Below are 55,184 nucleotides of genomic sequence, written 5' to 3' on the forward strand. Positions count from 1 at the left end.
CGAGGTGTGGAAGGGGAACGTGATCCCGAACGTCGACTCCAGCCACGGCCCGAGCAGACCCCGACGCCCGAACGCGAGGAGCAGCGCCACACCGCCGACGGTGGGCGGCAGGACCATCGGCAGCAGCACCAGCGAGCGGACGAGCGCCTTGCCGGGGAACCGCACCCGGGCGAGCAGCCACGCCAGCGGCACCCCGAGCAGCAGCGAGAGCCCGAGCGCCCAGAACGAGACGAGCAGCGAGAGCTTCAGCGCCGTGACCGTGCCCGGTGCGCTCAGATGGCCGGCCAGCTCGCCCCACTCGGTCCGTACGAGGATCCCGAGCAGAGGAAGCGTCAGGAACGCCACGGCAAGCAGCGCGGGCACGGCCAGCGCCAGCGGTGGACGGGTACCGGACCTACGCGTGCCTGTGTGTTTCATCGAGTGACCCCGCAGAGATGACGACATGAGGACGAGGGGCTGTCCGCTCCCCCGAGCCGGACAGCCCCTCACGATCCGAACGACCCCGGATCCGTCACGGCTTCTGGAAGCCGGCGTCCTGAAGGATCTTCTGCCCCTCGGGCGAGGAAAGCCAGGCGACGAACGCGGCGGCGGCCTCGGCGTTCTTCGAGCCCTTCAGCGCGGCGGCCGGGTACTGCGCGATGGCGTTCTGCCCGTCGGGGATCTCGACGGCGTCGACCTTGTCCTTGGCGCTCTCGGCGTCCGTCTTGTACACGAGGCCGGCGTCGGCCTCGCCGAGCTCGACCTTGCTGAGCACCGCGCGCACGTTCGGCTCCTGGGAGACCGGCTTCACGGTGATCTTCTGGGCGTCGAGGATCTTCTTGCTGTACTTGCCGGCCGGCACCTCGGGCGCGGCGAGGACCACCTTGAGCTTGGTGTCCGCGAGGTCCTTGAGCTCGTCGACCTTGAAGGGGTTGCCCTTGCCGGTGGCGATGACGAGACGGTTCTTCGCGATGACCGTCGGGGTGCCGGCCTCGGCCTTCACCTTGTCCATGCTCTTGGTGTCGGCGGTGACCAGGACGTCGGCGGGGGAGCCCTGCGAGACCTGGGCGACGAGCTCCTGCGAGCCGGCGAAGGAGAAGGTGAGCTTCGTCCCCGGGTGGGACTTCTCGTAGGCGGCGCCGGCCGTCTTGAAGACATTCGTGAGGGAGGCCGCGGCGAGCACCGTGAGGTCCGCCTCGGGGGCGGAGCTCGCGGAGCCCGAGGCCGGGGAGCCGTTGGTGTCCTGCTTGCCGTCGTCGCTCGAACAGGCCGCGAGCGGGACGAGCAGGGCGGCGGTCAGGACGGCGGCGGCCGTACGGCGTCCGGCGGGGGTGAGGGTGAGGGACATGAGGGTCTGAACTCCTTGGGGACGAACGGAAAGTGCGGTGGGAGGCCGGCCGCGCCGACGGCCGCTGGTGGTGCGGTGCTGCGTGAGGGGTGGTCAGGTGCGGTCGATGTGCACGCTGGTCGATTTCACGCGGGCGGTGGCCTGCATGCCGACTTCCAGTCCCAGCTCCTCCACGGCCTCACGGGTGAGGAGGGAGACCAGGCGGTGCGGTCCGGCCTGGATGGTGACCTGGGCCGCGATGTCGCCGAGCTTGATCCCCGTGACGATGCCCGGGAAGGCGTTGCGCGCCGAGGTGTAGGACGCGTCGTCGTCGCCGCTCTGGGCGATCTCCATGGAGAACGCGGCGAGCGACTTGCCGTCGATGACGCGCCGACCGCTCTCGTCGCGGTGCGTCGCGACCCGGCCCGCGTCCGCCCAGCGCCGCGCGGTGTCGGGGCTCACGCCCAGCAACCGTGCGGCCTGACCGATCGTGTAGGACTGCATGTGCGACACCGTAGGGCGCTGCGGCTCTCATCTGCAACAAGCCTGTACGACCCTCCATCGCGAATGCGAGAGGGCCTGGAGAAAGGTACGAGGGGCGCGTGGCACCCGATTGCGGCTCCTGGCGATCCTCCACCCCCGAGAGTCCTTCCCTGGGGGAACATCCGACAGGTATTTCGCCCTATTCACTTGGCATCTACGATGATCCGACTCGCGTTCGCCTGGTGAATGTGAAGTGCGGACCCCGTCCGCGAGCACCCAAGGAGCACCGCATGCAGGTCGATCACCTTCTCCGCCTCGACCGTCTCGACCTCTCCCTGGTCTGGGGGGACGAGGCGCTCCTCGGCCAGGAGATCGGCGGCGTGACGGCGACCGACCTGGAGGATCCGGCGAGGTTTCTGCAGCCGGGCGAGATCGTCCTCAGCGGCCTCGTGTGGTGGGCCCGCGACGGTGACCCGGTCAAGACCGATCGCTTCGTCTCCGCCCTGCGCGAGGCCGGCGCGGTGGCACTGCTCGCCGGGGAGGAGACGCACGGCGAGGTGCCCGCGGAGCTGGCGGCCGCCTGCCGGAGCCACCGGATCGCCCTGCTCGCGGTGCCGGCGCACACCACCTTCCGGGCGATCACCGAGGCCGTCTACCTCCGGCAGTGGGGCGAGCTCAGCCGCCGCCCCACGGATCACCACGCACTCCCCGAGAACGTCCGCGTCGACCTCGACCGGGCGCTGGAACGAGGCGCGTCACCGGGCGAGCTCCTCGACCTCTCCTTCGCCCACCTCGGCACCCCCGCCTGCCACCTGCTCACCGGCAGCGGCCGTACGGTCGCCCGGACGGCGACGGCGCCCGCGATCCCGGCCCAGCGCGCGGCGGAGGCGCTGCGCGGCCGCGACGGCATGACCGTGCGGATCGAGGCCGACGACACCGTCTTCGACACCTGGTACCTGCACCTGCCGGAGGACGGCCACGCGCCGCCCCGGATCCTGCACGAGATCGGCGAAGTCCTCGGCCGCCACCGCCGCCTCCAGGACCGGCGGGCCGCACCCCGCAGGCAGGCCCACGAGGAACTCGTCTCCCGGGTGAGCGCGGCGTACGGGGAACCGAACGGTCCGGAGGAGGCCCTGCGCGCCTGCGGGCTCGCCGACGCCGCCGCGTACACCGTGGTCGTCGCGGCCTCGGACAACGCTGAGGACCCGGGCGACGCCGCCGCGGCCCTCGCGGAGGCGCTGCGGCACCGGGGGACGGGCGCGTTCGGCGTCGCCGGACGCCCGGAGGGCGAGGCCGTCGCCGTGCTGGCCCACGAGCGGGACCAGGAGGGCGAGGAGGTGTCGGTACGGCTCCGCGAGGTGTGGCCGCTGCTCCACGCCTGCCGTCCCGGAGCGGCCCTCCACGCCGGCGTCAGCGACCCCGTGCGCAGGCCCGCCGACCTCCGCAGCGCCCTCGCCCAGGCCCGCTACGCCCTCGGCGGCGCCCGCTCGACGGCACCGGCCGCCGCGCGCGTGGCACGGCTCGCCGACCTCGCCGACCTCAGGACACTCCTCGCCGGCATCCCCGCCGACGTGCGGGCCGTGTACCTGGAGACCGTCCTCGGCCCGCTGCTGCGCGCCGGCAAGGGCTCGCACGCGACCCTCCTGGAGACCCTGGAGGTCTTCCTGGCGCACAACTGCTCCTGGGCCAGGACCGCCGAGGCCCTGCACCTGCACGTGAACACCGTCCACTACCGCATCGACCGCATCCAGGTCCTCACCGGCCGGGACCTGTCCCGCCTCGACCACAAGCTCGACCTGAGGGCCGCCCTGCTCTGCCGCTGAGCGGGTCGCGGTCAGGGAAGGTCGATGTGCACGCTGGTCGACTTCACCCGCGCGGTCACCGTCACGCCGACCTCCAGGGCCAGCTCCTCGACGGCCTCGCGGGTCACGAGCGACACCAGGCGGTGAGGCCCGGACTGGACCTCGACCAGTGCGGCGACGTCGTCGACCCGTACCGCGGTCACGATCCCGACGAACGAGTTCCGCACGGACGTCGGCACGTCGTCCTCGGGCACGGCGTGCGGCCCCGCCCCCCGCTCCGCGGCGAAACGGGCCAGCGCCACCCCGTCGACGACACGCTTGCCGGACCGGTCGCGCTCCGCGCCCAGCTTGCCCCCGTCCGCCCACCGGCGAACGGTCTCCGAACTCACTCCGAGCAGCCGCGCGGCCTGCCCCATGCTGTACGACGGCACACCGGCACTCTAGGGCCTGTCGGACCGGGGAGCGCCCGTCGTCGCCGCCAGCTGCGCCTCCGCCCGGCCCAGGAGCGTGTCCAGGACGACGGGATAGGCGCTGTGGTTCATCCGCTCCGCGAGGAGACGCGCGGTCGTGGCGATGTGGGGATGGGTCTCGGCCGGCAGCCGGGCGTAGGTGGTGGTCCACATGTCCTCGTCCGCCTCCCGCACCTCGTCCTTGACGGCCAGCGCGCCGGCGTCCAGAGCGGCGAAGGCCAGGGCCAGGTCGATGAAGGCGTGGTACACACCGACGGCGTCCGTGTCGCGAAAGCCCGCGCCGCGCAGGATCCCGAGGATCGTCTCGTCCACCTCGATCTCCCGCGGGCGGCCGGTGACCCGGCTCGCGGTCAGCAGCGCGGCCTCGGGATGGGCGAGATAGGAGGCGTGCACGGCGAGGCCGAGCGCACGCAGGTCGGCACGCCAGTTCCCGGTGGCGGTCCAGCTGTCCAGGGCCCGCCCCATCAGCTCCTCGCCGATGGCCCGGGTCAGGCCGTCCAGGCCGGCGAAGTACCGGTACACGGTGCTCGGGTCGGCGCCCAGCGCGGCCCCGAGCCGGCGTGCGGTCAGTCCCGCGCTCCCGTGCTCGCGCAGCATCCGCAGCGCCGTCCGCACGATCAGCTTCTCCGACAGGACGGTGCCCTGCCGGGTCGGCCGCCGCCTGCGCCGTTCCGCCTCGGGAACCACCTTCTTCGGCATCGCGCCACCGCCTCGTCGCTTCTCCCCGCGTCCTTATGCCAACGCCGTAGACCTTAACCGCCGGGGTCGTGTTCCATCGGCTCGTCCCCGGGCGATCGCCGGGACGGACTCGACGAAATGGTGTGTGACATGCGTGTACTTCTCGTGGGTGCGGGCGGCGTCGGAACCGCCGTCACCCGTATCGCGGCCCGCCGTGACTTCCTGACCCACATGGTCGTCGCCGACTACGACCCCGCCCGCGCGGAGGCCGCCGTGGCCGGGCTCGGCGAGCGGGGGGAGCGGTTGAGCGCCCACCGTCTGGACGCCTCCGACGAGGCCGCGGTCCGCCGTCTCCTCGCCGAGGAGAACTGCGACGTCCTCCTGAACGCGACCGACCCCCGGTTCGTGATGCCGCTGTTCCGGGCGGCGCTCGCCGCCGGCGCGCACTACGTCGACATGGCGATGTCGCTGTCCGTGCCGCACCCGACCGCCCCGTACGAAGAGTGCGGGGTCAAGCTCGGCGACGAGCAGTTCGCCCTGGCCGGGGCCTGGGAGAAGGCCGACCGCCTCGCCCTGGTCGGCATGGGCGTGGAGCCGGGCCTGTCGGACGTGTTCGCGCGCTACGCGGCGGACGAGCTCTTCGACGAGATCGAGGAGATCGGCGTCCGCGACGGCGCGAACCTCACCGTCGAGGGCTACGACTTCGCCCCCTCCTTCAGCATCTGGACCACCATCGAGGAGTGCCTCAACCCGCCCGTGGTGTACGAGAAGGACCGCGGCTGGTTCACCACGGCACCCTTCAGCGAACCCGAGGTCTTCGACTTCCCCGAGGGCATCGGCCCGGTGGAGTGCGTGAACGTCGAGCACGAGGAGGTCCTCCTCATGCCCCGCTGGGTGGACGCGCGCCGGGTCACGTTCAAGTACGGCCTCGGCGACGACTTCATCGCCAAGCTGAAGACCCTCCACGAGCTGGGCCTCGACTCCACGGCGAAGGTCACCGTCCCCGGCGCGGACGGTCCGGTCCGGGTCTCGCCGCGCGACGTGGTCGCCGCCTGCCTGCCCGACCCGGCCACCCTGGGCGACCGCATGAAGGGCAAGACCTGCGCGGGCACCTGGGTCAAGGGAACCAAGGACGGCGCGCCACGCGAGGCGTACCTCTACCACGTCGTCGACAACGAGTGGACGATGCGCGAGTACGGCTCCCAGGCCGTGGTCTGGCAGACCGCCCTCAACCCGGTGATCGCCCTTGAACTGATCGCCGACGGCACGTGGAAGGGCAGCGGGGTCCTCGGCCCCGAGGCCCTTCCGCCGCGCCCCTTCCTCGACCTGCTGGGCGCGTACGGCGCTCCGTGGGGGCTGCGCGAGGAGCGGCAGCACTGACGCCGCGCGCCCGCCCGGGATCAGGGGCGGTGCCGCACGAAGGTGAGGTACGTGAAACCCTCGCCGTCGCGCGGCGCCCGGGTCCAGGACCGGGTGGTGAAGGTGTGAAGCCTGCCCTGGGCCAGAGCGAAGCGGGGCAGCGAGACGCCGAGCACGGTGTGCAGGGCCCCCAGGACCCGTCGTTCGTTGTCCACCGCGCTGTCCTCCGGACGGAAGAGCAGGACAGGGTCCAGCTCCGCGGGGACGGTGCCGGTGCGCTGGACGTCCGTACCCCGGACGGTGAAGGCGTAGAGCTCCCGCCCGTGTTCGGCCACCGACAGGTGGAACGCGACCGGATCGTCGGCCGAGGACGGGTGCCTGGGGTCGCACCACACGACCACCGCGCGACCGGAGGAGGAGGCCGCCGCCGCGGGGGAGCGGAACAACGGGTGCAGCCGGCGGTGGGAGTAGCCGTCGAAGGCGAAGGCCCATGCCTCGTCGGTGCGGCCGACGGCGACGACGGCCCGGTCCTCCCAGAGCTCCACGCCGTCGCGCTCGTGCGGCTTGGGCGCCCGCCAGGAAGCCCCGCGCGGATCCACCGGCGGGCTCAGTTCGGCCCCCTCCTCCCCGATCAGTGCCGGCAGACGCGCGGGGTCGGCCCCCTCGACCCACACGCAGCGGTATCCGTCGAACGGCTGCCGGTCGCCGGCGGGCTCCGTCAGCCACGCGAGGCCCGGCGGGTCGAGATCGGGCACCGGCGCGGGCGCGGGTCCCGTCTCCCCCGACCGCGGTGTCCCGAGGACCTCCCGGCCTCGCTCGGGGGTGACCAGCGACCCCAGGACCGGATCGGCGAGCAGACCGACCGGGGCGATCAGCAAGGGCCCCGGTGCCTCCCACAGCGGCAACGCCTCCCGCAGCACCCGCCAGGCCTCGTCGGTCCGCCCCCAGCGGGCCGACTCCCGCGCCTCCGCGACGGCCAGGCCCCACGACCCGGGCGGCGCGTAGCGATAGGTGCCGTCCCGCATCGTGGCGAGGACGGTCTCGGCGGTCTCCCGGTCGGTCCCGCGCGCGGTCATCATCCCGAGCCAGTGCTCGTCCCCGCCCAACCGCCACTCGTTCCCGGCGGGCGCCATGGCCTGCACCGGGAGGAGCTCGGGCAGATAGCGCGGGTCGGCCACGAGCAGGTGGCCGTAGTCCCGGGCGTTGCCCGGAGCCAGCAGATGCCGTATCTGGTCCAGCAGGACGCCGCTCCGGGGCCGGCCGAAGGACAGCGCCTCCTCGAGCAGCGGCACGGCCTCCTCGTACCGTCCGCGCAGGGCGAGCAGCCGGGCCGCGTCCACGTGGCCGTCCTGCACGCGCGTGGTCGCGTTCACGAAGTCGGGACTCCCCGCGCGATCGCCGTGGAAGCCTCGGTACATGGCCTCCATGTAGGCGCGGAACGAGGGGTAACGGGCGGGCGGTTCGCCGCTCCAGCCCTTGTGGACGTAGAGCGCCCACTCGCCGTCCCGATCGCAGTCGCCCGGGTCGAGCAGCGCGTGCGACATGTCGGAGTCCGTCTCGAGCCGCAGCGCCCGCCGCCACATCCCGGCCAGCAGGACGTCCTCCTCGCGCGGATTCCCGCCCAGGTTCTCCTCGTACAGCGGGGTCATGCCGTACGGGTCCCCGAACCAGCCGATGTCCGCGACGCCGCCGAGCTGGTAGACCCCCGCGGTCTGCTCCACATACCAGCCGTCGCTCACGGCCAGGAACTCCCGGTACGAGGGCGGCAGCCGCCGGCCCAGCCGCTCCTCGACCGCGGCGATGGCGCTCTCGTCCGCCCCGGGCACGCCCAGGGGAGCGACGGCGGCCTCCTCGTCGTCCTCGTCGGCGGACGGAACCCACTCCTCCTGCCAACGCCGCAGGAACTCATGCCAGTCGAAGGTCGCATCGCTCATGGACGGATCGTGTCATCCGGCACCGACAACGAGCCCCGGGGACCAGCCTGGCCGGAACGGGCCGTCACAGGAAGCGAGGGCCTGCCGTTCACTTCTCGCAAGCGGAACGACGGAGGAGAGGTGCTGCGCGTGCGGCGGACCCGGCGGTACGTACTGATCGCGGCCGGAGCCGGCATCGCGGCGCTCGTGATCGCGGCCGTACACCTCCTCACCTCCCTGCCGCTCCCGGTCGCCCTGTACGCCGACGCCATGTTCGGCCTGTCCTGGCTCGTCACCGCCGCCCTTCTCCTCCGGAGCGGTCGAGGACCGAAGGACGCGCCCGGATCCGCGCGCCACTCCATGGGCAGCGACCCGCTCGCCCGCTCCCACTGGAGCCGCCACGGCCACTGATCCGGCCAAACTCCCCTGACAGCACGGTCCGTCGGGCCGCGCTCTGCGACGATGACCCGCGACCACCCCTGCCGAGGAGCGGAGCACGGTGTGAGCACGCCGCATCTGAGTTCGGCCGTCATGACCCACCCCGTGCGCCTCGGTCAGGCGAAGGAGCTGGCCGCCCGACTGCGGCTCGACCACCTGGTCGTCGACCCCGATCCGCACGGCCCGCCGTCCGCCCTGCGCACCGCCCTGCTCGCATGGGCGGCGGCCGATCCGGAGGCCGGCCACCACCTCGTCGTCCAGGACGACGTCGACGCGCCCGCCGAGCTCCTGGAGATCGTCGCCCGGGCAGCGGCCCGGTTCCCCGACGAAGCGCTGGTCTTCTACACCAACTGGCACGCCCGCAACGGCGCCACCGCCCGCCTCGCCGCGCTCGCCGGCGCGACCTGGGTACGCGCCGTCCCCGACGAGTTCACGCCCTCGCTCGCCGTCTGCCTCCCGACCCCGACCGCCGCCGCCTTCCGCGCCTTCGCCCGTGACAGCGACGAACGCCACGACGACGAACTGTTCTCCGTCTTCTTCCGCGGCCGCGGACGGATGAGCCTGCTCGCCGTACCGAACATCGTCGAGCACATCGGCACCAGCAGCATCAACGGCCACGCCGCCCAGGGCATCCGCCTCGCCGTCTGTCCCACCCCGGCCACCGACGCCACACCCCTGCTCGCCCGGGGCCGCGTCCTGGAGGAGCCGGGCTGGATCCCGTACATGCGGTACGGGGAGGGCTACATCCGGCTGGTCGGACAGGAAGAGGGCCCCGACGGCGGACGAGGCCACCACCGCTGGCGCCAGGCCCTGCCGGCGACGGGTCTCACGGAGGAGGCGATCCGCGCCGCCAGGGACACGCACCTGCCGGAAGGTGTCGCGGCGGAGGTGGCCCGCACCTTCGGCAGGCCCTTCGCCGAAGAGCTGTGGACCCACTGCCTGCTGCTCGGCCACCAGGCCGCCCACGCGGCCCGCCGCCTGGCCGGAGCCGCGGACGACGTGCCCACCGACGCCCTCGACCGGATGCGGCACTCCGCCGTCGCCACCGCGGGACCCGCCGGACTCCCGCCCGAACGCCGCCCCGAGGCGGGCCCGGACGAGGTCCGGGCGATGACGGCCCTGTCCTGGAGCGCGATCCGGGCAGGCGAACGCCTCCGGCTCGGGTGACCAGGTCGTCTCTTCCGGATCTGAGAACCGAAAGCGATTGCCTAGGCCCGGTGGGTGATCCACACCCCCGGCTCCCAGTACGCGCCGCGGTCCCGCGCCCGGTCCACCTGGAGGGGCGCGAGGCCGCCGGGGAACACGTACTCCCCGTCCTCCGGGAAGGCGAGGCCCGTCCACTCCTCCCACTCGGCGACCGTCCCGGTGATCCGCGAGGAGTACGCGGACGCCGCGGCGACCGTGCCGCCCGCCCCCACCTGTGTCCGGATCCACGGGTCGAACGGGCTCCCGTCGTCCCTGGTCCACGCCGCGTACCGCTCGATCGGCACCAGCGGATACCGGTCCTTCCAGGTGGGCCGCACCGGCACCAGGACCGTCCCGAGCCCGGCGCGCCGGGCCGTGTCCGCCATCGCGTCGAGCAGCACCTTCGACAGGCCCCGGCCCTGGTGGTCCTCGGCCACCTCGATCCCGAGCGCGCACAGCGCACCGGGGGCACGTCCGGCGTCGCGGTCCGCGAAGGCCCGCGCGATCGAGTCGTCCAGGCCGGGCCCCAGGTCCTCGGCCGTGCCGTCCCAGGTGCGGGGCAGCGAGCGGCCCGCGCCGGCGATCACGTCGTGCTCGTCGTCGTACAGGACGAACTGGAACTCGGGGAAGTCCGTGAACAGCCGGTTCCAGTAGTCGCCGTTGATGTCGCCGTGCAGGTTGTACTCGGGCACCACGCCGGCGAAGCGCTCCGGGATGCGGTCCCACAGCTCGGGCCGTTCCGAGTGCCGTACCAGGACGAGGGACATCAGGCCGCCTCCCCCCGGGCGGGGACCTCGACGTCCCAGACGACCACGATCGGCAGGCCCTCCCAGGCGGCACGGGCCGCGTCACCGATGGCCTCCTCGTAGCCGCCGGGAGCCAGCCGCCCGTTGAAGAGCGGCTCGTGGCAGGCGCGGACCCGCAGCCCGGCAGCCCCGAAGGCGTCCAGGTAGTGGCTCAGCAGATGGACGTGGTTGCGGACGAAGGCGAGTTCCTCGGAGCCGTGGACGAAGAGGCACTGTCCCTGGAGGGAGATCACGAAGGGGTGCAGATCCGTCACGACGATCCGTCCGCCCGGCCGCACCACGCGCGCCAGCTCCGCGACGGCCGGGGTGACATCGGGCAGGTGCGTCATGGCGAGCGAACAGATCGCCAGGTCGACGGAGTCGTCGTCGAGCGGCAGCCGCTCCAGGTGACCGACGCGCAGATCGGCCGCGGGGGAGTGCGCCCGGGCCTTCTCCAGCATGTGCGGGGACTGGTCCACGCCGATGACCCGGTGACCGCGCCCGGTGAGCGTCCGGGTCTGCCGCCCGGTGCCGCAGGCGGCGTCGAGCGCGACCCCGGGCGCCAGGCCGTCGAGGATCTTCCCGACGACGGGTTCCTCCACCTCGATGTACGAACTGGGCAGCGAGTCGTACACCGCCGACCAGGCCGCGTATCCCTCCGCCGCGTCGAGCTCGTTGACGGTGGCGCCGCCGTCCGGCAGCTTCTCCTCGCCGGGCTCGGCGAGCACGAAGCGGCGGATGTCCTCCACCCGGTCCCTGAGGAAGGTCTCGTCCCCGTCCACGGCGTTGCGCAGCAGCGCGAGCCCCTCGATTCCCAGCACCAGTTCCCGTACGCGGAATTCACCGCTCATGCGAGCCCCTCACCGATCTGCCGAGGATCACGTCATCCCTGTCGGAATCCGCACTACCCAACCCGCCGGGCAGGAAGACGACATGAAGCGCCCGTGGCCGAAAAGCGGGTCCGAATGGCCGGTTGGAGGCGCCGTTGTCCGTCGTGCGCGCGGCTGCCTAGCATGACCGGCATGATCGAAGGATATCTGGGAAGAGAAAGCGTCACCCTCGGCGGCGAGATGATCCTGCACATCTCCACCGACGCCCCCCGATTCCGTCTCCGCTTCTACCGGCTCGGCGAGACGCTGACCTTCGTCGGGGAATCCGGGGAATTCGACGGAGGTCTGCACCCGGCCCCTTCCCATCCCGACGGATTACCCGGGCGCGCTTCGCCGGCCGACGCCTGGGAATGGCCTCCGTTCACTCTCCCCGTACCCGACGAGTGGACCCAGGGAATCCATCTCGTCGAATTCGTGGAGTCCGGTGGCCCCGACGCGGGCGGTGACCCGCCCCTCCTGGACCTGGCCCACCTCGAAGGGCACGCGCGGGAGTTCTTCGTCGTCCGCCCCCGCGTCCCCGGCAGCCGGTCCCGCATCCTCTACAAGAAGTCCACGTTCACCCGGCACGCCTACAACCGCTCCGACCGCCCCGGGCTCGAACGGGCCGTCAGCCTCTACGACCACCCCGTCCACCGCTCCGGCGGAGGCGGTGAACCCCGAGGTCACAAGGTCAGCCTCCACCGCCCCGGCGGGGTGATCGACCTCGCCTACTGGGACGCCCCCTTCATCGGGTGGCTGGAGCGCCACGGCTACGCCGTCGAGTACGCCACCGACCTCGACCTGCACGAGGACCCCGGCCTCCTCGCCTCCTACGACCTCCTCCTCAGCGTCGGGCACGACGAATACTGGAGCGAGCGGATGCGCTACCACGCGGAATCGTTCGTCCGCGACGGCGGGAACATCGCGTTCCTCAGTGCCAACACCTGCTGGTGGCGGATCCACCCGACCGACAGGAACACCGCCTTCGTCTCCGACACCGACCACCACGTCGGCGAGGAATACCCGCACCTGCCCGCCACCGACCAATGGTGGACACCCGCGCCCGACGGCGTCGGACATCCGGAGAACTCCCTCACCGGCGTGAGTTTCCGCAACGGAGGAATGTGGGCGGCCACCGAATGGCCCGGTGACCGCCCCCGCGAGGGATATACCGTGCAGCACGCCGACCACTGGATGTACGAAGGAACCGGATTACGCGACGGAAGCGACGGAGGAACTCCCGACCGGCTCGGCGCGGGGACCCCTCTGATCGGATACGAGTGCGACGGAGCGGCCTACGCCTACGACGAGGCAGGAATCGCCCGGGCCACCGGCGAGGACGGAACTCCGGAATCCTTCCTCATCCTCGGCATCCACGTCCTCGAACCGGTCCACGAGGATTTCCACCGCTTCAAGTGGGGGCACTGGAACACGGTCGTGCGCGAGCCGGCCATCACCAGCCCCCGCGCCGCCACCATGGGCCTCCACACCGCACCCGGCCCCACCGGCGGCACCGTCTTCACCGCCGGCACCACCGACTGGCCCGTCGTCTGCGGTCACGAACAGGACCCGGCCGTCGTCCGCGTCACCCGCAACCTCCTCGACCGCCTGCGCCACCGCCTCCGGTGAGTTCCCGCAGCCCGGCGATCCGCGCCGCCCCCTCCGGCAGCGGCGGCGCGATCCCGTCCACCGCCCGGTCCGGCCGCCACAGATGGACCGCCCGCATGCCCGCCGCCAGCGGACCGAGCACATCGGGCACCCACATGTCCCCGACGAACAGCACCCGCTCCGCCGGCAGAGCGCACCGTTCGAGCACCGCCCGGTAGATCAGCGGATGCGGTTTGCGGGCCCCCGTCCGCGCGGAGCCCACCACCAGGTCGACCGTGTCGCCGAGCCCCACCTCGGCGACACGGTCCTCCAGGTCCCAGTACCAGTTGGAGCACACCCCGACCAGCAGCCCGCGCCGGCGCAGCGCGGCGAGTGACTCCCGTACGTCCGCGAAGAGCGCGAGCCGGACCGCCTTCATCGCCCGGTCGAGCTCCTCGACCAGACCGTCGAGCGCCTCCTCCGGCACACCGCAGGCTCGCGCACGCCGTCGCAACCGGTCGCGCTCCCACGTCACGTACGCCGACTCGTCGGCCGAGTGCGCGGTGTGCTCCTCGCCCTCGCCGGGACCCACCGACCACTGGTCGCCCCAGAGTTCGCCCTGGGCCGCCAGACCCCGGCGCGCGAAGACACCCCGGTGGTCCGGCGGCAGCGGCTCCACCATGCGGACCAGCGTCCCGTAGAAGTCGAGGACGACCGCGCCGATCCCGGGCGGCACCAGCACGGGACTCTCCTAGAACCGGCCGTACCGGCGGGGGAAGTAGTCCTCCAGGGTGCCGTCCCGCTCGATGTCGACGGTCGCGCAGTGCAGCCCGCCGCCGAACGGACCCACCGCCCGGAACGGCACCGGCACGATCTCGAATCCGTACGAGGACAGCTGCTCCGCGAGCCGCACCTCGTTCTCCTCGACGCACAGCGTGTTCTCGTCGAGGTTCAGCATGTTCCCGGCGAGCCACGGGCTGCAGAACGACAGCTTCGGCGGATGGTCCCAGCTCGCCGGCTGCACGGCCTCCACGATCTCCCAGTCGTTCAGCTTGAAGAACTCCATCAGCTCCGCGTCCGCGAGCCGCTCCCCGCAGTGCAGCACCAGGCCCGGGCGCAGCGGCACCCAGGTGGCGTCGATGTGCAGCGGATGGGTGTTGGTCGAGGTCACGGCGTGCACCCGGTGGTCGGGGAAGTGGCGCCGCAGCCAGTCGTACCCGCTGCGGTTCGTCACGAACGACAGCTGCACGAACAGGTCCTTGCCGAACCGCGCCACGTCCGCCGCGTCGAACAGCGGCTCCGCCTCGGTGAGCACCAGGTCGTAGTCACGGACCCTGGCGAGCTGCACCTCGGTCGGAAGCTCGTTGTACGTGTCCCAGAACCCGCTCTTGTACGAGGCGTCCGTGAGCCTCGGCTTCGGCGCGGCCTCCCAGCGCATCCGGGGGTCGGCGTCGAACAGGTCCTGCAGCACGGGCCGGTAGCAGAGGTACTCGAACCAGCGGCTGCGGTACGACATGGTCGCTTCGAGGACCTCGTTGCCGACGGTGAGCAGCAGGTCCCGGGGCGGCATGCAGCCGAACATCGACTCGTGCGTCCACTCGGGCGTCGACACCTCCTTCGTGAAGTCGACCGGCGTCGGCCGGTCCACCCGGATGCCGCGCCGACGCAGCAGCTCCGCGAAGTCGTCGAGCTGCTGATCCGCCTCGGCCACCATGTCCGCCGGCATCGGGCCGTACGTCCCCAGCGGGAAGCCGTCGTCGGGGTAGTCCCGGCGCACCGCGTGCTCGGGCGCCTGCACCACCGTGCCCTCGGCCCGGCCGACGATCACATGCCGCAGCGGGTCCCAGCCGTTCCACGCGTTGACCCGCACGGGCCGCTCGGCGGCGCCGGCGGAGTCGGGAGCGGAGCTGTCCTGAGCGGGGGTCGTCCTCTGCTCGGTCACGTACAAACCCTTCGATGGGGGACGTGGAGTGCCGCAGGGGACAAACTGCGGGCAGCGGGCCGTCACCGTCAAGAGTCACTCCGCTACCCACCGTGCCGATCGCGCCAGCGTGGCCGGGGCACGGCCCCGCCGCTGCCGGACACGAGGACAACGGCCCAGCGCAGCGGGGGAACGCTCGGCTCTTCGGGGGACGCGTACCGCCGTCTTCCGGCCGAAACTCCGCACCGCGGCGAGGTCCCGTGATCGGCGGGGTAGGGAGAGACCGTCGCCGAAGCCCCGTACATCCCCCGCATCCCCGCCACGTCCCGCACGGAGGAATCCATGACACCGCGCCTGCCCCGCCGTTCCGCGATCCTGGGAGCCCTCCTGCTCACGGTGGTGGGCTGTGGATCGGGCGACGGCGGCACGACGGGCGAACAGGCGGACGGCGGCAGGCTGACGGTGTGGCTCACGGTGGACGCCCGCGAGAGCTGGCCGGAGATGGTCGCCTCCGCGAACAAGCGGTTCGCCGAGGCGCACCCCGGGGTGAAGGTCGACGTCCAGTACCAGCAGTGGACGACGAAGAACCAGAAGCTCGACGCGGTCCTCGCCGGCCGGAACGTGCCCGACGTCGTCGAGATGGGCAACAGCGAGACCACCAACTACATCGTCAACGACGCCTTCGCACCCCTGGACCCCAAGACCTTCGACCGGTCCGCGCAGTGGCTGCCCGCCCTCGCCGACGCCTGTCGCCTCGACGGCCGCACGTACTGCGTGCCGTACTACGCGGGAGCCCGCGTCGGCGTCTACCGCACCGACTACTTCAAGAACACCGGCATCACCCGGGCCCCCCGCACCTACCCCGAGCTGATCTCCGCCCTCGACCGGCTCAAGTCCCGCTACGGCGGCGCCAAGGACCCGGGCTTCTCCGCCCTCTACCTGCCCGGCCGCTACTGGTCCGCCGCCATGGGCTTCGTCAAGGACGCCGGCGGCGAGATGGCCGTCGAGAACGACGGCCGGTGGCAGGGCGCCCTCTCCTCGCCGAAGTCCGTCGCCGGGCTCACCGCCTGGAAGAAGCTCATGGACGACTACTACGTCGGCGACCGGGCGAAGGACAACGGCGACCAGCCGGCCGTCATAGGGCAGGGCAAGGTCGGCGTCTTCTACGGCAACACCTGGGAAGCGGAGGCCGCGGCCGACGACCGGTCCGGCGGCGATCCGCGCCTCAAGGGCAAGTTCGCCACCTTCCCCTTCCCCGGACCGTCCGGCGAGCTGCTCCCGCCGTTCCTCGGCGGCTCCACCCTGGCCGTGCCCGCCAAGTCACGCAACCAGGACCTCGCGGCCGACTGGATCCGGATCTTCACCGACCAGGAGTCGCAGCGGCAGCTGATCGCCGCCAACACCCTGCCCAACAACACCGTCCAGCTCGCCGACGTCGCCGCCGGAGGCATCAACGGACCCGCCGCACAGGCCGCCGCCCGCGGCTGGGTCACCCCCCTCGCCCCGGGCTGGACCTCGGTGGAAAAATCCAACATCCTGCCGGAGATGCTGGAGCGCATCGCCACGGGCAAGGCCTCCGTCGAGGACGCCACGCGCGAGGCGGACCGCAGGATCGACGCGGTGATCAATGAGCGCTGAACCGGCCGGGCGCCGGCCGCGCCCCCTCCTGCCCTATCTGCTCCTCGCCCCGTCGCTCCTCGCCCTCCTGGTCGTCCTCGGCTATCCGCTGGTCGACATGGTGACCCTGTCGTTCCAGGACATGACCCGCAAGGAGCTGTTCAGCGGCGCGGCACCCCCCTGGGCGGGGCTCGGGCAGTTCCGGACGATCCTCGGCGACGGATTCTTCTGGACGGTCGTGGCCCGCACGGCGCTGTTCACGGGCGTCTGCGTCACCCTCACCATGGCCTCCGGACTCCTCGTCGCGCTGCTGATGCGCCGCACCTCGCCCTGGGTCAGGGCGACCATCGGCGGGGTGCTCGTCGCCGTCTGGGCCATGCCGGTCATGGTCGCGGCCGCCGTCTTCCGCTGGCTCTTCGACGCCGACTACGGCCTCGTCAACTGGCTGCTCTCCACGCTGCCCGGCGTCGACCTCGCCCGGCACAACTGGTTCACCGACCCCTGGCAGGGCTTCGCCGTCATCACCGCGGTCGTCGTCTGGGGCGCCCTGCCGTTCGCCGCGATCAGCCTCCACGCGGCGCTCGCCCAGATCCCGCCCGAACTGGAGGAGGCCGCCCTCATCGACGGCGCCCGTCCCTCGCAGGTCTTCCGGTACGTCACCTTCCCCGCCGTGAAACCCGTCTTCGTGATGGTCACCACCCTGATGGCGATCTGGGACTTCGGCGTCTTCAATCAGATCTGGCTGATGCGGGGAGGCCAGCCCGAGCGCGAGTACTACCTGCTCGGCGTGTACTCGTTCATCGAGTCCTTCGCCGTCAACCGCTACAGCACCGGAGCCGCGATCGCGCTGGTCACCGTGGTCCTGCTGCTCGCCGGCTCTGTGCTGTACCTGCGTCAGACGCTGAGGCTGGGGGAGGCCGAATGAGCGCGGGCAGGGCCCGGCGGCGCGGTCAGCGGCGCCGCTACGACGTCCTCGGACTGCTCGTGGCCGCCGTCATCGGCTTCCCCGTCTACTGGATGGTCCTCACCGCGTTCCGCCCGGCGACCGAGATCCTCAGGCTGCCGCCCGAGTTCTGGCCGAGCAGCCCCACCCTCGCCAACTTCTCCCGCGCCATGGGCACCGAGACCTTCTGGGCCAACGTCCGCTCCAGCGCCGTCATCGGCCTCGGCACGGTCGTCGTCTCCCTCCTCGTCGGGACGCTGGCCGCGTTCGCCCTCGCCCGCTTCCGCTTCGCCGGGCGCAAGGCCTTCGTCGTCGTGATCCTCACCGTCCAGATGATCCCCCTCGCCGCCCTCGTCATCCCGGTGTACCTGCTCCTCAACGACGCCGGGCTCACCGACAGCCTCGTCGGCGTGATCGCCGTCTACCTCGTCTTCACGCTGCCGTTCACCGTGTGGATGCTGCACGGCTTCATCGCGGCGATCCCCGTCGAGCTCGAAGAGGCGGCGATGGTCGACGGCTGCGGCCGGCTCGGCGCCTTCGTCCGCGTCGTGCTGCCCCTGCTCGCCCCGGGGCTCGTCGCCACCTCCGTCTTCGCGATGGTGCAGGCGTGGAACGAGTACGTCCTCGTCTACGTCCTGCTCTCCACCCCGGAGAAGCAGACCCTCAGCATCTGGCTGGTCTCCTTCCAGACCAGCTTCGGCACCGACTACGGCGGCCTGATGGCGGGAGCCACCCTCACCGCCCTGCCCGTCGTCGTGTTCTTCCTGGCCGTCCACCGCAAGATCGCCGCGGGGCTCGCCACCGGAGCGGTCAAGGGCTGAAGGACGCCCGTCCGGCACCGGCACGACCCGTCGACGCCCACCCTTCACCCCACAGAGGAGAGCCCTGTGACGCACGACCGCCTCGACCTCGTCTCCAAGCTCTACCAGCCGTCGGGCTGGCCCCGGATCCTGGAGGCCGCATCCGGCTCGCCCACCGGCGCCCCGCTCGTCGTGGACCTCGACCCCACCACCTTCTGCGACCTGGCCTGCCCCGAGTGCATCAGCGGAAAGCTCCTCAACCAGGGCCGCTTCACCCCGGAACGGCTCGCCGCCCTCGCCGAGGAACTCGTCGCCCTGTCCGTGCGGGCCGTGGTCCTCATCGGCGGCGGGGAACCCCTCGCCCATCGCGGCACACGCCAAGTCTTACGCATCCTCGGCGAGGCGGGCCTGGCCATCGGAGTCGTCACCAACGGCACGATGATCAGGCAGAACCTCGCCGAGCTCGCCCAGTACGCCTCCTGGGTCCGCGTCTCCGTCGACGCCGGCACCGAGGAGACGTACGGCAGGTTCCGCCCCGACCGCAAGGGCCGCAGCGTCTTCGACAAGGTGATCGGGAACATGCGGCTGCTCGCCGCGGAGAAGAAGGGAGCCCTCGGCTACTCCTTCCTCGTGATGTCCCGTCAGGAAGCCGACGGCACCACCGTCACCAACCACCACGAAGTCCTGCGCGCCGCCGAACTCGCCCACGACATCGGCTGCGACTACTTCGAGACCAAGGCGATGTTCGACGACGACCACCACATCGTCCAGGTGCCCCGTGAACTGCTCGACTCCGTCGACCGGCAGCTCGCCGAGGCCTCCCGCCTGGAGAGCGACCGCTTCCAGCTGGTCAACTCCTCCACCCTCACCGCACTGCGCCGCCACGTCGGACCCGTCCAGCCCAAGGAGTACGACCGCTGCCGGGTCGCCGAACTCCGCACCCTCATCACCCCCTCCGGGGTGTACGTGTGCGCCTACCACCGGGGCAACCCGCTCGCCCGCATCGGCGACGCCGTCACCGACGACCTCGCCACCATCTGGCAGAAGTCCGACCGGGGGATCGTCGACCCCAGCCGGGACTGCCGGTTCCACTGCGCGCGCCACCGCTCCAACCTCGAACTGGAGCGCATCGACGCCGGAACCGGCGAGCCCCCGCTGACCGAGGACTACGACCCCTTCCTCTGACCTCCCGCCACCGGCACCGGCGCGGGATCCCGCCGGACACCCGGGGCCGCCCACGTGGGAATCACCCCGGCCGCCGGATGGGAGACCCGCAGAGCCCGCGCCAGCCGCGCAGCGGTCTCCGCCACCTCCTCCGCCGGGCACACGCCGACCAGCGCACCGCCTCCGCCGGCCCCGCTGAGCTTCAGCGGCAGACCGGCGGAGCGCAGCGCCACCACCCGCAGCTCCTCCAGGAGCGGCGTCGACATCCGCTGGTGGTCCCGCATCGCCGCGTGGGCGTCGGACATCGCCGCCCCGAGCGCCGCCAGGTCCCGGCCGCGCAGCGCCTCCCACACCCGCCCCGACGCCTCGTCGGCCGCGGACCGGTAGGCGGCCAGCGCCGGGTCCCCGGCCGCGAGCTGCGCCCGCACGTCCCGGATGTGGTGCCCGGTGTCCTTGCGGGTCCCGGAGTCCACGACGAGCACCCGCCACTCGTCGGGGAACTCCCGCCTGTCCCGTACGACGGGAAGCCCCTCCTCGCGCCCTTCGAGGAGGAGCGCCCCTCCTTCCACGACTGCCACGTGGTCCATGCCGCCGCCACGGAACACGGCGAACTCGAACTCGTACGCCCACCGCGTCAGCGTCGCGTCCGGGACGCTCCGGCCCCGGACCGAGGCGTCCGCGAACGCCCGGAACAGCGCCACGATCCGCGCCGTCGACGACGACAGACCGCTCGCCGCGGGCGCCTCGCTCCGCACCGTGACGGCCGGCGGCCGCGCGGCGAGACCGGGCAGCCGCGCCCGCAGGAACGCCCACACCTCCCCGTCCCAGCCTCCCCCGTCCGCCCCTTCGGCAGCGGGCCCCGCACCGACCTCCACGGTCGTCATCAGGCCGAGTGCGAGACTCACCGAGCGGCCCCCGCCCAGCCAGTCCAGGTCCTCGCCGGACAGACAGGCCCGGCAGGGCACCACCGCGCGTATCGGATCCATTGCGTTCACCTTGCCTGGAACCTTCCCTCCGTGCGGAACCTCTCGAACAGGGACAGCACCACCGCCGTCGGCGGGTGCAGCGGCCGCGGCGGCTCGTCCAGCGGCAGGAACCCCGCCTGCCGCACCTCCTCGGCACCCGGGGCGAGCGTCCCGGACCAGCGCCGGGAGACGAAGCACAGCGCGAAGCAGTGCGTCACGTCCCCGTTCGGATACGTCAGGGTGTGCAGCCCCGGATCGGACAGCGACGCGAACGCCTCCAGGTCCTCCCGCGCCACCCGCAGCCCCGTCTCCTCGAACAGCTCCCGTACGGCGGCATCCGCGAAGTCGCCGTCCTCCTCGCAGGACCCGGCCGGAAGCTCCCAGACGCCGGTGTCCGCCCGCTGCTGGAACAGACCGCGGCCCTCCCCGTCGAGCAGCAGCACCTGCGCCCCCGGCACCAGGAGCTTCCGCGTGCCGACCCGCTGCCGCAGCGACCAGATGTAGGAACCGGCGTAACCCATCGCGTACCTGCCACCCTCGTCGCCGTGTCTCGCCCCCGCGGGGCCCGTCGGTGCGCAGCGTGTCACGCCCCGTCGGTCTCCTCCGCGAGCCAGCGCGGCGTGGCGTCCGGCGTGGCGAGCAGCCAGCGCACATACCGGTCGACGCCCTCCTCGACCGGGATGCGGGCCTGCCAGCGCAGCAGGTCGCGGGAGCGCTCCGTGGAGGCGTACCCGCCGAGCGGGTCGCCCTCGGGGCGCGGGGTCACGATCCGCCGAGCGCCGGGGAAGTACGGGGCGATCAGATCGGCCACCTCGCGCACCGACGTGGGCCGCCCGGTGCCGATGTTGACGGTCTGCTCGGCCATCTGCTCCTCGATCAGCGCGAGCGCGGTGGCCTCGGCGATGTCGTCCACGTGGACGAGGTCGCGGACCTGGACCCCACCGCCGTTGAGCCGCATCGGCCGGCCGAGCCGTGCCTGGAGCGAGAGCCACGGCACCATCCACGAGTGGCTGCCCGGCTTGGGGATCTGCGGCTCTCCATACACGGAGAAGTAGCGCACCACCGCGTACTCCGTCCCGCTGGACGCGCCCAGCATCAGCCGGGTCTGGTGCTCCGCCCACAGCTTGGAGTTGGCGTACACGGACATCGGGAAGAGCGGCTGGTCCTCGTGGAACACCTGCGGCCCCTCGACGTCGGGGACCCCGTCCCCGTACACCGAGGCGGAGGAGACGAGGACCAGCCGCCGCACCGGGAACCGGGCCGCCTGCTCCAGAACGACCTGCGTGCCCTCGACGTTGGCACGGAACGCGATGTCCGGGCGACGGGTGCAGGCGGCGACGTCCGCGTACGCGGCGGCGTGCACCACGAAGTCCGCGTCGCGGAGCAGCGCGCCGACGGTGTCCCCGTCGCGCACGTCACCGACGACCAGCCGGGCGCCGCTCCGCGCCGTCCCGAAGGTCTCGTGACCGGACTCCGGATAGGCGTCCATCCGGTCCAGGACCGTGACGACCGCACCCGCCTCCCGCAGCAGCGCGACCAGCCTGCTGCCGACGAGACCGCCGCCACCGGTCACGACGACGCGCGCGTCGCGGAGCTTGTCCAGCCGGGAGCGGACGGTCTCCCCGGTGGCCGTGGCAGCGGTGGCGGGTGCGGTCGACTGGGGTAACACGGGCATGGAAGCCTCTTTCCACTGTCGGGGGAGAGGCACGCGGATCACGGGCCCAGGCGTGCCGGGCCCCAGCATCCACGGGCCCCTCACCGGACTGCCAGAGGGCCATTTCGGCACTCTTGCGGGCCCCCGGCACCGCCCGTACTGTCCGGAACCGGCTGGCGGACACGGGTTTGGTACGGATGCCCGGCGCGGTCCGGGCCGATCCCGAGCGAGGAGGTCGTATGGCGCGTCAACGGCTCAGCGCGGTGGTCATGACCCATCCCAGACGCCGGGAGGCGGCCGAGAAGCTGGCCCTGAGCGCGCCCTGCGGCCTTCTGCGCGTCGTCATGGACCCCGATCCCACCGGCACCCCGTCGGTCCTGCGCACCGCGCTCGCCGCGTGGTCGGCCGTCGAGGACGGGGCCACACATCAACTGGTGATCCAGGACGACATGGTGTTGTCCGAATCCTTCTACGACCGCGTCCGGACCGCGATCGAGGCGCAACCCGACGCGGCACTCGCCCTGTTCGCCCTCTGGGACTCCCGGAACGGAGCCGCCGTGCGGATGGGCGCCATGGCGGGCGCCCGCTGGGTCGGCGCCGTCAACGAGTACTTCCCCTGCGTGGCCATCGTGCTGCCGCGGCGGCACGCCGAGGGCTTCGCGGCCTACGGCAGGCAGCGGCTCGGCGGCTGGCCCGACGACATCCTGATGCACCGCTACCTGCGCGACCAGGGCGTGCCCCGCTACGTCGCCGTCCCCAACCTCACCGAGCACGAGGACCGCGGCTCGATCTCCGGCAACGCCTTCCGCGGCCCGCGCCGCTCGGTCTGCTTCCTGCCGAAGGACCCGGCGGCCCAGGAGGAGAGCCGCACCCTCACCGGCCTGACCGTGCTGCCGTTCTTCAAGCACGGGGTCGCACAGTGCGCCGTCCGCGTCCCGGGACCCGGCCCGGAGCGCTGGCTGCACCTGGACACGGAGCAGTACCTCGAAGGCGCGGGCCTTCCCGACTCGTTACGCCGACCGCCCGGCGCGGGCGCCCTCACCGAGGCGGACGTACGGGGGACCTGGCTGACGGCCGTGGCCATGGGCTACGAGGCGGCCCGCGCCGGCCTCGCAGGGACGACCCGGGAACCGGAGGCGTACGAGGAGGCCCTGGCGACGATCGGCCCGGGCGGCATCAGCAACACCCACACCGAGGAGCACCTCGCGCGGCGCCGCGGACCCCTCGCCGAAGTGGCCCGGCGGGCACTCGAAGCCGGACGTGAGGCCGCCGCCGGGCAACGCCCACGCCCGCGAAGGCGCGGCGGTCCGGTGTGGCGCGGCGCGGACGACCCGCTCGGTGAGCATCTCGCCCGCAGGCTGGCCGACCGGCACGAGCGGACGGACGCCGTGATCGACCTGACCCGCCTCCGGTCCGCCGCACCGGAGGTGACGGTCCATCCGCACGGCGCCCCGCACCCGTACACCCTGAGCGTCGGCGAGGTCTACGGTCCCGGCTGCTCGCGCCGCACGCCGATCGGCCGCATGGTGTGGGACGCGCTGCGCAGCCACCCCGTCACCGTCGAAGGCGACCCGGACGCCGAGGTGCACGCCGTGTACGTGCACGACCTCGCCGACGCGATCGCGGCGGTCCTGCGGACCCGCCCGGACGAGCGCGCGTTCACGGTAGCGGCGGAACCGTGCACCGCGGCCGAACTCGCCCGGGCGGTGCACGAGGCCGTACGGCCCGTACCGATCCGGTCGGCGCCGGCCGACGATCCCGGCCGGCCCACCCCGCCCGACCACGCACGGCCCCCCGGCTGGACACCCGCGACGAGCCGGGCGCGCGGACTGCACGCCTTCGCCCAGTGGCTGGCCTACGAGGGAATCCTGCTCGACGCGAACCGGCCCTGAGACAGGCCGCCCCGGCCCGTCTGTAGAACGCCAGGAGCACCTCGTGATGGTGGAGGTACTCCTGGCGGAACAGCGCATCGTGCTCGCCGTAGCGGCCTCAGTAGCGGAGCAGCCCCGCGTCGATCCGCTCCCACGCGGCCCGCAGTTCGCCGAGGCGGGCCTGTTCGAACGGCGCCCGGTCCGCCTGCTCGCGGGAGTCCTCGGACAGGTGGAAGAGCTGGTCGCGGCCGGACTTGCCCCGGTAGTACTTCCAGTCGCCGCGGCGCAGCGCCCGCTCGCCCCGCACCCGCCAGAAGAGGTCCCGCTCGGGCACCTCGGCTCCGCGCAGCAGATGCCCGGCGAGGCTGGTGCCGTCGAGCGGGTGGGCGGGGTGGGGCCGGGCGCCGGCCAGTTCGAGCAGCGTGGCCGTCCAGTCGGGCGTGAACACCGGCAGGTCGCTGACCTGACCGCCGTCGATCCGGGCGGGCCAGCGCAGGATCGAGGGGACGCGGATGCCGCCCTCCTGGAGCGAGCCCTTGTTCCCGGCGAGCGGCCAGTTGTAGGAGAAGCGCTCGCCGCCGTTGTCGCTGGCGAAGAAGACGAGGGTGTCCTGCTCCTGGCCGGAGCGGCGCAGCGCCTTGAGGACCTGCCCGATCGAGCGGTCGAGGTCCTCGACCATCTCCTTGTACTTCTCGACGGAGCCGCCGTCCTGGTGCCAGAGGGCGGAACGGTCGCCGGCCTTGATGCGGCGGACGATCTCGTCGCTCGCCTCCGTGTCGCCGTCGGCGATCCAGGGCCAGTGCGGCGTGGTGAAGTTCAGGTTGAGCAGCCAGGGCTTCTCGTGGTCGCGGCCGACGTACTCGCTCGCCCGCTCGGTGAGGATGCGGGTGTAGTAGCGCAGGTCCTTGTACTCGGCGTCGCCCTCGTAGAGGTCGTACTCGCCGCCGAGGCCGAGCTTCGAGTAGTACTCGAGGGCCCCGCCGAAGTTGCCGAAGAACTCGTCCCAGCCGGACTTGGTGGGGGAGTAGTCGGGCAGATAGCCGCAGTGCCACTTGCCGATGAGGGCGGTGGCGTAGCCGGAGTCCCGGAGCAGCGAGGCGAGCGTCGGGTGGGTGGGCTCCAGACCGACGGACTTGTCGGCGATCGGCTCGGCGAGCCCGCCCTTCGTACGGCCCGGGTAGCGCCCTGTGTAGAGGCTGAAGCGGGTGGGCGAGCAGGTCGCGGAGCCGGAGTAGGCGTCGGTGAAGCGGACCCCCTCGCGGGCGAGGCGGTCCAGGTGCGGGGTGCGGATGTGCGGGGAGCCGTAGGAGGAGAGGTCGGCCCAGCCGAGGTCGTCGCCCAGGATGAAGAGGATGTTGGGCCGCCGGGAGTGGCGGCGTGGCTGCGCGGCGCGGAACGGTCGCTCCTGCGCGTCGGTGGCGGGGGTCGCCTGCGCGGCGGGCGCGGCGGCGCCGAGGGCGGCCGCGGCGGCGGCACCGGCGGCGACCCCGCCGAGGGCACGGCGGGACAGGGGCGTGGACATACGGGTCTCCAGAAGAGCGTGCGGGCGTACGGGCATGCCTCCGGGACGGACGGAGGAGCTTGTGGGCGCGGCGGGGCGAGCGGGGCCGGCCGTCAGACGCAGCGACAGACAGCGCTCGCGACACGGGCGAGGTCCACGTGCCGGCGCTGGACGAGGGTGACCGAGCGGTCACGCGAGGGCTGCATGAGGCAGGAGTCAAGCCGGGACGGAAGGGGGCGTCAATGGCGTACGGCCTGGTTGACGCGCGTAGTTCGCGTGATCGAAATGCGGTGGCAACACCCGGCGCGGCCGATCGAGATGTTGTGTTCCTGCATCCAGATGTAGTACTTCTTATACATGAGCGAGCAGGTGCACAACAGGCTGGCCGTTGTCAGGGCAGAGCGGAAAGTGTCGCGCCAGGCACTGGCCGAGGCAGTGGGCGTCCACTACCAGACCATCGGCTACATCGAACGCGGCCAGTACAACCCCAGCCTCGACCTGGCCCTGAAAGTGGCCCGGTTCTTCGGGCTTCCGGTGGAGGCGCTGTTCTCCCTGGAGCCCTTCCAGCCGCTCACCGACGAGGTCTACGGGAGGAAACAGTGATGACCGCGACGCGCTACGACCGACGGATGTACGCCGTGATGAACGACCGGCGGGCGGCCGCGGTCTATGCCACCGTGCCCCGGCGCCGACTCCTGGTGGGGGCGCACTTCGCCCTCACCGTCACGGGAGTGGGCGCCTGGATCGCCACGGTCTTCGCGCCCGGATACGCACCGGTCGTCGTGGTCGCCGTGGTGTTGCTGCCCTGGATCCTGCTCACCGGCATGCTCAACGGCTCCACGCGCGGCCTCCTTGAGCTGCGCGGCCGGATGCTCGACGAGCGCCAGCTGATCGAACGCGACCGGGTGCGGGCCCTGGCGCACCGCATCACCCTGTGGCTGCTGGTGGCCACGGCGCTCGGCACCGGCGCCTACGGCGCCCTGACGGACGCCTCCCTGCGGGCGGCCGTGACCCCGCTGCTCGTCGGCGTGCTCGCCGCGCACTGGATGATGCCGCTGTGGGTGGCGGGGCTGAGGGTCCAGGACGACCTGGTCGACGACGCCGACGCGTCCTGAACCCTGCCGCGGCCTACCTGGTCACCGCTTGCTTGGCGACGGCGACGAAGGTACGGATCAGGTCGTGGTCCTTGACGCCGGGGGCGGACTCGACGCCGCTGGAGACGTCGACGCCCCAGGGCCGGGCACGGTCGATCGCCTCACCGACGTTGCGCGGGTTCAGCCCACCGGCGAGCAGCCACGCGCCCTCGGGGCGGGCCGCCTCCAGCAGCGACAGGTCCCACGTTTCGCCGGAACCGGCGCGGGGGGAGTCGAGGAGGAGGACCTCCTCGCCGTAGGCGCCGACTCGGGTGTCGGGCCGGTCGTTCAGCGAGGTGGCCCGCCACAGCCGGGGAAAGATCGCGGCCGCGGCCGCGAAGTCCTGTTCCTGATACGCGGGGCCGTGCAGCTGCAGGGCGCCGACGCCGAGCTCACCGGCCAAGCGGGCGGCCTCGGCCGCGGGCGTGTCGTTGACGACGAGAACGGACAGGACACCCGGCGGCACATGGGCGGCGAGCCGCACCGCCCGCTCGCGGTCGAGCCCGCGCACACTGGTCCCGCTGATCACCAGGCCGACGGCGTCAGCCCCGGCAGCGACCGCCACATCGATGTCGGCGGCCGTCCCGAGCCCGCACACCTTCACGAACACGTCTCTCTCCTCTGCTGACACCGACGCGGCAGGCCGAGCCTACCCCCGCTCCGGTGGAGGGAGATGCGGTCACCGTGCCCTCGGCCGGGAACCCTGGTGCCGACCTCTGAGCGGGTGTGCTTCGATCTGGACCTGTGACGACGGAGGTGCCGCGCATGGGGCATGCGAAGGGGCGGAAGACATCGGCCTTTTGGGCCGTGGTCCTGCTCCGCGGCGAAGGTCATCGACCGCGAGCACCTCGACCACGAGGGCAGCCACATCCTGAACGACACCTCCCAGGCGGTCTCGCACCACGACCGGGACGCGGAGAAGCGGGTGTCGGCGTACTGCAGTGCGGTGGGCTTCGAGACGCTGATGAAGTACGGCTGAGGCCGGAAGGGAGGAGAGGGCCCTTCAGCACGAGCTCGCGGGAGTGGTGGTGACAGGGCGCGGCACCTGATTTCCGGGGTGGGCCGGGCGGGGGCGAGCTACTCGTGGACCTGGGCCTTCAGCGGGTCGTGCCTGTGGACCTGGGCCTTAAGTGGGTCGTGCGCGGCATCGGTGTCCGCGCCCAGGCCGGTCAGGAGGCGCAGGCCGTCCTCGGCGGGGCTGCCGGGGGTCGCGGACAGCACGATCAGTTCCAGGCCGGATTCCTCGGGCAGCGCGAAGTTCTCCTGGTGCAGTTCCAGAACTCCGACCAGCGGATGCCGGTACGCCTTGCGTCCATGCGTACGCGCGCGTACGTCCGCGCGGGCCCACAGGCGGCGGAAGCGTTCGCTGCCCATCGCCAGCTCGCCGATCAACGAGGCCAGGCGGGGGTCGTCGGGGTGCTTCCCGGCGGCCAGGCGCAGATGCCCGACGACGTCGAGCGTGCACGCGTCCCAGTCCGCGTAGAGACCCTGCTCGGCCTCGTCGAGGAAGATGTGCCGTGCGATGTTCAGGCCGGGTATCGGCCGGCCGTAGAGAAGTCCGGCGAGGCGGTTCCCTGCGAGCACGTCCAGACGGTGGTTCATGATCAGCGCGGGCGCGTCGGCGACGAGGTCCAGGACACGGAGCAGCTCCGGCCGGAGGCGCCCGCCCGGCGCCTTCGCGGGCCGGCGGCGCTGCCGCGCGAGCCGGTAGAGGTGTCCGCGTTCCGTCTCGTCGAGGCCGAGGACGCGGGCGAGCGCGTCGAGGACCTGCTCGGACGGCTGCGTCGCGCGGCCCTGCTCCAGGCGTACGTAGTAGTCGACGCTCACTCCGGACAGATGCGCGACCTCTTCGCGCCGCAGCCCTTCGACCCGGCGGCGACTGTCGGTGGGAATGCCGACGGCCGCCGGATCCACCCGGGAACGCCGGGTCCGCAGGAAACCCGCAAGATCGTCCATGCCTCCCAGTATGGCCTCGGCGACGCCCGCGAAGGTGGCCCTGCCAGTACCAGGAACCCCGGTCCGACGGAAGACGCGCCCCTGAACGGCGGCCGCCCCGGCGTCCAGGATCGAAGGCATCCGATCCGAAGGAGTCCCCATGAAGACGCTGATCGTCCACGCCCACCCGGAGCCGAACTCGCTCAACAGCTCGCTGAAGGACCTCGCCGTCACCACGCTGGAGGCCGCCGGGCACGACGTACGGGTGAGCGATCTGTACGCGATGAACTGGAAGGCCGTCGTGGACGCCGCCGACTACGGGCCCGCCGCGTCCAGCCCCCTGAAGGTGGCACTGGACTCGGGCCGGGCCTTCGACACCGGGACGCTCACCCCGGACGTCCTGGCCGAGCAGGAGAAGCTGCTGTGGGCCGACACGATCATCTTCCAGTTCCCGCTGTGGTGGTACACGATGCCCGCGATCCTCAAGGGCTGGGTCGACCGCGTCTTCACCTACCGCTTCGCGTACGGCGTCGGCGAGCACAGCGACACCAAGTACGGCGAGCGCTTCGGCGAAGGCACCCTCGCGGGCCGCAGGGCCCTGCTGTCGGTGACCGCCGGCGGCCCGGAATCGCACTACGCGGCCCGCGGGATCAACGGCCCCATCGACGACCTGCTGTTCCCGATCCACCACGGCATCCTCTACTACCCCGGCATCGAGGTCCTGCCGCCGTTCGTGCTGTACGGCACCGACCGGATGACCGACGAGGAGTTCGGCGACGTCGCCAAGGCCTGGGAACAGCGCCTGCTCACGCTGGAGTCGACGGAGCCGATCGCGTTCCGGCGGCAGAACTTCGGCGACTACGAGATCCCCTCGCTGCACCTGAAGGAGGGCCTGGAGCCGACGGGCCGCACGGGCTTCGGACTGCACGTCCGCGCCTGACCGCGAGCGCGTTTCCCGGCGCCTGTCACATTCCCGTCCGCCGCTCCGTCAGTGCTGTGCAGACGCCGGCGAGCGCGCCGGTGAGACCGACGAACCGGAATACGGAGAACCCCGCCATGTCGAACAACGCTTCTGCTTCGATCTCCCGCATGCCGAACCCGGGCGAGTTCGTGCCCGAGCTGGCCGATGTCAGCGCCGCCTTGTTCCGGGCCACGGGAAACCGGTCCGTTCCGCGTACGACGATCAGCCTGGTGCATCTGCGCGCGGGGCAGATCGTGCACAACACCTACCTGACGGTCCTGAACACGAGCTTCCTGCGGAAGGCGGGGGAGTCGGAGGAGCGGATCACCGCGGTCGCCTCCTGGCAGGACGCTCCGTACTTCACTCCCGCCGAGCGGGCGGCGCTCGCGCTGGTGGAGGCGACCCTGCGGCCCGCGCCGCACGGTCGTGAGCGCGTCACCGACGAGGTGTACGCGGAGGCGGCGCGGCATTACGACGAGAAGGCGCTGGCCACGCTGACCATCGCGATCGGCCAGATCAACTTCTTCATCGCCCTCGCCGTGATCGGCAAGCCCCAGCCGGTCGAGTCCCTCGCCGACCAGCAGTGGGACTGACGACCGGAGAGCGTCGCCCACCCACACCGGAGCCACCCCCGCCGACCTTCGGCGGGGGTGGCTCCGTGTGCCGCACCCGGACCGAACGCGCTTGACCCTCACGTGACGTCATGCCGCATCGTCAGGGGCGTGGAAGAACACCTGACCGTGGGACGCGTCGCCGAGCTGGCCGACGTGAGTGTCCGCACCCTGCATCACTACGACGAGATCGGCCTCGTGCAGCCGTCCGCGCGGACCTCGGCCGGATACCGGGCCTACGCGGCGGCCGACGTCGAGCGCCTGCGGGAGGTGCTCGGCTACAGACGGCTGGGTTTCGGGCTGCGCGAGATCGCGGATCTCGTCGACGACCCGACCACCGACGCCGTCGCGCACCTGCACCGGCTGCGCGGCCTGCTGGTCGACCAGCGCGACCGTGCCGCCGCCATGGTGAACGCCATAGACAGGGAACTGGAGGCACGCGCCATGGGGATCACGACGAAACCGGAGGAGCAATTGAAGGTGTTCGGAGCGCAGTTGTACGAGGCCATCGGCTCCGCGTACCCGGCGACGCGACGTACCGAGCCACGGATCGCCGCGAAGGTCTGGGAGGCGCTCGGGGACGCGCGGACGGTACTGAACGTGGGCGCGGGCACCGGCTCCTATGAACCCCCGGACCGCGACGTGACCGCGGTGGAGCCGTCGGCGGTCATGCGGGCGCAGCGACCGGCGGGCGCGGCGCCGTGCGTGGCGGCCACGGCGGAGAGCCTGCCGTTCGACGACCAGTCCTTCGACGCGGCGATGGCGTTCAGCACGGTGCATCACTGGCAGGACCCGATCGCCGGACTGCGCGAGTTGCGGCGAGTCGCCCGGCGGGTGGTGGTGTTCACGCACGACGCCAGTGAGCCCGGCTGGCGGGACCGGTTCTGGCTGACCCGCGACTACCTGCCGGAGGTCGCGGGCCTGGTCGCCGGCCGGCCCTCGGTGGACCGGTTGGCCGACGCGATCGGGGCCCGCATGGAGCCGGTGCTCATCCCCTGGGACTGCGCGGACGGCTTCTTCGAGGCGTACTGGCGGCGGCCCGAGGCGTACCTGGAGGAGCATGTGCGCCGCGCGGTGTCCGTATGGACCAGAGTCGGGCCGCAGGCCGAGCGGCGGGCGGTGAACAGGCTCCGCGAGGACCCGTCCTCAGGCCGCTGGGCCGAGCGCAACCCCGACCTCGTCGGCCTCGACGCGGCCGAACTCGGCCTCCGCCTCCTCGTCGCCTGACCCCCGACGGCTCCCGACCGGACCCTTGGCAGCGGCTCAGCGGCTCAGCGGCTCAGCGGTCCAGGGCCCGGTCCAGGGTCATCGCGGCGGTGATGAGCGCGAGGTGCGTGAAGGCCTGGGGGAAGTTGCCCAGTTGCTCGCCCGTCGGACCGATCTCCTCGGCGAAGAGCCCGACGTGGTTGGCGTACGTGAGCATCTTGTCGAAGGCGTAACGGGCCTGCTCGACGCGGCCCGCGCGCGCGAGCGCGTCCACGTACAGGAAGCTGCACAGCGAGAAGGTGCCCTCGGAGCCGCGCAGTCCGTCGGGGGAGGCGGCCGGGTCGTACCGGTAGACCAGGCTGTCGGAGACCAGTTCGCGGTCCATCGCGTCCAGCGTGGACAGCCAGCGCGGGTCGCGCGGTGCGATGAAGCCGGTGACCGGCATCAGCAGCAGCGAGGCGTCCAGTACCTCGCTGCCGTAGTGCTGGACGAAGGCCTGCCGCTCGGTGGACCACCCTCGCTCCATGACCTGGTGCAGCACCGCGTCCCGCGCGGCCGTCCAGCGCCGCAGGTCGGCGGGCCGGCTGAGTTCGACGGCCATCCGTACGGCACGGTCGAAGGCCACCCAGCACATCAGCCGGCTGTAGGTGAAGTCCTGGCGGCCGCCTCGGGTCTCCCAGATCCCCTCGTCCGGGCGGTCCCAGTGCTCGCACAGCCAGTCCACGGTGGCGGCGAAGCGCAGCCAGCCGTCGTAACCGGCGAGCTGGGCCAGGTCGCGCGCCTGCGCGAACGCGAAGACGGCCTCGCCGTAGATGTCGAGCTGGAGCTGGTCGGCGGCGCCGTTGCCGGCGCGGACCGGGGCGGAGCCGCGCCAGCCCTCCAGATGGCCGAGCACCTCCTCGCTCAGATGCGGATCCCCGTCCACCCGGTACATGATCTGCAACGGCTCGCCGCTGACCGTGCCACCGTCCCGGACCCGGGCGCCGAGCCACCGGCGGAAGGCGTCGGCTTCCTCGGTGAAGCCCAGGTCGACCATGGCGCGCACCGACAGGGAGGCGTCCCGGATCCAGGTGTAGCGGTAGTCCCAGTTCCGTTCGCCGCCGACCTGCTCCGGCAGGCCCATGGTGGCGGCGGCCACCGGAGCGCCGGACGGGGCGTAGGTGAGCAGCTTCAGCGTGATCGCCGAGCGGTTGACCTGCTGCTGCCAGCGGCCTCGGTAGCTGCAGCGGCTGATCCATTCGTGCCAGAACGCTCGGACCGCGTCGAAGGCGGCCCGCAGACCCACCTCGTCCGCCGGCTCGGGCGGCGCGGCTCCGGGGCCGTCCAGGGTGAGCACGGCGGCGGCGCGTTGACCGGCGGCCAGCTCCACCTCGGCCAGGACGTCCTCGCCGTCGCGCCGCAGGGCGACGGGCCCGAGGAGCTGGAGGTGCACGCCGGCCGTGGCGCCGGAGAAGCGCGCGGTGGCGCCGTCGACGACCAGTTCGTGCGCTTCCCGGCCGTAGTCGAACCGCGGCCGGCACTCCAGCGCGAAGCGCACCGTGCCGCGCACCACCCGCAGCACCCGGACCAGGGTGTGCCGGTCGGTCGGTACGGTCGGGTCGGCGGCCAGCGGCATGAAGTCGGCCACCTCGCCGACCCCGTCAGGGGTGAGGAAGCGGGTGAGCAGAACCGCGCTGTCGGCCAGGTAGAGCTGGCGCACCGTCGTCCCCGGCGTGTCGACGGTGATCGAGAAGTGGCCGCCGCGCTCGTGGTCGAGCAGGCGGCCGAAGATGCTCGGCGAGTCGAAGCGCGGCGAACAGAACCAGTCCACCACGCCCTCGGCGGAGACCAGCGCGCACGTCTGCAGGTCTCCGATGAGCCCGTGGTCGGCGATCGGCGGGTAGCGGTGCATCGGCGGCGTCCTCAGGGGGCTCGGGCGGGCGCGGGGACGGGGCGGCGGGCGGTCCTCAGAACCACCCTCCGGCGGGACGGCCCCGGGGGCGACCGGGGCTGCGCCGAACAGGTCGCCGCCGGTACCCGGGCGTGGTGGTGCTTCAGCGGCGAGCAGGTGGCCACGTGGGGGGCTCGACGAGTTCTGGGGCCTGCCGACGTGTGCGAACCCGCCACCGGCGCGCCGGACGCCCCCTACCGGCACTGGGGCCTGACGCACTTCCTCCTCGACGGCCACCACAAGCGGGAGGCCGCGGCCACGGCCGGCCGGCCGGTGCAGCTCCTTTCGCTGCCGGCGCTGGGCGAGGGCCTGGCGCGACCTGAGGACCGGGCCCGGCTGCCCGCCCTGCGCGCGCAAGGCAGATCGACTAGACCCCGGACGCAGTGACGCCCGGCATGCCTCACGGCGACCGGACGTGATCCTCCTCGGCGGGCGGAGACACCGGATAGGGGCGCAGGACCATGAGGGAGTCTTCCGAGGCCGCCACCATGGCGAAGGGGAACCGGTCGAGCTCAAGACAGAGGGCGACGTCATCGGAGTGCACTCCCCGACGCACGCCCTGCGCCAACTCGGCGGCGGCGCGCGACTCGGCAGCGCGGCGGAGGAAGGGGGCAGCATCCGTCCCGGCCCCGGAAGCCCTCCCGGCGATGTACTGCGCGCAGGCCAGATCCTCATCGGCCTTGCCGTCCTCGCCGGTGACGACGAAGGTGACACGGTCACTCTCACGTGCCCGCAGGAGCCGGGCCGTCGCCTCCGCCACCACGAAGCCGGCGCACAGCACCAGCTCCGCGTCCTTGACCGCGAGGGCACCGACCGTGCCTGCCGTGGTCTTCTGCACCACCGTCCGCCCGGCAAGGTCGACCGACCGCAGCATGCCCGGCGAGTTGACCATGTCGAACCCGGCCGCGGGCGGACCGTCCTTGAGCGCCACCCACTCCGGATGGCGAGCCTTGAGCGCCAGAGCACCGTCCAGCGACTCGGCGAGAACGATCTTCTCCGCGCCCCGGGCGAAGGCCCAGGCAGCGACGGTGTAGGCACGCATGACGTCGACGACGACCGCCACGGACGGGGTTTCGGTCAGATCGGCGATACCGAGGAAGCGCGCGTCCATGCCGGCCCTCACGCGTCCGGCACGGGCGTGGCCTGGTGGTAGAACATCCGCCATCCGGTCTCGTCGTCCAGCTTCCGCCAGATCGAACTCCTCCGGTCCCGCCGGCCGTCGAGCAGGGTCTCGAAGGTCAGGTGCACGATCCCCGGCGCCAGCACGGTGCCGGTCATCTCCGAAGGTACGTACCGCGGGCCGTCGTCGGCCGCGCCCTCCATGACCGGCAGGGCCGAGAGCATCGACTGGCGATCCCAGCTCCGCCCTGACGCACCCACCTCCGTGAACTCCGGATCGAGGAGTTGCTCCGCCAAGGCCCTGGACGACCGCCCGGCCGGACTCAACAACTGCAACTCACGCTCGACGACCTCGGCCACGCTGCTGTCCCCGTCTCCGCTCATGGGAGCATCCTGCCCCACCTGACCTGGGTGTTCGCAAGCGAATTGAAGCGCCGCCCGCGCCCTGGCGAAAGCGGCCAGGGCCGGAGTCACTTCCCCCGGCGCGGTGCTCCGTGCACGGCGTCCAGCACCAGATCGAGCAGGAGCTCGGGCTGCCCGCTCCGCTCGCTGCGGGCCGTGGACAGCGCGATCCCGACGACGAGTTGGAGGAGGTCGTCGGCGGTCAGGTCGACGCGAGCCGTTCCGTGCTGTTGGGCCCGGGAGAGCAGGCCGGCCGCCATGTCCTGGATGCGTCGGTGGCAGTCGAACCCCAGCTGACCGGCTGACTCCATCAGCAGGGCGCTGCCCATGCCCTGGTTCACGCGGGCATGGGTGAGGAAGGCCCGTAGCCATTCGGCCAGGGCGTCGTCGGCGTTCTCCGAAGCGAGCAGCCGTTCCGCGTGCGCGCCCAGTGTCTCGATCCGGTCTCCGAGTACCGCGGTCAGCAGGGCCGAGCGGTGCGGGAAGTGGCGGTACAAGGTGCCGGGCCCCACCCCCGCCCGGCGGGCGATCTCGTTGAGGGACGCGCCGGGCCCGGCCTCGGCGAACACCTCTCGCGCCGCCGCCACCAGACGTTCCCGATTGAGGCGGGCGTCCGTGCGTCGCGGGGCCTCGGCCGGGGTGCGCCCCTGCCTGTTCGTCATCGTCCCGCCCTTCGGTCGGCTCCCGGGATGGAAAACCGGAGAGGTTCTCCGTATTCTAGCCGACGCAAAACCGGAGACCGTCTCCGGATAGCTTCTGAGGAGTACGGATGACTGACGACGCACGGACCGGGCTCGGCCGTGTCGGGATCTGGACCTTCGCCTATGAGGGACAACCCGCCGGCCGCGTACGTGAATCGGCCGCGGAGCTGGAGGAGTTGGGCTACGGGGCGATCTGGTACGGGGAGGCCTTCGGTCGTGACACGGTGGGCCAGGCGTGGTTACTGCTGTCGGCGACCCGTCGGATCACCGTCGCGTCCGGCATCGCCAACATCGCCTTCCGGGACCCGATCGCCACGGCCAACGCGACCCGCACGCTCGGTGAGGCCTTCCCCGGACGCTACCTGCTCGGCCTGGGCGGGCACCGCGTCGACGACACCGTGCACCTGGTGGACGGCTACCCCGTCCCGGCCCGGGGCAGGGCGGTCGCCACGATGCGCGCCTACCTCGACGCCATGGACGCCACCCCCGCCCACGGCCCCGTACCGGAACCCGCCCCCCGCCGCGTACTGGCCGCCCTCGGCCCGAAGATGCTCCACCTGGCCGCCGAACGCACCTGGGGCGCGCACCCCTACTTCGTGCCCGTCGAGCACACCTCGCAAGCCCGGACGATCATGGGACCGGACGCCTTCCTCGGGGTCGAGCAGGCCGTCGTCCTGGACACCGACCTCGGCCGGGCCCGGGAAGTGGCCACGGAACACGTCGCCGGATACGTCGCCATGGCGCCGCACCAGCAGGCGAACGTCCGAAGGCTCGGCTTCGGTGACGAGGACATCACGGGCGGCCCGAGCCGCCGGCTGGTGGATGCGATCGTCGCGTACGGCGACACGGAGGCGATCCGCCGCCGGGTGCAGGAGCACCTCGACGCGGGAGCCGACCACGTCTGCGTGCAGGTACTGACCGCCGATCCGACGGCGCTGCCGGAACGAGAGTGGCGCGAACTCGCCGCCGCTCTTGTCGTGCCTTCGCCGTCGCGGAATTCCCATGAGCCAGCCCGCGGTTGACGCCGTCCGCGCGTCGGGGGGCTCGGCGGCCTCGGTAAGATCACGGGGTTTCGGCACGTCAGAGGGGGCAGCACATGACAGCGCAGGGGACCATCGCCATGGAGCGGATGGACGGATCGACCGCGGTGCATGCCCTGGAGGCGTTCAAGCTGATCTATGCCGAAGTGTTCGCCGAGCCTCCCTACGAGGAGACCGAGGACGGCGTCGCAGCGGCCTTCCGCCGATTCCCCGCCCAGGCCGGCAGGCGCGCCTTCCGTGCCGCCCTGGCCCGTACGCAGGACGGCGAACCGGTGGGCATGGCGTACGGCCACCCGCTCGCCCCCGACACCCGGTGGTGGGACGAACTGGCCGAGCCGGTGCCCGACGACATGCGACGGGAGGACGGGCACCGCACCTTCGGGCTGATGGAACTCGCCGTGCGCGAACCGTGGCGGGGGTCCGGCATCGCACGGCGCCTGCACGAGACGCTCCTCGACGGCGTCGTGGCCGAGCGGGTGCTGTTGAACGTCCACCCGGGCGGCGAAGCGGCCTGTGCCGCCTACCGGTCCTGGGGCTACCGCAAGATCGGCGAGACGAAGCCCTGGGGGACGGGCGCGGACCGCTATGACGTGATGCTGCTCGACCTGCGCTGACGGCGGCCGATGGGCGCGGTGGACCCCGGCGGTGGAATCGATCGGCGCGCGGACCGGCCGAGAGCACTCTCGGCCGCCGCGGCTTGGCTTCGAGCCCGCTCCACGTCCTGGCGTCCCGGTCACACCGAACTCGTATGATCTGTCGCCGGCGAACCAGCCGACTCGCGGCGTGACGGCGCTGCCCGTGGGGAGCCGTGGTCCCCGCGCGGCGGGCCCGTCACCTCCGGTACCGCTGCGCCACTGCCGTGAAGGCGGCCTTGGGTTCCCAGTCCATGTCGGGGTAGGTCTGCCCCCGGCGCCCTTCGAGGAGTTTGACGATGCCCAGGCCGGCCCGGTCCAAGTCGTCCCTGGGGTCGCCGTCCGGGCGGTGAGGGTAGCCGGGCAGGGCGAACAGGAACACGAACGCGCTGTCCACGCCCTCGGTCTCGAAGATCTCCAGCAGTTCGCTCAGATAGGCGGCCTGGCCGGCCTCGTCGCGCTCGTACATGCCGTTCAGCCGTACCGGGGCCTTGGTCTCCGGGTCGTGCTCGACCACTTCCAGCACCCGTCCGCCGCGGTCGCCCGCACCGCGGTAGGCCGCGGTGCCGAACCCGGTGACGGCGAGCGGCTTCGGGCCTTGAGCGAGGGTGCGTACGGCGTCCCGGAACCGGTCGGCGACCTCGGCGGAGCGGATCAGCTCGAACGTCACCACGTCGAAGGGAGTCCAGTCGACCTGCTCGAACTGGATGGCTGCGTAGGTGAGTCTGCCCTGGAATCGCTCGCGGATCGTGGCTGCGGCGTCGCGGAGGAATGCGTTGATGCGCACGCCGAGCTCGCGCATCGCTTCGGGCCGCCGCTCGGGCCGGCCCATCAGTTGCTCGACCCGTTCCTCGGGGCTCTCTCCGCGCAGGAACCCGCGGTTCATCACGCTCAGCTCGACTCCTGCGACGAACACGACCGTGGCTCCCTGCTGCCGGAGTCGTTCCGCTCGCTCGGCGCAGTCGCGGAAGAGCGTGAGGATCTGCTCCGGATCCAGCTCCAGCGGGTAGGGCGAGAACCAGACCTCCAGGCCGAGCTCGGCGGCGGCACCGGCGGCCAGCTCCAATCGGTCCGGGTCGCCGCCGATGATCTGGACCGCGTTGCAGTGAAGGTCGTCGCGGATGATGGCGAGTTCGCGCCGGACCACCCGGGGGTCGAAGTGTTCGCGGGACAGGTGGCCGTTCACGACGAATCCGGTGTCGTAGGTCATTCCTCTTGCTCGCATGGTGACGTCCTCTCTGCCGGTCTCAGGTGATCGAGACTGACAGGAAAACTGCGTGCACGCAAATTTGCGTGCACGCAGTTTTGCGTGGGCGCAGTCCTGTGTGGAACGCTGGCGTCGTGACGACACCACGACCAGGGCTGCGGGAGCGGAAGAAACAGGCCACACGCGAGGCGCTTCGCGAGGCGGCCCTGCGCCTGGCTGTGGAGCGCGGACCGGACCAGGTGCGGGTCGAGGAAATCGCCGAAGCCGCCGGGGTCTCGCCCCGTACCTACAACAACTACTTCGCCAGTCGCGAGCAGGCGATCGTCTCCGCTGTCACCGCGGACCGGGACGCGCGTATCGCGGCGGCGGTCGCCGCCCGGCCCGCAGGAGTACGCCTGGCCGACGCCGTCACCCAAGCGGTGGTCGAGCAGTACACGAACACCGGCGAGCGCGAACAGCAGGCGCTGCTGCTCATCACCAGCCGGACCGCGCTGTGCGACGCGTTCCTCGACGCCACCGGCGACATCGAGCCCCCGCTCACGGCGGTGATCGCCGAACGAGTGGGTGACACCGGAGGGCACACGGCCCGCGTTCTGGCGGCAAGCGTGGCCGCGGCGGTTCGCATCGCTCTGGAGGGCTGGCTCCGGCCGGCCGGCGACGAAGAGGCCGCCGAGAGTTTCGGCGCCGGAGGACTCGTCGTGCCCTCCGGCTCACTGCCCGACCAGCTCCGCGCGGCACTGGCCCCGCTCGCGCCCGCGTTCGACGCCGCCGAGCGACGCACCCAGCCGTAAAAGCCGACCTGACGGGGGCACCCGCTGGACTGGGCTTCCCGAATACGATCAGAAGGTGACCACGTTGTTCCTGACGATCGGTCTGCCCGGGGCCGGCAAGACCACAAAAGCTCGGCAACTCGCCGAGGAGCACAGCGCCCTGCGGCTGACGCCGGACGAGTGGATGATTCCGCTGTTCGGCGAACCGGAGGCGGAGGGGAAGCGCGACGTGCTGGAGGGCCGGCTGCTCTGGGTCGGTCTGGAGGCGCTCAGGCTCGGAACCGACGTGGTCCTGGACTTCGGATGCTGGTCCCGTGACGAGAGGTCCGCGATCCGCTGGTTGGTGGAGTCCGTGGGGGCCTCCTGCCGCTTTGTGTACATGCCGGTGGACCACGAGACCCAGCGTGCCCGAATCGCCCATCGCCGGTCGGCCACCCCGGATCAGACCTTCCCGATCAGCGAAGCGGATCTCGTGCACTGGAGGACGCTCTTCGAGGAGCCCGACGCCGCCGAACTCGGTGGGCATCGGAGGGGAGGTCCGCCTGCTGGTTGGCCGGGATGGCCGGAGTGGGCTGCCGATCGGTGGCCGTCGCTCGCGTGAACCCAGCCTTGGCGCGGCTCAGTGCCGGGGCGGCAGCCGTGGGCGGCGCACTCAATCGCCCGGCACGACGTCGTGCCGGGCGGGCCGAACCGAAGGATCCCCGAACAGCCTCTGACGGCGTGGCGGGATTACGCCTATCGCGTGGACGTTGTGCGCGGCGGGGGAGCGGTACGGGCGGGGCGCCGGCAGGGCTCGTAATCTCGGGCCGTCCTGAGGCTCGCCGGCCATGGGCTGGGGCCGCCGGGCAGGGGACGCCCCCGCCGACGCACACACACGAGGACCCGTCATGACCGCACAGGACACCGCTCCGACCCTGCTCACACGCGACCGGCTCGACGAGGTCGAGGGATGGTTCTTCGACGCCGACCGGTTCCTCTTCGACTGGCTCCTGACACACCAGACCGCCCACGGCATGCAGGGTGACCTGCTGGAACTCGGCGTCTACAAGGGCAAGAGCGCCATCGTCATCGGCTACCACGCCGCAGACGGCGAGCGGTTCACCGTGTGCGACCTGTTCGACGCGGGCGAGGCGCCCGACGACTCCACGGCCACCGAGATGCGGGTGTACTACCCGACCCTGACCCGCCAGGTGTTCGAAGCCAACTACCTGCGCTTCCACCGTCGGCTGCCGACCGTGATCCAGGGGCCCTCCTCCGAGGTCACCGGCCATGTGCCCGCCCGCAGTTGCCGCTTCATGCACATCGACGCCTCGCACCTGTACCACCACGTCCGCGACGACATCACCGCTGCCCGCGAGCTGCTGACCGAGGACGGGGTGGTCGCGCTCGACGACTTCCGCAGCCCCCACACCCCCGGAGTCGCGGCGGCCACGTGGGAGGCGGTCCTCACCGCCGGCCTCAAGCCGGTGGTGCTCACGGAGAGCAAGCTGTACGGAACCTGGGGCGCCGCCGAGGTCCTGCGCGACACCCTCGCCGCACGCCTGACCACCCACCCCACCCTCTGGGGCGTGACCGAGGACGTCGCCGGCCACACCCTGCTGCGGGTCCACTCCCGCTGACCGCCCCACCCCCCACCGCCGGGCCGAGTGGCGGATCCGTTCCCGGCCGAAGCCGCCCCGGATGCGTCAGCGGCCCGTCCGGTACTACGCCGCCTCGCCCCGGCTCCCCTCGCGGATGACCCGCAGGACCCGCAGGTAGAAGGCCGCGTAGCTGGTGTCGGAGTGGACGGCCAGTTCCCTGGCGACCGGGTGGCGTGCCGGGAGGCGGTTGATCGGGACCGTCATCGCGGCATGGTGCTCCACGTGGAAGTTGTTGCCGTTCGTGAACCAGCGGCTGAACCAGCTTCCACTGATCGTACGGGTGTTGCGCAGCACGTCCGTACTGTCGCTGTCGCACAGCACGTGCTCCGGCAGCTCCAGCAGGAAGTGCACGGGGAGGGACAGCAGAAGCGGGGCGACCCACAGGAGCAGGACCGTCGTGCCGTGCCCCCAGCACGCCAGGACCAGCGCGGCCGCGACGAACACGGCGAAGGCACGGTACTCCGCGATGACGTGGCGTCGGGCCCGCTCGCCGATCTGCCCGGTCGTGTACGTCCAGGTTCCCCGGCAGCCGGCGGCCATGTCCCGCCCGACCCCGATGAGCCGTCCGGGACTGCAGGCGGCCCGCAGCAGACTGCCCCAGGTCAGAGGTGCACGCGTGTCGAAGCCGAAGAACTCCGAGTCGTCGGGCGTGCCCAGGTACTTGTGGTGCTGGAGGTGCTGCACCCGGTAGTGGCTGTACGCGGACAGCAGCGGGAGTCCGAGGAGGAATCCCACCGGCCGGTGGGGCGCGCTGCGTGAGAACGCGGAGTGGTGCAGGCACTGGTGCTGGAGCTCCACCATGTGCGTGTACATCGCGGTCAGCAGCAGGACACCGATCGAAGCACTCCACCAGGTGCCGGTCAGGGCGAGGAAGCCGCCGAGTCCGGTGACGAGGAGTGCCAGAGCGACCTTCAGCAGAAAGACGCGTTCGTCGCTCGGTGTGACCCGCGACCGTTCGAAGAGTGCTTCGGCGGTGATGTCGCCGGTGTTCATGATCCCCCTCATTCGTCCACGGCGGTCGTGTCGGCCGCCGGGTCTACTTCCAGGTCACCGCGGTGGCGCCGTGTTCGACCCGGTACGCCTCGCGTCCGGTGACGGAGTTGATGATGCGAGCGCTGCGCCACGCCGCGAGGCTCAGCAGGCTGTCGTTGAGGCCGTGGCTGCGCTCCGCGAAGCTCTGGGCGTACACGCTCAGATGAGGCGGCCCGTCGAAGGCCACGGAGTAGTCGGGCCGGACGTCGAGCCGGCCGTCCGTGAGGGACAGCCGGTCCTGGAGCGGCTTGAGGTACTCGGGGATCCGGCTGTCGTACCCGGTGCAGAAGATCACCAGGTCGACGGGGAGGCGCTCGACGGTCTCCCGGTCGGCGTCGTGCAGGTCGACCACGAGCCGGGAGCCGTCCCGTTCCATGCCGACGGCTCGTCGGCTGGTGAGGAGACGGTGGCGCAGGGGCGATGCCAGGACGTGGTCCAGGTGGTAGAGGCGCTGGTAGAGCGTGGCCATCAGGGTGTCGGTGATGCCGTCGCCGCCGGCGTTCCGCTGCTCCGCGAGCAGTGCTTCGCGGCGCGTGGCCGGCAGGTGGCTGAAGTACTCGACGTAGTTCGAGGAGAACCATTCGTTCGTGAACGGCGAGTCGTCCAGCGGCTGGAACCCGGCCCTGCTGGAGATCCACGTCAGCTCCGCGGGCAGGCCGTGCTCGTCGCGCAGCAGGTGGTTGACGACCTCGGCACCGCTCTGGCCGGCTCCGACGACGAGGACGCGCCGACCCTTCCACTCCGGAGTCAGCCTGGCCAGGTCGGAGCTGTGGATGACCTGGTGTCCCTTGTGGGTCCGCGCGAAGGCGGGCAGACGGGGCTCCGACCCCGATCCGAGGACGAGGCTCCGTGCCGTGTAGCCGGCCCCGCCCGCCCATGTGACCCGGAACCCGTCGTCCGACGCGGTCACGGACTCCACCCGCCGGCCCCACTCGACCGAGGGGAGCTGGGCCGCGGCCCACTGGTAGTACTGCTCGAACTCGCGTCGGGAGCAGCTGATCCCGTTGGCCTCCAGGAAGCGGAAGATCCTTCCCTCCTGGACGAGGAAGTTCAGGAAGGAGAATCTGCTCTTCGGGTCCACGAGGGTGACGAGATCCCTGAAGACGGTGACCGTCAACTGGGAGTCGGGCAGCATCAGCCCCGGGTGCCAGCGGAACTCCGGTTTGGCGTCCAGGAATCGGGTGCGCAGCTCGGGCAGAGGATCGGCGAGCGCCGCCAGGCTCAGGTTCGCCGGGCCGACGCCGATACCGATCACGTCGAAGTCAGACATGCGGCCTCTCTCTGTTGCAGGGGGACGGGTGGGAAGGCCGTCGTGTGTCTCTCATGGGGGCGTCCCTCACCCTTGGTACGCGTGCTGGATGCGGGCGACGAGCCCGTGGAAGGTCTCCTCGTCGGAGGCCTTGACGACATAGGAGTCGAGGAAGTCCGTCGAGTTCCGGACACCGCCGCGGCCGTCTCCGGCGTGCCCGTGGTGGACGTGCTCCACGATGCCGAGCTCGTCGAAGCGCCCGGAGTCGATCGGGCGCGCCGCGGCGGACCCGGGGTAGAAGGAGACGAAGCCGTGTGTCCCGCTGTTCTCCGTCCCCGCGGGGAGCGAGGTGCCGGGGGAGAGGCCGAGGCCGGCGTCGAGTCGGATGTGGGTCTCGACGATGTCGAATCCGTACTGGGCCTGGAGGACCTGGGGCACGAGCGCGCCCGGGGGGCGCGCCGCGACCTCGCAGAACACGAGCCGGTCGTCGGGGGTGTGGAACAGCTCCAGGTGCGTCGTGCCGTTCTCGAACCCCAGCGCGGCGAGGACGGTGGCGTTCAGCTCGCTGATGCGACCCACCAGCGCGCCCTGGGTGACGAGGACGGTGCCGAGGACGCCGCCGGGGGCGTATCCCGCGGGGTTGGCGAGGTACCGTCCGACGCTGCGGAACTCCACGCGACCGTCGCGGACGACGGAGTCGCAGTGGTAGATCCGTCCCGCCACGAAGTCCTCGATCTCGTAGCGGTCGCCCGAGAGGTCGAGTCCGGAGGTGATCCGGCGCGCCTCTTCCAGGGTGCCGGCGAAGTGGACGTCCTTGGCACCCAGTTCCCGGCGCGCCTTGATGACCTTGCGGCCGGTGCTCCAGTCCACGCGGTCGAGGTCCGCCGCCGTGCCGAGCGGCCGGAAGTCCGGGACCTCGACCGTCCCCGCCGCGCGCACCGCCTCCTTCATCAGGACCTTGTCGCGGAAGCGCAGCGCGGTCTCGTATCCGGTGCCCGGCAGGCCGAACTCGGTCCGCAGCTCGGCCGCGAGCAGCACCGCCCGCTCGTGGACGGCGGCGACCGCGGTCACCGGATGGGTGCGCAGGATCCAGCGGCTCACCGCCCGCCACTGCTCCTGCGGCAGCGGCGGACAGACCGTCACGTGCGGCAGGGGGTGTCCGGCAAGACCGGTCACGCCGCCGTGGACGCGGCTGCGGGTGAGCAGATGGATGTCGGCCTCGTCGACGGGCAGGCGGGACCGGCCGTCTCGCAGGAGGAAGGAGTAGGGGTGGTGGTTGATGAGGAGCACCGAAGGCTTCGCGGGCTCCGAGGGGCGGTCAGCGGATGTCAACGGTCATCTCCTCGACGGCCAGCTGCGCCCGGGACAGTGCCGTGTGGGCATCGGGGCCGGTGGCCGCCACGGTGCCCACCCGGTCGCCGGAGCCGCCGGTCGCGCCGACGGCATCGCCCGGTACGACGTCGAGTCGGGCGAAGAGCACGCCCGGCCGGGCCGAAAGGTCCAGGGGCAGGCGGGCGTCGGTGACCGTGCCGGGCGGCGCGGAGAGGAAGGCCACGGCCGCGGCGGCGGCCTCCGGGTCCACGCGGCAGTCGTCGCGGGTGAGGCCGAGGGCCCAGCCGAGGCTCCACTTCTTCAGGTTGATCCCGGTGACGAGCCGTACCAGGTTGGCGATGCCGTCCCCGCCGACCCGGTTGTGCGACTCGATGACCCGGACGTGGCCGTCGACGTACTTGAACTCGGTGTGGGCGGGCCCGTCGCTCAGCCCCACGGCGTCGAGGAACGCGCCCACCTCCTCTGCCACGACGGCGACGTCCTGCGGGCCGAGGCCTCGTGGGGGCACGACGTGGGCCAGCTCGACGAAGGACGGCGACGTGTGCTTCTCGGTGACGGCGACGAGCTGGTGCGCACCGCCGACGGAGAACGTCTCGGCGCTGAACTCCGGGCCGTCGATGAACTCCTCCATCAGATACCCCGGCAGCGGGCCCACGGCGGCGAGCTCGGCGGGATCGGTGAACCGGAGCACGCCCAGGCTCCCCGTTCCCCGGCGCGGTTTGAGCACGACTCCTGACCGGGAGTCCCAGCGGCGCATGGTCTCCGCCGCCGGCCGCCCGTCCTCGACCTCCGTGAAGCGGACGGTGGGGTGCCCGGCCGCGTGCAGCCGCTCGCGCGTGGCCGCCTTGTCCGAGAGGAGCTCCACCACGCGGGCGGGCGTGCCTCGCAGTCCGAGGCGTTCATTGACGAAGGCGGCCGGGCGCAGTCCGTACTCGGTGACGGACACCACGGCATCCGGGCGAAGCGGCCGCAGGACCGTGTCGACGAAGTCGGGGAAGGCCGGGCCGGTGAAATCGACGCTGTAGTGGTGGGCGTGGTCGTCGACGATCCGCTCGACGGGCGAGCCGGGCTGCTGGACGAAGACGACGCGGCAGCCGAGCGAGGTGGCGGTGCGGGCGATGTCCGGGCTGGCGCCCAGGACGACGAGACACCGGTCCGGTGGGACGGCGGGAGGTAATGCTGACGACATGGCGTGGCCTTGGGCTGGGGTACGGATGTCTCCGGGGCTCGGAAGTGGCCGCCGGCCGAGATGCGTGGTTGCTCTCCGGGTCACGCCACCGGTTCTTGTACGGCGTCCTTCAGGAAGGACAGCTTGGAATAGAAGCCGCGCCTGGTCGCGAGGCCGTGACGGGCCAGTGTCTGCTCCACCAGTGAGGAGAGGAGCTCCGTTTCCGACTCGACCGACGAGGCGTCGAGACCGTGCACCAGATGCGATTCCAGATATTCGATCTCGACCTGGCGCAGGGTTTTTCCGGGGATGTCGGTGAGGACGACCTCGTCGGTCTCGATCCCGTACGAATGCCCGGTCTCCAGCGAGTACACATTGACGTCGAACCGCGTGCGCTCGAAGTCGGGAAGCCGTCGGAACCGGAGCTCCGGATGTGTCCGGTGAAGGTAGTCGGCCAGGCCGTCGGACGCGAGGTCCAGGCCGCGCTCATGGTGCTCGGCCCTCCGCAGGCGGTCCTCGGAGAAGAGCTTGCGCTTCAGCACGAACGATCCGTCGGGAGCCCGGCCGAAGGAGAAATGGCCGGCCGTGTCGCCGTCGGGGGAAACGCCTTCGAAGTTCCACTGGTAGAAGTACCACCGGGTCAGCTCGTATCCGGGGTCGGTGATGAAGCCTGGCAGTTCTCCCCGCTCCACGGCGCTCCAGAGCAGCCGTGTCACCCCCCAGGGGCTGACGTCGTCGAGCAGGTCGATCTTCTGCTCGATCTCGATCCCCTTCTCCAGCTGGGTCCGCACCGTGCGCTCGCCCCGGGTGCCGCGCAGGAGACCGGGATCGCCCGCCAGTCCCGTACGGACGAGCGTCGCCAGGTCCGCGTCCTCCGTGTGGCGGTGGGCGCCCGTGCGCATGAAGAGGGCCCCGATGGTGCGCGTACGGGCGCAGGTCAGGAACTCGGTCAGGAAGCCGTCGTCCTGCTGGACGACGCGGAGCAGCAGGAGCGGCGCCAGCGTCGCGGAGGCACCGGAGCGCAGAGCCGCATCGAAGCGGGGATCGGGGCCGGTGCCCTGCCAGGCCTCCAGGCCGGCAAGTCCCTCCGGTCCCGCGGAAAGGCGGCCGTCGGGGTCCAGCAGCGAGACGTCGGCGGCCGCCGTGTCGGAGGGGCGGAGGAAGGCCAGTGCCTGTCTGCCGCCGCTCGATTCCCGCGCGAGCTCCACCACGACGAGCGGTGTCCCCCGCGTGGGGGCGATGGGGTATTGAACGGCCGCGTCCCCGAGTACGAGGAATCGCCGTACCTGCCGTGTCCCCTTGCGCGATGACACTATTCTGCCCTCCCCGAAAATCGCAATCAATTGAGCCGTCGAGGATCTAAACAGCGGTTCTCGCCGACTGTCAACAGCTGGAAACACTGCGTTCATGAAACGCTTCCCGAAACATTGCGTTCATGAAATCCGGGGCATGGGTGCCAAATCGCCCTGCGGCTGTCTCAATTAACAAGATGCTCTTGATCAACGGGGTTCGTTCGCCTAACGTCCCGGCGTGGTCATTTTCTGCGCTTCGACAGGAACGGAGGGACGATGGCTTCTCCTCAGGAACACGCGATTCAGCTGGACCAATTGACCCGCGCCTTCCGCGTGCCCGGCGGCCATGTGAAACGCTCCGTGGACCGCCTGGATCTGTGCGTGGCGCGCGGCGAGTTATTCGGGCTCCTCGGACCCAATGGCGCCGGCAAGACCACCACGGCCAAGATGCTGATGACGACCCTGCTGCCGACCTCCGGGACCGCGAGGGTCCTCGGCCACGACGTCGTCAAGGACACCGCGCTCGTACGCCGGCGCATCGGGGTCATCCTGGGCGGGGACCTGGGCCTCTACCCCCGGCTGTCCGGCCGGGACAACCTGCTGCTCTTCGCCGACCTCTACGGCATCCCGTACCGCGAGCAGAAGAGACGGGTGCCGGAACTGCTCGACATGGTCGGCCTGGCCGGCAGCGAACGCAAACGGGTGGAGACGTACTCACGCGGGATGCGACAGCGACTGCACATCGCCCGCGGGCTGATCCACGACCCCGACGTCGTCATCCTCGACGAGCCGAGCAACGGCATCGACCCGGTCGGTGCCCGCGAACTGCGCACCCTGGTCCGCGAGCGGGTCCGCGACGGCAGAACGGTCATGCTCACGACGCACTACATGTTCGAGGCGGAGGAACTCTGCGACCGGGTCGCGGTGTTGCGCTCCGGCCGCAAGATCGCCGAGGGCAGGCCGACGGACATCAAACGGCGGACGGACTGCCATGTGGTGCTCTCGGTGGAGGTACGGGGCGCCGGCGACGACCACCTCGGCCGGCTCCGCGGACTGCCCGGCGTCCGGTCGGTGAGCCTCTCCGAACAGGACGGCACGCAGACCGTCGACGTCCACAGCAGCCAGGACGCCGAACTCACGCCGGCGGTGCTCGACGCCCTGGACGGTGTGTCCGTCCTGCGGGTGTCCAAGCGCGAGCCGACCCTCGAAGACGCCTATGTCAGCCTCGTCTCCGGCCAGGACCAGTGAGCCCGCGCCGGCCGCCGAGCGCCCGAGAGCCGGTGCGCCCGCGCCGGCCGACGAGCGGCCGACGAGCGGTGGTCCCCGGACGGCCGGTGGCCCCCCGACGGTCCGTGAGTGCCCTGGCCGACGCCCGCTACCTGGCGCGCGCCTGGCGGCTCGAACTGCGTCAGCTCTCCCGCAACAGGCTGTACTGGCTGGTCGCGACGGTCCTCCCGATCGTCTTCGCCTCCACCGCCCACTTCATGTTCCAGGGCTCCCACCGCCAGATGCCGGAGATCGCCCTCGCGTTGACCGCCGGTCTCATGGGGATGTGGTCCACCACCCTCCTGGGGTCCGGCGGAGCGATCAACCGACTGCGTCAGCTCCAGGTCCTCGAACCGCTCATCGCCACCCCGCGCACGTCGTTCCTGTTCATCCTGCCCTTCGCGCTCGCCACCGCGTCCCTGGGCGTGTACTCGATCGCGGCCACGGTCGTGTGGAGCGCCCTGCTGTTCGGGGCGCCCCTGACCCTGGCCCATCCGGTGCTCTTCCTCGTCGCGGTGCCGGTCACCGTGCTCGCGCTCGGCATGCTGGGCCTGCTGCTCGCCTCGGGTTTCATCCTGTACCCGACCGCCCAGTCGCTGGCCAACCTCCTCGAGTACCCCGTGTGGATACTCAGCGGCCTCTTCGTCCCGGTGACGCTGCTGCCCGCCGTACCGCGTGCCGTCTCCGCGCTGCTCGCCCCCACCTGGGGCGTCAAGGCCGTCGTCGGCGCCGCGGTCGGTGACGGCGACGGCGTCCTGCGGGCGGTCGGCATGTGCCTTCTGCTCTCCGCCTGTTACGCGGGCATCGCCCTGATCCTGTTGAGGAGGTTCGAATGGCTGGCCAGGTCGCGCGGCAGTCTGTCCCTGCAGTGAGCCTCCGCCTCTTCTTCGTCGCTGGCTGGCGCTCGCACCTGGCGCTGTTCCGATGGGTGCGGCCTTCGGCCTTCATCCCCACGGTCCTGTGCGTCCCGGTGGTCCAGCTGCTGTGGTTCGTCCACCTCGGCAGATATCTGGGCACGCACCCCGTCGCGTACTACGCCGTGGGCAATGCCGTGCACGGTTGTGCGATGGCCGGACTGTTCGCGCCGGCCATGTCCGTTCAAGGCGAGCGCACCGGAGGAACCCTCTCCGCCGTCCTGGCCACACCGGCCAGCAACGCGGTGATGTTCGCGGGGCGGATCGTGCCGGCCGTGGCCACGGGCTTCCTGACCTCCACCGTACTGTTCGTGGTGAGCACGGCCGCCGGCGCTGTCCGGATGCCCGCCGGAGCCGTGCCGCCGCTGATCGCCGCGGTCCTCCTGTCGGCCGTGTCGACGAGCTGTTGCGGCCTGCTCGTGGGGGCGTTCGGGCTCATCGCCCGGGAGGCCACCCTGCTCGCCAACCTGGTGCTGTACTCGATGCTGCTGCTGTGCGGCGTGAACGTCCCCGTGGACCGACTGCCGGGCTGGCTCCAGCCGGTCAGCGCCGTGATGCCCATGACCCACGGGCTGGAGGCGGCCCGCCGCGCACTGTCGGGGGCACCCGATGTGACCACCCTGCTCTGCTGGGAACTGGGCAAGGCCGCGGTGCTGCTGTGTCTGGCCCTGATCGCACTCCGCTGCCTGGAGTTCGCGGGTCGCAGAGGGGCCGTTCTGGACACGGCCTGAGCGCCGCGCCCGGCACTCCCACCCATGGAAGACGTCCCGCACTCCTGCCGAGGGAAGCGCCCCGTATTCCCGCCCCGATAACGCCCGCGTTCCCGCCCCGAGAACACCTGCATTCCCGCCCCGGGGAATTCGTCGACCCCAGCCGAATTCCCCGCGACCCGGAACCCGCCCCTGACCGAATGGCCCATTCCTCCGCCGACAAGGAGACCCCGTGCTCGCTCCCGGCCACTATCTCTCGACCTATCTCGCCCCGGTAGGACAGGCCGCGCTTCCGCAGCACCTCCACGACCACTGTGCGGCACTGTGGGTGAAGACGGAACACGACATCAAGCTCGTCCGCTACTGGGAACTGGAACGCGTCAGCGGAGTCAAACACCACAACCTTCCGCTCTACACCACAGAGGCCACCCAGGATCTGCTGCGGCAGCTGGTGGAGGGCGAAGGGGTGTCCTACGACGACCTCCTAGGCGTCTGGGGCACTCCTGGAGTGGGCCGGACGGACGCGCTCCAGGCGTTCGCCGACGAGCACGACCTCCCGCTGCACAGCCTGGCCCACCTGTTCACCGCCCTCGTGGGCGAGCCGGCGGCCGGCGGCCGGACCGTTCTCGGCTTCGCCGTGGACGGCGGGCCGGACATGGCGACCGAGACGCGGTCCAAGCACCACTGGTACGCGGGCGGCACCCTGGCGGCCGACGGCTCCCTGCGGCTCTTCCCCGTGGAGTCCCCCGGGGCGCTCTACTCGGCCGCGAAGGCGCTGTACGGACTGGAACAAGGGTCCTTGATGGCGCTCGCGTCCGCGTCGGAGAGCCGGATCGAGGCGGACCCCGACGACGTCCTCGGCACCTCGACGTTCTGGGGACCGGAGGCCCGCCGCAACGCCGACCGTGTGCTCGCCGACCTCGACGCGCTCGCCCGCGACCGGGCGGCATCCGGCGAGGGATGGCACGACGACCCCCGGTTCGACGCGGTGGACAACCGGATCAGCGCGGTGATGAAGGTGGTGCAGCACGCCTCGGAATCGGTCATGCTCCGCAACGTCGAACGGGCCGTCAAGGAACACGCGCTCGACCCGGCCGACACCGTCCTCGCCCTCGCCGGCGGCTACGCGCTCAACTGCCCCACCAACACCCTGCTGATGAACCGCTTCGGATTCGCGGCCCTGTCCGCGCCCCCGTGCGTCAACGACAGCGGCCAGGCACTCGGCCTGGGACTGCTCGGATTCCACCTGGAAGACCCGCCGTCCCGCGGCTCGTTCTCCCTCGGTACGGCCTTCCACGGCAACGACCGCCTACGGCTCCCCGAGGCCCTGCGCCGCTGGTCCGACCACATCGTCGACACGAGCGACTTCGACGAGGAGCGGTTCCTCGCCGACCTCGCCGACGGCCCGGTCGCCTGGGTGCACGGGCCGGCGGAGATCGGCCCGCGAGCGCTCGGAGCACGCAGCCTGCTGGGCGACCCGCGCACCCTGGCCACCCGCGACCGCCTCAACGAGATCAAGAGGCGGCAGTGGTGGCGGCCGGTGGCGCCCATCGTGCTGAGCGGACACGTCCAGGACTGGTTCGAGGAGGGCCGCGACTCCCCGTACATGCTGGAGGCCTTCCACGTACGGCACGACCGGCGCGAGCACATCCCCGCCGCACTCCACCTGGACGGGTCCGCGCGGGTCCAGACCCTCCGGCCGCAGGACAATCCCGCCCTGCACACGGCCGTCAGCGCCTTCCACCGGGCGACCGGGATCCCCGTTCTCTGCAACACCTCCCTCAACGACAAGGGCGAGCCGATCGTCGACGACGCCGTCCACGCCCTCAACTTCTGCCTGCGCCGGGGCGTGGACATCGCGTACATCGACGGCACCCGGGTGCGGCTGGCGCCCCGCCCGGAGGCACTCCCGGAGGGCAGGGAGCGGCGCCACGAGCAGCTCTTCCTGGACCACGACGACGAGCGGGCACGACTGTGGGAGACGTGGACGGCGGCCGGGCACGAGCCGGCCGCGGTCTTCCTCCTCGCCAGGAGCCCCGAGCTGCGCGCCGTGGCCGAGCAGCCGAACGGACCGGCCGTGCTGCGCCGGATGCTGGCCCTGGCCGCCCGGCGTTCCCCGCACTTCGACCGCATCGTCACCGACTTCCTGAAGCGCTGCGGCCCCGGCGCCTCCCGCGCCGGCCTCACCGACTCCGCGGTGGACTTCGACGCCCTCGACGAGCTCTAGAGCCCATCCGCCCCGACACGGCGGACAAGGCCCCGGCCCCGCGCACCGGCCGCCACACCCACCAGCCGACAGAAAACGAGGTCACGCATGCCCCACCGCATCACCTTCGAACCCCGCACCGACACCGGCCGCCTCATCGTGCTCTGTGGCACCGACGGCGTCGGCAAGACATCGCTCATGTCCGCCCTCCACACCGAGGGAAACGCCCGCGGCTGGCGGGTGAACCAGCTCAAACAGCCGACGCCCGAACTGCGGCAGGACGCCTACTTCCGCCGGATGAGCAGCACCATGGAGACCGATCCCACCGCGGCGCGGGCCGCCGTGATGATGGCGATGGCGGACCGCCTGGTCTCCTGCCGGGAGACGGTCGTGCCCCTCCTGGAGGCCGGCGAGACGGTGATCATCGACCGCTACGTCTTCTCCGGGCTCGCCCGCCTCGGACTGTGGGACCCCGCCGACGACCACTCCTGGTTCGTCGAGGCGTGCCGCGGACTGCCGCGCCCCGACCTCACCGTGCTGCTCGTCGCGGACGAGGACGTCATCGGGCGCCGCCTCGCCGAGCGCGACTACGAGACCACCTCCGAGGCCGCCTTCCGGACGGTGCTGGCCGTCCAGCGGGCGCTGCTCGGGCTCGCGGAGGACAACGACATGACCGTGGTGGACACCTCCGCCACCACCGTGGCGGCCAGCACCGCCAGGGTGATCGACCACTTCGACCTGCACGAGATCCGTGCCTGAGAGGCAGACCGATGAGCACCGTGAACCAGAAGCCCGACGAGACGGCCGTACGGACCGCCCTGGCCGAGATCGGACTCGTGCCGGACGCCGCCGGACTCGCGCCCGACGACGACCTCTTCGCCCTGGGCCTGACGTCCCTCCAGGTCGTACAGCTGGTGGTCGTCCTGGAGGAGGTCCTCGGAACGGAGATCCCCGACGACCGCATCAGTGTCCAGGACTTCCGCAGCGTCAACCAGATCCTCGCGATGCTGGCCGAGCGCGACGGATGACACCGCCCGTGACACCGCCCGACACCCTCGCCGCCGTGTCCGTCGCCGGTCCGCCCGTGGCCGCGGCCTCCGGACGACGGCACGTCCGCGACGCACTGCCGTACTGCGTCGCGGGCGGCACGGTCGACCGGATCGAGTTCGGTACGGACCGGACCCGGGTGACGCTGTCCGTACCGCGGCGGCACTCCGCCCAGGTGGAGCAGGACGTGGAGCTCCTGGTCCGGACCGCCGGGAAGTTCCGCGACCCGCGCGACGAGGGACGCGAGGTGGGCCCGGACGCGCCGCACGTCCCGCACGCCGTCGACGGCCTGTACCGCTTCACCGGCCCCGGCAGCCTCCTCGGCACGGCACCGTACGCCCGCGCGGTGCACCGCCTCGACGCCTACTTCGCCCGCCTGGCCGCCGAGTCGGACGCCGAGGAGGCGGTGGCCCCCGGCACGGTCACCATGGACACCCTGGCCCGCGCCGGCTATCTGGCCTCCTTCCCGCAGCACGTCATGCGGGTGTCGGTCGTGCGTCACGATCTCCGCGCGCTCGCCGAGGCGGCCGCCGCCGGGGAAGCGGACGAAGGAGGCGCATCGGCCTTCGAGCCGACCGCGCTGGCGCTGCCGCCCGCCGCCTGCCTCCACCTCTTCGCCGGCCTGCTCGGCCGACGGCTGGACGCTCCGCTCCACACGAGCACCCTCCTCGGCCAGTGCGGACGGCACGAGGCGGGGCAGCACGAGAACCCCGAACGGCTCTGGACCTACCGGCTGCGGGAGATCGTCACCGTCGGCGAACCGGAGCCCGTGGCGGAGTCGGTCGGACGGTTCCTCGCCCTGTTGGAGCGCGCGGCGGTCGAACTGGCGGTCCCCTGCACGCTCGAAGAGGCGACCGATCCCTTCTTCGGTGACTCCGCCGCCGATCTCACCTCCTTCCAGGTGCGCATCCGCCCCAAGACGGAGCTGCGCCCCCGACACCCGCTCCCGACGCGCGGCGCCCTGGCCTCGGTCAACGCCCACGGCGCCCACTTCGGCCAGGCCTTCCGGATCGGGACGGCGGCCGGAACCCCGGCCTTCTCCGCGTGCGTGGGGTTCGGTCTGGAGCGCTGGGCGACGGCCCTGCTCGCCCTCCACGGCCCGGCGCCGGAGAACTGGCCGGCCGTTCTCGACGACGGGAGGAAGGTGTCCCATGAGTGAACGAGCAGCGGAAGCGAGTGCCGGGCCGGGAGCGCCCGCGGATCGCGACGACGAGCTGTCCCGGCGCATCGCGTCCGCGCGTACGGTCGCGCGGAACACGGCCCTGGACGTCGACAGCAAGGCGCGCTTCCCCTCGGAGGCGGTCGACGCCCTGCGCCGGCACGGCCTGCTCGATCCCCACCTCGGCCTCGGCCCCGAACACCCGGGCAGGTACGCCGCGCTCACCCGTACGGTGAAGGCGATCGGGGCGGAGTGCGGTTCCACCGGACTCGTCCTGGCCATGCACCACTCGCTCGTCGAGACACTGGCGGCGGGCTGCGCCGACCAGGACCGGCTTCACGAGCTCCTGGGCGGCCAGGGCGCGCTCGTCGCCGGAGTGACCTCCGAACGGGGGACGGCCACGATCCGCGAGAGCATCACCCACTGCACCCCCGCACCCGGCGGGCGGACCACGCTCACCAAACGCACCCCGGCCGCCTCGTACGCCGAACACGCCGACGTCGTCCTGCTGACCGCCCGCCGTTCGCACGACGCGGCCGCCTCCGACCAGGTGCTCGTCTGCGGCCGTCGTGACCAGGTGTCCGTCCGCCCGACCGGGCCCTGGGACACCCTGGGCATGCGCGGAACCCGCAGCGGGCCGGCCGACATCGAGTGCGACGTGCCGACGGAGCAGGTCCTCGCCCGGCCCTTCGGCGAACTCGCCTCCGAGGCCCTGCTTCCGACGTCCCACCTCCTCTGGGCCTCGTGCTGGTACGGCATCGCCGCGGACGCGCTGCGCCGTACCCGTGACAGCCTGCGCCGCCGCCCGGAGGCCCGGTCCGCGCCCGGCACCCACCCGCGCGTCCTCGCACTCGGCGAGCTGTACCGCGGGCTCGGAGACCTGGACGCGAGGATCGAGCAGTTCGCGCGCCGGCTCGACGCCGACCGGGGCCCGCAGTCCCTGCGCGCCCAGCAGTCCCGCGCCCTGGCGGCGAACCAGCTGCGCCTCTCCGCGGCCGAGACGTCCGTACGCGTCGCGGTGGGTGCCATGAGCTGCATGGGGCTCGCCTCGTACCACTCGGCGGAGGTCTCGTCCCTGTCGTTGAGCCGGCACGTCCGCGACCTGCTCTCCGCCCCGCTGATGGTCAACGCGGACACCGTCCGCTCCGCGAGCGCCCAGCTCGCCCTGGCCACGAGGGACGGCGATGGACCTGCGTAGCCTGCTGCTTCCG

58 protein-coding genes (2 of these 58 running past the window's edge) are annotated in these 55,184 nt (G+C 71.8%); 30 read left to right on the forward strand and 28 right to left on the reverse strand.

Translation table 11 applies throughout. From position 1 onward, the window contains the following. From AB5J54_RS39855 to AB5J54_RS39865, 3 genes are all read right to left on the reverse strand, one after another. Positions 1-417 carry the 5' end (the start) of an ABC transporter permease gene (locus AB5J54_RS39855; protein WP_369148891.1) on the reverse strand. It extends 1,518 nt beyond the left edge of the window, so the window shows 417 of its 1,935 coding nt (coding positions 1-417); it begins with the start codon at positions 415-417; the stop codon falls past the left edge of the window. Between the two features lie 94 nt (positions 418-511). Further along, positions 512-1,327, reverse strand: coding sequence for a molybdate ABC transporter substrate-binding protein (gene modA, locus AB5J54_RS39860; RefSeq protein ID WP_369148892.1), 816 nt, complete (start codon positions 1,325-1,327; stop codon positions 512-514). A 93-nt stretch (positions 1,328-1,420) separates the two neighbouring features. Beyond that, positions 1,421-1,810, reverse strand: coding sequence for a molybdopterin-binding protein (locus AB5J54_RS39865; protein ID WP_369148893.1), 390 nt, complete (start codon positions 1,808-1,810; stop codon positions 1,421-1,423). A gap of 269 nt (positions 1,811-2,079) precedes the next feature. Between AB5J54_RS39865 and AB5J54_RS39870 the strand changes: the two genes are divergently transcribed. After that, positions 2,080-3,612 carry a PucR family transcriptional regulator gene (locus AB5J54_RS39870; protein ID WP_369148894.1) on the forward strand — a complete coding sequence of 511 codons (1,533 nt, stop codon included), beginning with the start codon at positions 2,080-2,082 and terminating at the stop codon, positions 3,610-3,612. Between the two features lie 11 nt (positions 3,613-3,623). Here the strand turns inward: AB5J54_RS39870 and AB5J54_RS39875 are convergent, their stop codons facing one another. After that, positions 3,624-4,022: a molybdopterin-binding protein gene (locus tag AB5J54_RS39875; protein ID WP_369148896.1), complete on the reverse strand. Its 399-nt coding sequence runs from the start codon at positions 4,020-4,022 to the stop codon at positions 3,624-3,626. Positions 4,023-4,031: 9 nt separating this feature from the next. After that, complete coding sequence (locus AB5J54_RS39880) at positions 4,032-4,760, reverse strand: TetR/AcrR family transcriptional regulator (protein ID WP_369148897.1); 729 nt, start codon at positions 4,758-4,760, stop codon at positions 4,032-4,034. A 129-nt stretch (positions 4,761-4,889) separates the two neighbouring features. On the opposite strand from AB5J54_RS39880, the gene AB5J54_RS39885 reads away from it, so the two are divergent. Continuing rightward, positions 4,890-6,119, forward strand: a complete 1,230-nt coding sequence (locus tag AB5J54_RS39885; protein ID WP_369148898.1) for a saccharopine dehydrogenase family protein — start codon at positions 4,890-4,892, stop codon at positions 6,117-6,119. A 20-nt stretch (positions 6,120-6,139) separates the two neighbouring features. Here the strand turns inward: AB5J54_RS39885 and AB5J54_RS39890 are convergent, their stop codons facing one another. Next, on the reverse strand, positions 6,140-8,032 hold the full coding sequence (locus AB5J54_RS39890; protein ID WP_369148899.1) for an SMI1/KNR4 family protein: 1,893 nt from the start codon (positions 8,030-8,032) through the stop codon (positions 6,140-6,142). A gap of 129 nt (positions 8,033-8,161) precedes the next feature. On the opposite strand from AB5J54_RS39890, the gene AB5J54_RS39895 reads away from it, so the two are divergent. Both AB5J54_RS39895 and AB5J54_RS39900 read left to right on the forward strand, forming a co-directional pair. Then, positions 8,162-8,422 (forward strand): hypothetical protein, encoded by a 261-nt coding sequence (locus AB5J54_RS39895; protein WP_369148900.1) that lies wholly within the window; start codon positions 8,162-8,164, stop codon positions 8,420-8,422. 90 nt (positions 8,423-8,512) lie between these two features. Next, entirely contained in the window at positions 8,513-9,616 is a 1,104-nt protein-coding gene (locus AB5J54_RS39900) for a hypothetical protein (protein ID WP_369148901.1), read from the forward strand. Positions 9,617-9,657: 41 nt separating this feature from the next. On the opposite strand, the gene AB5J54_RS39905 is transcribed toward AB5J54_RS39900, so the two are convergent. Further along, positions 9,658-10,401, reverse strand: a complete 744-nt coding sequence (locus AB5J54_RS39905; RefSeq protein ID WP_369148902.1) for a GNAT family N-acetyltransferase — start codon at positions 10,399-10,401, stop codon at positions 9,658-9,660. After that, on the reverse strand, positions 10,401-11,270 hold the full coding sequence (locus AB5J54_RS39910; protein WP_369148903.1) for a class I SAM-dependent methyltransferase: 870 nt from the start codon (positions 11,268-11,270) through the stop codon (positions 10,401-10,403). The genes AB5J54_RS39905 and AB5J54_RS39910 overlap by 1 nt, the downstream gene beginning before the upstream one ends. Before the next feature lie 171 nt (positions 11,271-11,441). Between AB5J54_RS39910 and AB5J54_RS39915 the strand changes: the two genes are divergently transcribed. Beyond that, positions 11,442-12,917, forward strand: coding sequence for a N,N-dimethylformamidase beta subunit family domain-containing protein (locus AB5J54_RS39915; RefSeq protein WP_369148904.1), 1,476 nt, complete (start codon positions 11,442-11,444; stop codon positions 12,915-12,917). On the opposite strand, the gene AB5J54_RS39920 is transcribed toward AB5J54_RS39915, so the two are convergent. Further along, a complete protein-coding gene (locus AB5J54_RS39920; protein WP_369148905.1) occupies positions 12,874-13,617 on the reverse strand; it encodes an HAD family hydrolase in 744 nt (247 codons plus the stop codon). The genes AB5J54_RS39915 and AB5J54_RS39920 overlap by 44 nt on opposite strands. Before the next feature lie 9 nt (positions 13,618-13,626). Then, positions 13,627-14,817: a serine/threonine protein kinase gene (locus AB5J54_RS39925; RefSeq protein WP_369148906.1), complete on the reverse strand. Its 1,191-nt coding sequence runs from the start codon at positions 14,815-14,817 to the stop codon at positions 13,627-13,629. A gap of 321 nt (positions 14,818-15,138) precedes the next feature. On the opposite strand from AB5J54_RS39925, the gene AB5J54_RS39930 reads away from it, so the two are divergent. The 4 genes from AB5J54_RS39930 to AB5J54_RS39945 all read left to right on the forward strand — a co-directional run bounded on the left by AB5J54_RS39930 (position 15,139) and on the right by AB5J54_RS39945 (position 19,341). Next, positions 15,139-16,434: an extracellular solute-binding protein gene (locus AB5J54_RS39930; protein WP_369148908.1), complete on the forward strand. Its 1,296-nt coding sequence runs from the start codon at positions 15,139-15,141 to the stop codon at positions 16,432-16,434. Continuing rightward, entirely contained in the window at positions 16,424-17,338 is a 915-nt protein-coding gene (locus tag AB5J54_RS39935) for a carbohydrate ABC transporter permease (protein WP_369148910.1), read from the forward strand. The genes AB5J54_RS39930 and AB5J54_RS39935 overlap by 11 nt, the downstream gene beginning before the upstream one ends. Next, positions 17,335-18,177 carry a carbohydrate ABC transporter permease gene (locus tag AB5J54_RS39940; RefSeq protein WP_369148911.1) on the forward strand — a complete coding sequence of 281 codons (843 nt, stop codon included), beginning with the start codon at positions 17,335-17,337 and terminating at the stop codon, positions 18,175-18,177. Before AB5J54_RS39935 ends, AB5J54_RS39940 begins: the two co-directional genes overlap by 4 nt. Before the next feature lie 66 nt (positions 18,178-18,243). Beyond that, complete coding sequence (locus tag AB5J54_RS39945; RefSeq protein ID WP_369148912.1) at positions 18,244-19,341, forward strand: radical SAM protein; 1,098 nt, start codon at positions 18,244-18,246, stop codon at positions 19,339-19,341. Here AB5J54_RS39945 and AB5J54_RS39950 read toward each other — a convergent pair. The 3 genes from AB5J54_RS39950 to AB5J54_RS39960 all read right to left on the reverse strand — a co-directional run bounded on the left by AB5J54_RS39950 (position 19,323) and on the right by AB5J54_RS39960 (position 21,960). Then, entirely contained in the window at positions 19,323-20,306 is a 984-nt protein-coding gene (locus AB5J54_RS39950; protein WP_369148913.1) for a mevalonate kinase, read from the reverse strand. The two genes, AB5J54_RS39945 and AB5J54_RS39950, sit on opposite strands and share 19 nt — an antisense overlap. A 5-nt stretch (positions 20,307-20,311) precedes the next feature. Continuing rightward, complete coding sequence (locus AB5J54_RS39955; protein WP_369148914.1) at positions 20,312-20,806, reverse strand: NUDIX domain-containing protein; 495 nt, start codon at positions 20,804-20,806, stop codon at positions 20,312-20,314. 62 nt (positions 20,807-20,868) lie between these two features. Continuing rightward, positions 20,869-21,960: an NAD-dependent epimerase/dehydratase family protein gene (locus AB5J54_RS39960; protein ID WP_369148915.1), complete on the reverse strand. Its 1,092-nt coding sequence runs from the start codon at positions 21,958-21,960 to the stop codon at positions 20,869-20,871. Between the two features lie 218 nt (positions 21,961-22,178). On the opposite strand from AB5J54_RS39960, the gene AB5J54_RS39965 reads away from it, so the two are divergent. Then, on the forward strand, positions 22,179-23,831 hold the full coding sequence (locus AB5J54_RS39965) for a hypothetical protein (RefSeq protein WP_369148916.1): 1,653 nt from the start codon (positions 22,179-22,181) through the stop codon (positions 23,829-23,831). Positions 23,832-23,928: 97 nt separating this feature from the next. Here the strand turns inward: AB5J54_RS39965 and AB5J54_RS39970 are convergent, their stop codons facing one another. Beyond that, positions 23,929-25,332, reverse strand: a complete 1,404-nt coding sequence (locus AB5J54_RS39970; protein ID WP_369148917.1) for a sulfatase — start codon at positions 25,330-25,332, stop codon at positions 23,929-23,931. 92 nt (positions 25,333-25,424) lie between these two features. Beyond that, on the reverse strand, positions 25,425-25,517 hold the full coding sequence (locus AB5J54_RS39975) for a putative leader peptide (RefSeq protein ID WP_369148918.1): 93 nt from the start codon (positions 25,515-25,517) through the stop codon (positions 25,425-25,427). Positions 25,518-25,668: 151 nt separating this feature from the next. Between AB5J54_RS39975 and AB5J54_RS39980 the strand changes: the two genes are divergently transcribed. After that, a complete protein-coding gene (locus AB5J54_RS39980; RefSeq protein ID WP_055639523.1) occupies positions 25,669-25,914 on the forward strand; it encodes a helix-turn-helix transcriptional regulator in 246 nt (81 codons plus the stop codon). Continuing rightward, the gene (locus AB5J54_RS39985; protein WP_369148919.1) at positions 25,914-26,426 is read left to right on the forward strand and encodes a hypothetical protein; all 513 of its coding nucleotides are present in this window, start codon (positions 25,914-25,916) and stop codon (positions 26,424-26,426) included. Before AB5J54_RS39980 ends, AB5J54_RS39985 begins: the two co-directional genes overlap by 1 nt. 13 nt (positions 26,427-26,439) lie before the next feature. On the opposite strand, the gene AB5J54_RS39990 is transcribed toward AB5J54_RS39985, so the two are convergent. Further along, positions 26,440-27,054, reverse strand: a complete 615-nt coding sequence (locus AB5J54_RS39990) for a phosphoribosylanthranilate isomerase (RefSeq protein ID WP_369148920.1) — start codon at positions 27,052-27,054, stop codon at positions 26,440-26,442. A gap of 162 nt (positions 27,055-27,216) precedes the next feature. On the opposite strand from AB5J54_RS39990, the gene AB5J54_RS39995 reads away from it, so the two are divergent. Further along, positions 27,217-27,423, forward strand: coding sequence for a hypothetical protein (locus AB5J54_RS39995; protein WP_369148921.1), 207 nt, complete (start codon positions 27,217-27,219; stop codon positions 27,421-27,423). A gap of 98 nt (positions 27,424-27,521) precedes the next feature. Here AB5J54_RS39995 and AB5J54_RS40000 read toward each other — a convergent pair whose 3' ends face one another. Continuing rightward, positions 27,522-28,400, reverse strand: a complete 879-nt coding sequence (locus AB5J54_RS40000) for a helix-turn-helix transcriptional regulator (RefSeq protein ID WP_369148922.1) — start codon at positions 28,398-28,400, stop codon at positions 27,522-27,524. Between the two features lie 139 nt (positions 28,401-28,539). Here AB5J54_RS40000 and AB5J54_RS40005 point away from each other — a divergent pair, with 139 nt between their 5' ends. Then, the gene (locus tag AB5J54_RS40005; RefSeq protein WP_369148923.1) at positions 28,540-29,319 is read left to right on the forward strand and encodes an NAD(P)H-dependent oxidoreductase; all 780 of its coding nucleotides are present in this window, start codon (positions 28,540-28,542) and stop codon (positions 29,317-29,319) included. Between the two features lie 25 nt (positions 29,320-29,344). On the opposite strand, the gene AB5J54_RS40010 is transcribed toward AB5J54_RS40005, so the two are convergent. Continuing rightward, positions 29,345-29,470 carry a hypothetical protein gene (locus AB5J54_RS40010; RefSeq protein WP_369148924.1) on the reverse strand — a complete coding sequence of 42 codons (126 nt, stop codon included), beginning with the start codon at positions 29,468-29,470 and terminating at the stop codon, positions 29,345-29,347. Between AB5J54_RS40010 and AB5J54_RS40015 the strand changes: the two genes are divergently transcribed. Further along, the gene (locus tag AB5J54_RS40015) at positions 29,469-29,933 is read left to right on the forward strand and encodes a carboxymuconolactone decarboxylase family protein (protein WP_369148925.1); all 465 of its coding nucleotides are present in this window, start codon (positions 29,469-29,471) and stop codon (positions 29,931-29,933) included. The genes AB5J54_RS40010 and AB5J54_RS40015 overlap by 2 nt on opposite strands. Before the next feature lie 129 nt (positions 29,934-30,062). Further along, positions 30,063-31,178, forward strand: coding sequence for a MerR family DNA-binding transcriptional regulator (locus AB5J54_RS40020; protein ID WP_369148926.1), 1,116 nt, complete (start codon positions 30,063-30,065; stop codon positions 31,176-31,178). A 52-nt stretch (positions 31,179-31,230) separates the two neighbouring features. Here AB5J54_RS40020 and AB5J54_RS40025 read toward each other — a convergent pair whose 3' ends face one another. The 4 genes from AB5J54_RS40025 to AB5J54_RS40040 all read right to left on the reverse strand — a co-directional run bounded on the left by AB5J54_RS40025 (position 31,231) and on the right by AB5J54_RS40040 (position 35,270). Continuing rightward, a complete protein-coding gene (locus AB5J54_RS40025; protein WP_369148927.1) occupies positions 31,231-33,048 on the reverse strand; it encodes a glycoside hydrolase family 15 protein in 1,818 nt (605 codons plus the stop codon). Between the two features lie 439 nt (positions 33,049-33,487). Beyond that, entirely contained in the window at positions 33,488-34,198 is a 711-nt protein-coding gene (locus AB5J54_RS40030; protein WP_369148928.1) for a 2-phosphosulfolactate phosphatase, read from the reverse strand. A gap of 8 nt (positions 34,199-34,206) precedes the next feature. Continuing rightward, positions 34,207-34,590: a DUF4440 domain-containing protein gene (locus AB5J54_RS40035; protein WP_369148929.1), complete on the reverse strand. Its 384-nt coding sequence runs from the start codon at positions 34,588-34,590 to the stop codon at positions 34,207-34,209. 86 nt (positions 34,591-34,676) lie between these two features. After that, a complete protein-coding gene (locus tag AB5J54_RS40040; RefSeq protein WP_369148930.1) occupies positions 34,677-35,270 on the reverse strand; it encodes a TetR/AcrR family transcriptional regulator in 594 nt (197 codons plus the stop codon). A gap of 107 nt (positions 35,271-35,377) precedes the next feature. Between AB5J54_RS40040 and AB5J54_RS40045 the strand changes: the two genes are divergently transcribed. Together AB5J54_RS40045 and AB5J54_RS40050 are read left to right on the forward strand one after the other, a co-directional pair. Next, entirely contained in the window at positions 35,378-36,331 is a 954-nt protein-coding gene (locus tag AB5J54_RS40045; protein ID WP_369148931.1) for a TIGR03620 family F420-dependent LLM class oxidoreductase, read from the forward strand. Positions 36,332-36,405: 74 nt separating this feature from the next. Beyond that, the gene (locus AB5J54_RS40050; protein WP_369148932.1) at positions 36,406-36,963 is read left to right on the forward strand and encodes a GNAT family N-acetyltransferase; all 558 of its coding nucleotides are present in this window, start codon (positions 36,406-36,408) and stop codon (positions 36,961-36,963) included. A gap of 217 nt (positions 36,964-37,180) precedes the next feature. Here AB5J54_RS40050 and AB5J54_RS40055 read toward each other — a convergent pair whose 3' ends face one another. After that, on the reverse strand, positions 37,181-38,191 hold the full coding sequence (locus tag AB5J54_RS40055; protein WP_369149612.1) for a hypothetical protein: 1,011 nt from the start codon (positions 38,189-38,191) through the stop codon (positions 37,181-37,183). A 131-nt stretch (positions 38,192-38,322) separates the two neighbouring features. Here AB5J54_RS40055 and AB5J54_RS40060 point away from each other — a divergent pair, with 131 nt between their 5' ends. The 3 genes from AB5J54_RS40060 to AB5J54_RS40070 all read left to right on the forward strand — a co-directional run bounded on the left by AB5J54_RS40060 (position 38,323) and on the right by AB5J54_RS40070 (position 40,577). Continuing rightward, entirely contained in the window at positions 38,323-38,979 is a 657-nt protein-coding gene (locus AB5J54_RS40060) for a TetR/AcrR family transcriptional regulator (RefSeq protein ID WP_369148933.1), read from the forward strand. Positions 38,980-39,034: 55 nt separating this feature from the next. Next, positions 39,035-39,559: an AAA family ATPase gene (locus tag AB5J54_RS40065; protein ID WP_369148934.1), complete on the forward strand. Its 525-nt coding sequence runs from the start codon at positions 39,035-39,037 to the stop codon at positions 39,557-39,559. A 286-nt stretch (positions 39,560-39,845) separates the two neighbouring features. Next, positions 39,846-40,577: a class I SAM-dependent methyltransferase gene (locus AB5J54_RS40070; protein WP_369148935.1), complete on the forward strand. Its 732-nt coding sequence runs from the start codon at positions 39,846-39,848 to the stop codon at positions 40,575-40,577. 84 nt (positions 40,578-40,661) lie between these two features. Here the strand turns inward: AB5J54_RS40070 and AB5J54_RS40075 are convergent, their stop codons facing one another. The 5 genes from AB5J54_RS40075 to AB5J54_RS40095 all read right to left on the reverse strand — a co-directional run bounded on the left by AB5J54_RS40075 (position 40,662) and on the right by AB5J54_RS40095 (position 46,590). Further along, positions 40,662-41,591, reverse strand: a complete 930-nt coding sequence (locus AB5J54_RS40075; protein ID WP_369148936.1) for a fatty acid desaturase — start codon at positions 41,589-41,591, stop codon at positions 40,662-40,664. A gap of 43 nt (positions 41,592-41,634) precedes the next feature. Continuing rightward, a complete protein-coding gene (locus AB5J54_RS40080) occupies positions 41,635-42,900 on the reverse strand; it encodes a lysine N(6)-hydroxylase/L-ornithine N(5)-oxygenase family protein (protein WP_369148937.1) in 1,266 nt (421 codons plus the stop codon). 66 nt (positions 42,901-42,966) lie between these two features. After that, positions 42,967-44,211, reverse strand: a complete 1,245-nt coding sequence (locus tag AB5J54_RS40085; RefSeq protein WP_369148938.1) for an acetyl-CoA carboxylase biotin carboxylase subunit family protein — start codon at positions 44,209-44,211, stop codon at positions 42,967-42,969. After that, positions 44,198-45,400: an ATP-grasp domain-containing protein gene (locus AB5J54_RS40090; protein ID WP_369148939.1), complete on the reverse strand. Its 1,203-nt coding sequence runs from the start codon at positions 45,398-45,400 to the stop codon at positions 44,198-44,200. The genes AB5J54_RS40085 and AB5J54_RS40090 overlap by 14 nt, the downstream gene beginning before the upstream one ends. A gap of 80 nt (positions 45,401-45,480) precedes the next feature. Beyond that, a complete protein-coding gene (locus AB5J54_RS40095; protein WP_369148940.1) occupies positions 45,481-46,590 on the reverse strand; it encodes a hypothetical protein in 1,110 nt (369 codons plus the stop codon). Between the two features lie 357 nt (positions 46,591-46,947). Between AB5J54_RS40095 and AB5J54_RS40100 the strand changes: the two genes are divergently transcribed. The 9 genes from AB5J54_RS40100 to AB5J54_RS40140 all read left to right on the forward strand — a co-directional run. Next, positions 46,948-47,919, forward strand: a complete 972-nt coding sequence (locus AB5J54_RS40100; protein ID WP_369148941.1) for an ATP-binding cassette domain-containing protein — start codon at positions 46,948-46,950, stop codon at positions 47,917-47,919. 104 nt (positions 47,920-48,023) lie between these two features. Then, the gene (locus tag AB5J54_RS40105; RefSeq protein ID WP_369148942.1) at positions 48,024-48,809 is read left to right on the forward strand and encodes an ABC transporter permease; all 786 of its coding nucleotides are present in this window, start codon (positions 48,024-48,026) and stop codon (positions 48,807-48,809) included. Next, a complete protein-coding gene (locus AB5J54_RS40110; protein WP_369148943.1) occupies positions 48,806-49,582 on the forward strand; it encodes an ABC transporter permease in 777 nt (258 codons plus the stop codon). The genes AB5J54_RS40105 and AB5J54_RS40110 overlap by 4 nt, the downstream gene beginning before the upstream one ends. A gap of 211 nt (positions 49,583-49,793) precedes the next feature. Continuing rightward, on the forward strand, positions 49,794-51,788 hold the full coding sequence (locus AB5J54_RS40115; protein WP_369148944.1) for a carbamoyltransferase C-terminal domain-containing protein: 1,995 nt from the start codon (positions 49,794-49,796) through the stop codon (positions 51,786-51,788). 87 nt (positions 51,789-51,875) lie between these two features. Further along, a complete protein-coding gene (locus tag AB5J54_RS40120; protein WP_369148945.1) occupies positions 51,876-52,526 on the forward strand; it encodes a dTMP kinase in 651 nt (216 codons plus the stop codon). Between the two features lie 11 nt (positions 52,527-52,537). Further along, positions 52,538-52,795 (forward strand): phosphopantetheine-binding protein, encoded by a 258-nt coding sequence (locus AB5J54_RS40125; protein ID WP_369148946.1) that lies wholly within the window; start codon positions 52,538-52,540, stop codon positions 52,793-52,795. An 8-nt stretch (positions 52,796-52,803) separates the two neighbouring features. Next, positions 52,804-53,973: a hypothetical protein gene (locus AB5J54_RS40130; RefSeq protein ID WP_369148947.1), complete on the forward strand. Its 1,170-nt coding sequence runs from the start codon at positions 52,804-52,806 to the stop codon at positions 53,971-53,973. Continuing rightward, positions 53,966-55,171, forward strand: coding sequence for a hypothetical protein (locus AB5J54_RS40135; RefSeq protein ID WP_369148949.1), 1,206 nt, complete (start codon positions 53,966-53,968; stop codon positions 55,169-55,171). Before AB5J54_RS40130 ends, AB5J54_RS40135 begins: the two co-directional genes overlap by 8 nt. After that, positions 55,158-55,184, forward strand: the start of a protein-coding gene (locus AB5J54_RS40140; protein ID WP_369148950.1) for a class I SAM-dependent methyltransferase. 1,407 nt of this gene lie beyond the right edge of the window; the window shows 27 of its 1,434 coding nt (coding positions 1-27); it begins with the start codon at positions 55,158-55,160; its stop codon lies off the right edge, out of view. The genes AB5J54_RS40135 and AB5J54_RS40140 overlap by 14 nt, the downstream gene beginning before the upstream one ends.

Origin of the sequence: Streptomyces sp. R44 (genome assembly GCF_041053105.1) — a bacterium.
GTDB lineage: Bacteria > Actinomycetota > Actinomycetes > Streptomycetales > Streptomycetaceae > Streptomyces.

Bases quoted from the DNA above. Each gene is read 5' to 3' on its own strand.
- modA (WP_369148892.1), bottom strand. From the start codon at position 1,327: ATGTCCCTCACCCTCACCCCCGCCGGACGCCGTACGGCCGCCGCCGTC.
- AB5J54_RS39865 (WP_369148893.1), bottom strand. From the start codon at position 1,810: ATGCAGTCCTACACGATCGGTCAGGCCGCACGGTTGCTGGGCGTGAGC.
- AB5J54_RS39870 (WP_369148894.1), top strand. From the start codon at position 2,080: ATGCAGGTCGATCACCTTCTCCGCCTCGACCGTCTCGACCTCTCCCTG.
- AB5J54_RS39880 (WP_369148897.1), bottom strand. From the start codon at position 4,760: ATGCCGAAGAAGGTGGTTCCCGAGGCGGAACGGCGCAGGCGGCGGCCG.
- AB5J54_RS39885 (WP_369148898.1), top strand. From the start codon at position 4,890: ATGCGTGTACTTCTCGTGGGTGCGGGCGGCGTCGGAACCGCCGTCACC.
- AB5J54_RS39890 (WP_369148899.1), bottom strand. From the start codon at position 8,032: ATGAGCGATGCGACCTTCGACTGGCATGAGTTCCTGCGGCGTTGGCAG.
- AB5J54_RS39905 (WP_369148902.1), bottom strand. From the start codon at position 10,401: ATGTCCCTCGTCCTGGTACGGCACTCGGAACGGCCCGAGCTGTGGGAC.
- AB5J54_RS39910 (WP_369148903.1), bottom strand. From the start codon at position 11,270: ATGAGCGGTGAATTCCGCGTACGGGAACTGGTGCTGGGAATCGAGGGG.
- AB5J54_RS39915 (WP_369148904.1), top strand. From the start codon at position 11,442: ATGATCGAAGGATATCTGGGAAGAGAAAGCGTCACCCTCGGCGGCGAG.
- AB5J54_RS39930 (WP_369148908.1), top strand. From the start codon at position 15,139: ATGACACCGCGCCTGCCCCGCCGTTCCGCGATCCTGGGAGCCCTCCTG.
- AB5J54_RS39935 (WP_369148910.1), top strand. From the start codon at position 16,424: ATGAGCGCTGAACCGGCCGGGCGCCGGCCGCGCCCCCTCCTGCCCTAT.
- AB5J54_RS39940 (WP_369148911.1), top strand. From the start codon at position 17,335: ATGAGCGCGGGCAGGGCCCGGCGGCGCGGTCAGCGGCGCCGCTACGAC.
- AB5J54_RS39950 (WP_369148913.1), bottom strand. From the start codon at position 20,306: ATGGATCCGATACGCGCGGTGGTGCCCTGCCGGGCCTGTCTGTCCGGC.
- AB5J54_RS39955 (WP_369148914.1), bottom strand. From the start codon at position 20,806: ATGGGTTACGCCGGTTCCTACATCTGGTCGCTGCGGCAGCGGGTCGGC.
- AB5J54_RS39960 (WP_369148915.1), bottom strand. From the start codon at position 21,960: ATGCCCGTGTTACCCCAGTCGACCGCACCCGCCACCGCTGCCACGGCC.
- AB5J54_RS39965 (WP_369148916.1), top strand. From the start codon at position 22,179: ATGGCGCGTCAACGGCTCAGCGCGGTGGTCATGACCCATCCCAGACGC.
- AB5J54_RS39970 (WP_369148917.1), bottom strand. From the start codon at position 25,332: ATGTCCACGCCCCTGTCCCGCCGTGCCCTCGGCGGGGTCGCCGCCGGT.
- AB5J54_RS39975 (WP_369148918.1), bottom strand. From the start codon at position 25,517: ATGCAGCCCTCGCGTGACCGCTCGGTCACCCTCGTCCAGCGCCGGCAC.
- AB5J54_RS39980 (WP_055639523.1), top strand. From the start codon at position 25,669: ATGAGCGAGCAGGTGCACAACAGGCTGGCCGTTGTCAGGGCAGAGCGG.
- AB5J54_RS39985 (WP_369148919.1), top strand. From the start codon at position 25,914: ATGACCGCGACGCGCTACGACCGACGGATGTACGCCGTGATGAACGAC.
- AB5J54_RS39995 (WP_369148921.1), top strand. From the start codon at position 27,217: ATGCGAAGGGGCGGAAGACATCGGCCTTTTGGGCCGTGGTCCTGCTCC.
- AB5J54_RS40000 (WP_369148922.1), bottom strand. From the start codon at position 28,400: ATGGACGATCTTGCGGGTTTCCTGCGGACCCGGCGTTCCCGGGTGGAT.
- AB5J54_RS40005 (WP_369148923.1), top strand. From the start codon at position 28,540: ATGAAGACGCTGATCGTCCACGCCCACCCGGAGCCGAACTCGCTCAAC.
- AB5J54_RS40015 (WP_369148925.1), top strand. From the start codon at position 29,469: ATGCCGAACCCGGGCGAGTTCGTGCCCGAGCTGGCCGATGTCAGCGCC.
- AB5J54_RS40010 (WP_369148924.1), bottom strand. From the start codon at position 29,470: ATGCGGGAGATCGAAGCAGAAGCGTTGTTCGACATGGCGGGGTTCTCC.
- AB5J54_RS40025 (WP_369148927.1), bottom strand. From the start codon at position 33,048: ATGCACCGCTACCCGCCGATCGCCGACCACGGGCTCATCGGAGACCTG.
- AB5J54_RS40030 (WP_369148928.1), bottom strand. From the start codon at position 34,198: ATGGACGCGCGCTTCCTCGGTATCGCCGATCTGACCGAAACCCCGTCC.
- AB5J54_RS40035 (WP_369148929.1), bottom strand. From the start codon at position 34,590: ATGAGCGGAGACGGGGACAGCAGCGTGGCCGAGGTCGTCGAGCGTGAG.
- AB5J54_RS40040 (WP_369148930.1), bottom strand. From the start codon at position 35,270: ATGACGAACAGGCAGGGGCGCACCCCGGCCGAGGCCCCGCGACGCACG.
- AB5J54_RS40045 (WP_369148931.1), top strand. From the start codon at position 35,378: ATGACTGACGACGCACGGACCGGGCTCGGCCGTGTCGGGATCTGGACC.
- AB5J54_RS40050 (WP_369148932.1), top strand. From the start codon at position 36,406: ATGACAGCGCAGGGGACCATCGCCATGGAGCGGATGGACGGATCGACC.
- AB5J54_RS40055 (WP_369149612.1), bottom strand. From the start codon at position 38,191: ATGACCTACGACACCGGATTCGTCGTGAACGGCCACCTGTCCCGCGAA.
- AB5J54_RS40070 (WP_369148935.1), top strand. From the start codon at position 39,846: ATGACCGCACAGGACACCGCTCCGACCCTGCTCACACGCGACCGGCTC.
- AB5J54_RS40075 (WP_369148936.1), bottom strand. From the start codon at position 41,591: ATGAACACCGGCGACATCACCGCCGAAGCACTCTTCGAACGGTCGCGG.
- AB5J54_RS40080 (WP_369148937.1), bottom strand. From the start codon at position 42,900: ATGTCTGACTTCGACGTGATCGGTATCGGCGTCGGCCCGGCGAACCTG.
- AB5J54_RS40090 (WP_369148939.1), bottom strand. From the start codon at position 45,400: ATGTCGTCAGCATTACCTCCCGCCGTCCCACCGGACCGGTGTCTCGTC.
- AB5J54_RS40100 (WP_369148941.1), top strand. From the start codon at position 46,948: ATGGCTTCTCCTCAGGAACACGCGATTCAGCTGGACCAATTGACCCGC.
- AB5J54_RS40120 (WP_369148945.1), top strand. From the start codon at position 51,876: ATGCCCCACCGCATCACCTTCGAACCCCGCACCGACACCGGCCGCCTC.
- AB5J54_RS40125 (WP_369148946.1), top strand. From the start codon at position 52,538: ATGAGCACCGTGAACCAGAAGCCCGACGAGACGGCCGTACGGACCGCC.
- AB5J54_RS40135 (WP_369148949.1), top strand. From the start codon at position 53,966: ATGAGTGAACGAGCAGCGGAAGCGAGTGCCGGGCCGGGAGCGCCCGCG.